The 57,671-nt window shown below is 40.7% G+C and carries 38 protein-coding genes and 1 pseudogene; 19 read left to right on the forward strand and 20 right to left on the reverse strand.

The window, feature by feature from the left end:
* Nucleotides 1-45 precede the first annotated feature (45 nt).
* From ABIB50_RS25080 to ABIB50_RS25090, 3 genes are all read left to right on the forward strand, one after another.
* Nucleotides 46-6,618 (forward strand): amino acid adenylation domain-containing protein, encoded by a 6,573-nt coding sequence (locus ABIB50_RS25080; protein ID WP_429384598.1) that lies wholly within the window; start codon nucleotides 46-48, stop codon nucleotides 6,616-6,618.
* A 67-nt stretch (nucleotides 6,619-6,685) separates the two neighbouring features.
* Nucleotides 6,686-10,945 carry an amino acid adenylation domain-containing protein gene (locus ABIB50_RS25085; protein ID WP_429384432.1) on the forward strand — a complete coding sequence of 1,420 codons (4,260 nt, stop codon included), beginning with the start codon at nucleotides 6,686-6,688 and terminating at the stop codon, nucleotides 10,943-10,945.
* 70 nt (nucleotides 10,946-11,015) lie between these two features.
* On the forward strand, nucleotides 11,016-12,878 hold the full coding sequence (locus tag ABIB50_RS25090; protein WP_429384434.1) for an ABC transporter ATP-binding protein: 1,863 nt from the start codon (nucleotides 11,016-11,018) through the stop codon (nucleotides 12,876-12,878).
* A 500-nt stretch (nucleotides 12,879-13,378) separates the two neighbouring features.
* Here the strand turns inward: ABIB50_RS25090 and ABIB50_RS25095 are convergent, their stop codons facing one another.
* From ABIB50_RS25095 to ABIB50_RS25110, 4 genes are all read right to left on the reverse strand, one after another.
* A complete protein-coding gene (locus tag ABIB50_RS25095; protein ID WP_429384435.1) occupies nucleotides 13,379-15,880 on the reverse strand; it encodes a hypothetical protein in 2,502 nt (833 codons plus the stop codon).
* A gap of 230 nt (nucleotides 15,881-16,110) precedes the next feature.
* Nucleotides 16,111-17,034 (reverse strand): PorP/SprF family type IX secretion system membrane protein, encoded by a 924-nt coding sequence (locus ABIB50_RS25100; RefSeq protein WP_429384436.1) that lies wholly within the window; start codon nucleotides 17,032-17,034, stop codon nucleotides 16,111-16,113.
* A 382-nt stretch (nucleotides 17,035-17,416) separates the two neighbouring features.
* Nucleotides 17,417-18,079 carry a porin family protein gene (locus ABIB50_RS25105; protein ID WP_429384438.1) on the reverse strand — a complete coding sequence of 221 codons (663 nt, stop codon included), beginning with the start codon at nucleotides 18,077-18,079 and terminating at the stop codon, nucleotides 17,417-17,419.
* Between the two features lie 468 nt (nucleotides 18,080-18,547).
* Nucleotides 18,548-19,948: an undecaprenyl-phosphate glucose phosphotransferase gene (locus ABIB50_RS25110; RefSeq protein ID WP_429384441.1), complete on the reverse strand. Its 1,401-nt coding sequence runs from the start codon at nucleotides 19,946-19,948 to the stop codon at nucleotides 18,548-18,550.
* A 792-nt stretch (nucleotides 19,949-20,740) separates the two neighbouring features.
* Between ABIB50_RS25110 and ABIB50_RS25115 the strand changes: the two genes are divergently transcribed.
* On the forward strand, nucleotides 20,741-20,974 hold the full coding sequence (locus tag ABIB50_RS25115; RefSeq protein ID WP_429384443.1) for a hypothetical protein: 234 nt from the start codon (nucleotides 20,741-20,743) through the stop codon (nucleotides 20,972-20,974).
* A 315-nt stretch (nucleotides 20,975-21,289) separates the two neighbouring features.
* On the opposite strand, the gene ABIB50_RS25120 is transcribed toward ABIB50_RS25115, so the two are convergent.
* Nucleotides 21,290-21,790: a hypothetical protein gene (locus ABIB50_RS25120; protein ID WP_429384445.1), complete on the reverse strand. Its 501-nt coding sequence runs from the start codon at nucleotides 21,788-21,790 to the stop codon at nucleotides 21,290-21,292.
* Between the two features lie 1,332 nt (nucleotides 21,791-23,122).
* Here ABIB50_RS25120 and ABIB50_RS25125 point away from each other — a divergent pair.
* Entirely contained in the window at nucleotides 23,123-23,497 is a 375-nt protein-coding gene (locus ABIB50_RS25125) for a hypothetical protein (protein ID WP_429384447.1), read from the forward strand.
* A 2,095-nt stretch (nucleotides 23,498-25,592) separates the two neighbouring features.
* On the opposite strand, the gene ABIB50_RS25130 is transcribed toward ABIB50_RS25125, so the two are convergent.
* The 5 genes from ABIB50_RS25130 to ABIB50_RS25150 form a co-directional block, all read right to left on the reverse strand.
* The gene (locus tag ABIB50_RS25130) at nucleotides 25,593-25,868 is read right to left on the reverse strand and encodes a hypothetical protein (protein ID WP_429384450.1); all 276 of its coding nucleotides are present in this window, start codon (nucleotides 25,866-25,868) and stop codon (nucleotides 25,593-25,595) included.
* 1,444 nt (nucleotides 25,869-27,312) lie between these two features.
* Nucleotides 27,313-27,708, reverse strand: coding sequence for a response regulator (locus ABIB50_RS25135; RefSeq protein ID WP_429384452.1), 396 nt, complete (start codon nucleotides 27,706-27,708; stop codon nucleotides 27,313-27,315).
* A gap of 84 nt (nucleotides 27,709-27,792) precedes the next feature.
* The gene (locus ABIB50_RS25140; RefSeq protein WP_429384455.1) at nucleotides 27,793-28,173 is read right to left on the reverse strand and encodes a response regulator; all 381 of its coding nucleotides are present in this window, start codon (nucleotides 28,171-28,173) and stop codon (nucleotides 27,793-27,795) included.
* A 306-nt stretch (nucleotides 28,174-28,479) separates the two neighbouring features.
* The gene (gmd, locus tag ABIB50_RS25145) at nucleotides 28,480-29,616 is read right to left on the reverse strand and encodes a GDP-mannose 4,6-dehydratase (protein WP_429384457.1); all 1,137 of its coding nucleotides are present in this window, start codon (nucleotides 29,614-29,616) and stop codon (nucleotides 28,480-28,482) included.
* Nucleotides 29,617-30,219: 603 nt separating this feature from the next.
* Nucleotides 30,220-30,924 (reverse strand): transposase, encoded by a 705-nt coding sequence (locus tag ABIB50_RS25150; RefSeq protein ID WP_429384460.1) that lies wholly within the window; start codon nucleotides 30,922-30,924, stop codon nucleotides 30,220-30,222.
* A gap of 369 nt (nucleotides 30,925-31,293) precedes the next feature.
* Here ABIB50_RS25150 and ABIB50_RS25155 point away from each other — a divergent pair, with 369 nt between their 5' ends.
* From ABIB50_RS25155 to ABIB50_RS25170, 4 genes and pseudogenes are all read left to right on the forward strand, one after another.
* Nucleotides 31,294-32,598 (forward strand): nucleotide sugar dehydrogenase, encoded by a 1,305-nt coding sequence (locus ABIB50_RS25155; RefSeq protein ID WP_429384462.1) that lies wholly within the window; start codon nucleotides 31,294-31,296, stop codon nucleotides 32,596-32,598.
* A gap of 3 nt (nucleotides 32,599-32,601) precedes the next feature.
* Complete coding sequence (locus ABIB50_RS25160; protein WP_429384464.1) at nucleotides 32,602-33,615, forward strand: SDR family oxidoreductase; 1,014 nt, start codon at nucleotides 32,602-32,604, stop codon at nucleotides 33,613-33,615.
* Between the two features lie 354 nt (nucleotides 33,616-33,969).
* Nucleotides 33,970-34,356 (forward strand): glycoside hydrolase domain-containing protein, encoded by a 387-nt coding sequence (locus tag ABIB50_RS25165; protein ID WP_429384466.1) that lies wholly within the window; start codon nucleotides 33,970-33,972, stop codon nucleotides 34,354-34,356.
* Nucleotides 34,357-34,486: 130 nt separating this feature from the next.
* Nucleotides 34,487-35,711, forward strand: a pseudogene (locus ABIB50_RS25170) (IS256 family transposase).
* A 128-nt stretch (nucleotides 35,712-35,839) separates the two neighbouring features.
* On the opposite strand, the gene ABIB50_RS25175 reads toward ABIB50_RS25170, so the two are convergent.
* Nucleotides 35,840-36,409, reverse strand: a complete 570-nt coding sequence (locus tag ABIB50_RS25175; protein ID WP_429384468.1) for an RNA polymerase sigma factor — start codon at nucleotides 36,407-36,409, stop codon at nucleotides 35,840-35,842.
* Nucleotides 36,410-36,557: 148 nt separating this feature from the next.
* Nucleotides 36,558-36,989, reverse strand: a complete 432-nt coding sequence (locus tag ABIB50_RS25180; RefSeq protein WP_429384470.1) for a 3-deoxy-D-manno-octulosonic acid transferase — start codon at nucleotides 36,987-36,989, stop codon at nucleotides 36,558-36,560.
* Nucleotides 36,990-37,298: 309 nt separating this feature from the next.
* Between ABIB50_RS25180 and ABIB50_RS25185 the strand changes: the two genes are divergently transcribed.
* The 3 genes from ABIB50_RS25185 to ABIB50_RS25195 are packed head-to-tail and all read left to right on the forward strand — an operon-like array spanning nucleotide 37,299 to nucleotide 39,978.
* A complete protein-coding gene (locus ABIB50_RS25185; protein WP_429384472.1) occupies nucleotides 37,299-38,609 on the forward strand; it encodes a UDP-glucose dehydrogenase family protein in 1,311 nt (436 codons plus the stop codon).
* A complete protein-coding gene (locus tag ABIB50_RS25190; RefSeq protein ID WP_429384474.1) occupies nucleotides 38,609-39,592 on the forward strand; it encodes a UDP-glucuronic acid decarboxylase family protein in 984 nt (327 codons plus the stop codon). The genes ABIB50_RS25185 and ABIB50_RS25190 overlap by 1 nt, the downstream gene beginning before the upstream one ends.
* Nucleotides 39,592-39,978: an NAD-dependent epimerase/dehydratase family protein gene (locus tag ABIB50_RS25195; RefSeq protein WP_429384476.1), complete on the forward strand. Its 387-nt coding sequence runs from the start codon at nucleotides 39,592-39,594 to the stop codon at nucleotides 39,976-39,978. The genes ABIB50_RS25190 and ABIB50_RS25195 overlap by 1 nt, the downstream gene beginning before the upstream one ends.
* Before the next feature lie 215 nt (nucleotides 39,979-40,193).
* Here ABIB50_RS25195 and mobC read toward each other — a convergent pair whose 3' ends face one another.
* The 5 genes from mobC to ABIB50_RS25220 form a co-directional block, all read right to left on the reverse strand.
* Nucleotides 40,194-42,173 (reverse strand): conjugal transfer protein MobC, encoded by a 1,980-nt coding sequence (mobC, locus tag ABIB50_RS25200; RefSeq protein WP_429384479.1) that lies wholly within the window; start codon nucleotides 42,171-42,173, stop codon nucleotides 40,194-40,196.
* Nucleotides 42,174-42,217: 44 nt separating this feature from the next.
* Entirely contained in the window at nucleotides 42,218-43,390 is a 1,173-nt protein-coding gene (locus ABIB50_RS25205; protein WP_429384482.1) for a relaxase/mobilization nuclease domain-containing protein, read from the reverse strand.
* A gap of 110 nt (nucleotides 43,391-43,500) precedes the next feature.
* Entirely contained in the window at nucleotides 43,501-43,893 is a 393-nt protein-coding gene (locus ABIB50_RS25210; RefSeq protein WP_429384484.1) for a plasmid mobilization protein, read from the reverse strand.
* 201 nt (nucleotides 43,894-44,094) lie between these two features.
* Nucleotides 44,095-45,045, reverse strand: a complete 951-nt coding sequence (locus ABIB50_RS25215) for a toprim domain-containing protein (RefSeq protein ID WP_429384487.1) — start codon at nucleotides 45,043-45,045, stop codon at nucleotides 44,095-44,097.
* A gap of 55 nt (nucleotides 45,046-45,100) precedes the next feature.
* Nucleotides 45,101-46,240, reverse strand: coding sequence for a hypothetical protein (locus ABIB50_RS25220; protein WP_429384489.1), 1,140 nt, complete (start codon nucleotides 46,238-46,240; stop codon nucleotides 45,101-45,103).
* A 121-nt stretch (nucleotides 46,241-46,361) separates the two neighbouring features.
* Between ABIB50_RS25220 and ABIB50_RS25225 the strand changes: the two genes are divergently transcribed.
* Together ABIB50_RS25225 and ABIB50_RS25230 are read left to right on the forward strand one after the other, a co-directional pair.
* Nucleotides 46,362-46,649, forward strand: coding sequence for a hypothetical protein (locus ABIB50_RS25225; protein ID WP_429384492.1), 288 nt, complete (start codon nucleotides 46,362-46,364; stop codon nucleotides 46,647-46,649).
* 437 nt (nucleotides 46,650-47,086) lie between these two features.
* Nucleotides 47,087-47,386: a hypothetical protein gene (locus ABIB50_RS25230; protein ID WP_429384494.1), complete on the forward strand. Its 300-nt coding sequence runs from the start codon at nucleotides 47,087-47,089 to the stop codon at nucleotides 47,384-47,386.
* 346 nt (nucleotides 47,387-47,732) lie between these two features.
* Here ABIB50_RS25230 and ABIB50_RS25235 read toward each other — a convergent pair whose 3' ends face one another.
* The 3 genes from ABIB50_RS25235 to ABIB50_RS25245 form a co-directional block, all read right to left on the reverse strand.
* Nucleotides 47,733-48,056 carry an RNA recognition motif domain-containing protein gene (locus ABIB50_RS25235; RefSeq protein WP_429384495.1) on the reverse strand — a complete coding sequence of 108 codons (324 nt, stop codon included), beginning with the start codon at nucleotides 48,054-48,056 and terminating at the stop codon, nucleotides 47,733-47,735.
* A 123-nt stretch (nucleotides 48,057-48,179) separates the two neighbouring features.
* The gene (locus tag ABIB50_RS25240) at nucleotides 48,180-48,335 is read right to left on the reverse strand and encodes a hypothetical protein (protein WP_429384497.1); all 156 of its coding nucleotides are present in this window, start codon (nucleotides 48,333-48,335) and stop codon (nucleotides 48,180-48,182) included.
* Nucleotides 48,336-48,352: 17 nt separating this feature from the next.
* Nucleotides 48,353-48,598 (reverse strand): C-terminal helicase domain-containing protein, encoded by a 246-nt coding sequence (locus tag ABIB50_RS25245; RefSeq protein WP_429384499.1) that lies wholly within the window; start codon nucleotides 48,596-48,598, stop codon nucleotides 48,353-48,355.
* Between the two features lie 216 nt (nucleotides 48,599-48,814).
* On the opposite strand from ABIB50_RS25245, the gene ABIB50_RS25250 reads away from it, so the two are divergent.
* From ABIB50_RS25250 to ABIB50_RS25270, 5 genes are all read left to right on the forward strand, one after another.
* Nucleotides 48,815-49,402 (forward strand): RNA polymerase sigma factor, encoded by a 588-nt coding sequence (locus tag ABIB50_RS25250; protein ID WP_429384501.1) that lies wholly within the window; start codon nucleotides 48,815-48,817, stop codon nucleotides 49,400-49,402.
* A gap of 90 nt (nucleotides 49,403-49,492) precedes the next feature.
* Nucleotides 49,493-50,623, forward strand: a complete 1,131-nt coding sequence (locus tag ABIB50_RS25255; RefSeq protein ID WP_429384504.1) for a FecR family protein — start codon at nucleotides 49,493-49,495, stop codon at nucleotides 50,621-50,623.
* Nucleotides 50,624-50,852: 229 nt separating this feature from the next.
* Nucleotides 50,853-54,245 (forward strand): SusC/RagA family TonB-linked outer membrane protein, encoded by a 3,393-nt coding sequence (locus tag ABIB50_RS25260; protein WP_429384506.1) that lies wholly within the window; start codon nucleotides 50,853-50,855, stop codon nucleotides 54,243-54,245.
* A 13-nt stretch (nucleotides 54,246-54,258) separates the two neighbouring features.
* Nucleotides 54,259-55,731, forward strand: coding sequence for a SusD/RagB family nutrient-binding outer membrane lipoprotein (locus ABIB50_RS25265; protein WP_429384509.1), 1,473 nt, complete (start codon nucleotides 54,259-54,261; stop codon nucleotides 55,729-55,731).
* A 32-nt stretch (nucleotides 55,732-55,763) separates the two neighbouring features.
* Complete coding sequence (locus ABIB50_RS25270) at nucleotides 55,764-57,296, forward strand: alkaline phosphatase family protein (RefSeq protein ID WP_429384511.1); 1,533 nt, start codon at nucleotides 55,764-55,766, stop codon at nucleotides 57,294-57,296.
* Nucleotides 57,297-57,671 lie beyond the last annotated feature (375 nt).

The raw sequence follows: 57,671 nt of genomic DNA on the forward strand, positions 1-57,671 counted from the left end.
GCTTATGTTGCACCGCGGAATGAGCTGGAAGCGCAGCTGGCAACCATATGGCAGGAGCTGCTGGGCGTTGATCGTGTCGGCATCCATGATAACTTTTTCGAGCTGGGAGGGCATTCGTTGCTAGTAATGCGGGTTTTAGCTGCTATCCGTAAGGAATTAAACCTACAATTAGTTATAACAAATATCTTTACCCACCCTACAATTGCAGGGTTGAGTGGTTTCTTAAAAATTCAAAAACACGGTTCATTACCACCTATCATAAAGGCAGTTCAAATACGCCCTGCCGATATACCGTTATCCTTCAGTCAGGAGCGTTTATGGTTTATTGACCAGTTGGAGGGGAGTGTGCAGTACCATACTACGGCCGTATTGCGGTTAAAGGGAGCGCTTGATGTAGTTTCGTTATCGTTGGCACTACGAACGATTGTGTTGCGTCACGAGGTATTGCGGACAGTCTACCGAGAGGAAGAGGGCCGGGTTTACCAGTATGTTAACCCGGGCGATGACTGGGAAATGAAGGTGAGCGAAAAGTTGAATTACCAGCAGGATTTAAAAGCGCTTCAGGATTATGTCCAGCAAGTCAGTAAAGTTCCCTTCGATTTAACGTCAGCGGCGATGTTTCGTGCGGAATTGATTCAGTTGGCTACACAGGAACATGTGCTGGTAGTGACGATGCACCATATTGCCTCCGACGCTTGGTCGATGCCAATACTTGTGCAAGAAGTAGCGGCGCTGTACCGCTCCTTTACAGCAGGAGAGGCCTCGCCGCTAGCTCCGCTGCCCTTACAATACACCGATTATTCAGTTTGGCAGCGCGAGTATCTGCAGGGGGAGGTGCTGGCTACCAAGCTTGACTATTGGCGGAGAAAGCTGGAAGGCTCCATGCCTTTGGAACTTCCGTCGGATTATGTGCGGCCGCAGCTAGGGAGCAGTCGTGGAAGCGCATGCAGGTTCAGTATTGATAAAGAATTGTCAACAGCCATCCAGGCTTTGAGCCAGTCAGAGGGAGTGACGCTTTATATGACGCTGCTGGCGGCCTTTAACGTGTTGCTATACCGCTATAGCGGTCAACAGGATATCTGTGTGGGGACCTCTATTGCCGGTCGTCCTCAGCAGGAGCTCGAAAAGCTAATTGGTTTTTTTGTCAATACGCTGGCTCTTCGGACCCAGGTAGCGGGCGAGCTGAGCTTTACCGGTTTACTGCAAGCGGTAAAAGCGACTACGCTGGAAGCTTACAGTCATCAGGATGTTCCTTTTGAAAAAGTCGTAGAGACCGTTGTAAAAGAGCGGGATTCGAATCGGAGCCCACTTTTTCAAGTGATGCTGGTGCTACAAAACACACCGGATACACCTCAGTTAGCGCTGGGGGATTTAATCTTATCAGGCGAAGCTTATGAGCAGACGCTGGTCAAATTTGATCTGACGTTTTTTATTAGCGAAACCAGTCAGGGGCTTCAGGGCACGGTCCAGTATAGCACCGATCTATATAAGGTGGAATCCATTGAGCGGATGATCCGTCATTTTACAGCGCTTTTGCAATCCATTGTAAAACAGCCACAACAAGCTGTTGGCCAGTTGTCAATGATGAATAAGAAAGAGGAAGACCTACTGCTGAATGGATTTAATACCAGTAAGGCCGGTTATCCGCAGGATAAAAACGTGGTATCGTTATTTGAAGAGCAAGCAGCGGGTAGGCCGGACGCGACAGCATTAGTATTTGAAGAGCGGCAGTTTACCTACCAAATGCTTAACGAGCGATCTAATCAACTCGCTTATTACCTTAAGCGTAAAGGGATAGCACCAGGGCAACTGATACCGTTATTGATAGATCGTAGTCCAGAAATGATCATTGGTATATTAGGGATTCTAAAAGCGGGCTGTGCTTATGTTCCTATAGATACGGAATTTCCACAAGATCGTATCGATTACATGGTGGCTGACTGCGGGGCAACGCAGCTTATGCTTGGCAAAGCGCACCGCTCGAAAGTGTCAACTACGACCGGCCTGTCGGTCATTGAATTAGACGGAGGCGACCTGGAAGTACTCAATCAGCAACCGGTAGCTAATCTGCCGGCTGTGATTTCCCCGTCTGATCTTGCCTATGTGATCTATACCTCCGGTTCTACAGGCAGACCCAAAGGAGTGATGATCGAACACGGTAATTTAATTGATTATGTGTATGGGTTAAATGAGCGTATAAATTTAGCATCATGCCAGTCGTTTGCGCTGGTCTCTACGATAGCCACCGACCTGGGCAATACGGTGCTTTACGGTTCCCTGCTGCTGGGCGGATGTTTACACTTGTTTTCCAAGCAGACGGTAAGTGATATAGCGGCGTTACATAGCTATTTTAAGGTACATACGATTGATTGTTTAAAGATCGTTCCATCCCATTGGAAGGCATTGCAGTCGGAGGAGCAAATGTTATTACCTGCTCGATTACTGATTTTTGGCGGAGAAAGCTTACCAGCGGCTATGGTAGCTGGTATCGATCTGTCAAGCTCCAGCTGCAGGATAGTCAATCACTATGGACCTACGGAGACCACTATCGGAAAACTACTGCATGAGCTAAGTTCAGACGGCGATTATAATAGAGTTATCCCCATTGGCAAACCCTTTGGCAATACCCGGGTTTATGTGTTGAGCAAAGAGTTGGCATTATGCCCCATAGGCGTTTCCGGCCAGCTATATATAGGCGGTCAGGGCGTGTCACGAGGGTACGTCAATAACAGTGATTTAACTTACGAGAAGTTTATTCCTAATCCGTACCTTCAGGCAGACAGCCCGGTATTATACAGCACGGGCGACCTGGTCAGTTATCAGGCCGACGGAAATATAGTATTTATAGGTCGTGTGGACGACCAGGTAAAGATTCGGGGGTATCGGGTAGAGCCCGGTGAACTTGAGCGAGCAATAGTACAAAGCGGGCACGTAGCGCAGGCGGTAGTACTTACTGTAGATGATAAACAAGGCAATAAGCAATTGGCAAGCTACATCATTCCTACGGATACTTTTAAGCGGGAAACCTTGTTAACTTATTTAAAAACAGTACTGCCAGATTACATGGTACCCTCGAAGTTGATTGAGTTGACCAGTTTTCCTTTAATGACTAACGGCAAAATAGATAAGAAAGTCTTAGCTATGGTGCAAGAATCCAACGAAACAACTACCGGTTATACGGCTCCGCGTAACGAAACAGAGCAAAGACTAGCCATTATCTGGCAAGAAATCCTGGAGACAGAACAAATAGGAATATATGATGACTTTTTTGAATTGGGGGGGCATTCACTACTAGCTGTACGCCTAATCTCAGCTATTCGTAAATCCCTGCAGACCGAACTGCCCATCAGTGATATATTTGACTATCCAACCATTGAAACCCTGGCTGAAAAACTTAACTCCCAAAATAAGAATATAGCTACAGGTCTTCCTTTAATAGAGATTAGTCAGCCAAGACCCGGAAAGATACCATTATCATTCAGTCAGGAACGATTATGGTTTATTGACCGGTTGGAGGGGAGCTTAGCCTATCACATACCAACAGTAATGCGCTTAAATGGCCAACTTGATATTGAGGCATTGGCTTATGCAATGAAGGCTATCATCCATCGCCATGAGGTATTACGTACAGTGATCGTCGAAGAAGACGGGCAGGCTTACCAATGTATAAACCCAGGTGATGATTGGCAATTGAATATCATAGCTGGTGTAGCATATCAGTCTGACAGTATCGGGTTGAAAACCACTATTGATAGACTGATTAGGGCGCCTTTTAATCTTTCTACTGATGCGATGCTTCGGGCCGATTTGATTGTCTTAAACGATACCGAACAGGTGTTAGTTCTGACGCTACACCATATCGCTTCTGATGGCTGGTCACGATCAATACTTATCCGTGAACTAACCGAACTCTATCATGCTCATAAAGACAACCGACATTCCCTATTGCCTGCCCTACCTTTACAATATGCGGATTATGCGATTTGGCAACGAGAATACTTACAGGGCGCACTCTTAAAAGAAAAGTTAGCTTATTGGAAATCTAAATTAGATGGATTGAAACCTTTGCAGCTGGCAACGGATTACGGTCGACCCGTTGTTCAAAGTCATAAGGGCGCGCTCTTTGGTTTCCGGGTCGATCGGGAGTTGTCTGAAGCCGTGCAAACCTTAAGCACAAAACAAGGGACTACCTTGTATATGACATTGCTTACTGCTTTTAAGGTAATGCTATATAGATATACTGGTCAGTCGGACATTTGTGTAGGCACGCCTGTCGCCGGCCGTCAAATAGCGGAAGTAGAAGGTTTGATAGGATTCTTTTTAAATACATTAGCCATACGAACTGAGATACCCGACAACATAATATTTTCTGACTTATTACAACATATAAAGGTGGGCACCTTGGAAGCTTTTAATTACCAGGACGTCCCCTTTGAAAAAGTAGTGGAAGAGATAGTTAAGGAACGAGATATAAGTCAGAATCCGTTGTTTCAAGTCATGTTTGTATTACAAAATACACCAGATATACCCCAAGTAGACCTTGGCGAATTAACGTTGGCTGTAGAGCGCCATAATCACTCCGATTCAAAATTTGATTTAACCTTTAATGTCACAGCTACCACGTCCGGACTTAATGTGTTAATAGAGTACCGCACTGAATTGTTCACCGAAGAAACCATTCGCCGGATGCAAAGCCACTTTACTGAATTGTTAAGTTCAATTATCCGTTTTCCAGAACTGCCTATAAGTAAATTACCCATCATTGGCCACGCCGAATTAAATACTTTGTTAATTGATTTTAATGGCAGGGAAATAGATTTTTCGAACGAACCGAATGTTATTAACTTAATTGAAGAACAAGTAGAGAACAATCCCGACGCAACAGCGATCCTATATGGTGAACAGCGCCTGAGCTACAGGGAACTAAATAATCGTGCAAATCAACTCAGTATTTATTTAAGAAATAAAGGAATTAAAGCAGAAACATTGGTGCCAATTTGCATCGAACGAAGTCCTGAACTAATTGTTGGCCTACTTGCGATTTTAAAAGCGGGCGGCGCCTATGTGCCAATTGATCCTACTTATCCGCAAGAACGAATTCTTTTTATGATCGCAGATATCAATTCGGGCTTCGTAGTTAGCACCTCCGCCCATAAACAAACGTTTAGAAGTGTAGCAGACCTTCAGGTGATTAATTTGGATCAGTTGCACCTTGACAAAATAAAGGAAGAACAAATCGAAAATCATACAAGTTTAATCCCGCTTGAGCAATTAGCGTATGTAATCTATACCTCTGGCTCGACCGGCCGGCCTAAGGGTGTAATGATCGAGCATCGGAACCTCTTAAACCTCGTGCAATGGCACAAGCGAGAATACGAAGTGGCTGCATCAAGCTGCGCGACTGCGATGTCCGGAATCAGTTTCGACGCTTTTGGCTGGGAAATCTGGCCGTACCTGTGTTGCGGCGCATCCATTTTGATTCTCAACGATGAACAACGAAGAATCAGTATGGATTTGTTGGCTAAGTTCCATGATCATAACATTACCCATAGCTTTATTCCTACCGCCTTAGCCAGGGACTTTGTAGCGATCACTAGGAATAAGCCCCTCTCGTTGAAGTATCTGCTTACCGGCGGGGATAAACTGCCCGGGCTGAATTTTCGGGAGTTGTCTTATTCATTCGTCAATAATTACGGTCCCACCGAAAATACGGTTGTTTCAACGAACTACAAAGTATCAAACGAAAAAGCAGTTCCTCCTATTGGTAAGCCAATCGTAAATACTAAAATCTATATCTTAGACAAAGAAAGGCAGATTGTTCCAATCGGCATTCCTGGTGAATTGTATATCGGGGGGGCGCAGGTAGGGCGGGGCTATCTAAATCGTCCGGAATTTACGATAGCAAATTTCACAGCAAATCCATTTGTTGAGGATGACAAAAACCAACTTTATAGATCCGGAGATCTGGGCCGTTGGCTGCCCGATGGCAATATCGAATACTTAGGTAGAGTAGACAATCAGATCAAACTTCGCGGTTACAGGATCGAACTCGGAGAAATCGAAAGTGTCCTGATACAAAGTGATATGGTTAAACAAGCAGTAGTTGTTTTAAAAGAGGATCATATTGGTAATCAAAAACTGGTAGCTTATGTGGTGCCAGAATTTTCCTTTGACAGACAAGATATGGAGTTATACCTCGAGCGTAAGCTTCCGAGATATATGATCCCTACAGTCTGGTTAACCATAGATCATATACCAATTAATTCTAATGGCAAAGTGGATCCAAAGGCTTTACCTGAACCAAATTCAAGTGAAGTATATTCGCAAATTTATGTGGCGCCACGCAACGACTTGGAGCAAAAGCTGGCTGACATCTGGCAAAAACTATTAGGTGTTGAACGCGTAGGTATAAACGACAATTTCTTTGAATTGGGAGGACATTCTCTTTTGGCCATGCGATTAGCTTCATATATTGAAAAGGAATTACAGGTCACCGTTCCAATCCAGTTATTATTCCAATTTGCTTCTGTTAGTGCATTAAGTAAGTATTGGGAATTACAATCCTCAGCCGAATCAAAAGAAAAAAACACAATATCTTTTAAAGTTTTAGACGTATAATTGTTAAGATATTTGTACTCCACCTCGCTGGTATAGGAATGGGTTAGGAGTCACTACAGGTTACGGAATGGAGAAAACGTTTATTAAAGTTTTAGAGTTATTATACTTTGCGAAACAGCAGAAAGTGGATGTCATTTTAAATGATGATCGGCTTCAGTTGAAAGTACCTGAGGGTCAAGATATTGATGGAGATTTATTGCGTGAAATAAAAGGCAACAAAGAAGCGATTATAAGTTTTTTACGGAATGAAGATTGGAAATTAAAGCCTTTCAGCAATGTGGTAAAAAAGCTGGATAGAGGACTTCTACGCCGGATACCGTTATCCTTCAGTCAGGAGCGTTTATGGTTTATTGACCAGTTGGAGGGGAGTGTGCAGTACCATACTACGGCCGTATTGCGGTTAAAGGGAGCGCTTGATGTAGTTTCGTTATCGTTGGCACTACGAACGATTGTGTTGCGTCACGAGGTATTGCGGACAGTCTACCGAGAGGAAGAGGGCCGGGTTTACCAGTATGTTAACCCGGGCGATGACTGGGAAATGAAGGTGAGCGAAAAGTTGAATTACCAGCAGGATTTAAAAGCGCTTCAGGATTATGTCCAGCAAGTCAGTAAAGTTCCCTTCGATTTAACGTCAGCGGCGATGTTTCGTGCGGAATTGATTCAGTTGGCTACACAGGAACATGTGCTGGTAGTGACGATGCACCATATTGCCTCCGACGCTTGGTCGATGCCAATACTTGTGCAAGAAGTAGCGGCGCTGTACCGCTCCTTTACAGCAGGAGAGGCCTCGCCGCTAGCTCCGCTGCCCTTACAATACACCGATTATTCAGTTTGGCAGCGCGAGTATCTGCAGGGGGAGGTGCTGGCTACCAAGCTTGACTATTGGCGGAGAAAGCTGGAAGGCTCCATGCCTTTGGAACTTCCGTCGGATTATGTGCGGCCGCAGCTAGGGAGCAGTCGTGGAAGCGCATGCAGGTTCAGTATTGATAAAGAATTGTCAACAGCCATCCAGGCTTTGAGCCAGTCAGAGGGAGTGACGCTTTATATGACGCTGCTGGCGGCCTTTAACGTGTTGCTATACCGCTATAGCGGTCAACAGGATATCTGTGTGGGGACCTCTATTGCCGGTCGTCCTCAGCAGGAGCTCGAAAAGCTAATTGGTTTTTTTGTCAATACGCTGGCTCTTCGGACCCAGGTAGCGGGCGAGCTGAGCTTTACCGGTTTACTGCAAGCGGTAAAAGCGACTACGCTGGAAGCTTACAGTCATCAGGATGTTCCTTTTGAAAAAGTCGTAGAGACCGTTGTAAAAGAGCGGGATTCGAATCGGAGCCCACTTTTTCAAGTGATGCTGGTGCTACAAAACACACCGGATACACCTCAGTTAGCGCTGGGGGATTTAATCTTATCAGGCGAAGCTTATGAGCAGACGCTGGTCAAATTTGATCTGACGTTTTTTATTAGCGAAACCAGTCAGGGGCTTCAGGGCACGGTCCAGTATAGCACCGATCTATATAAGGTGGAATCCATTGAGCGGATGATCCGTCATTTTACAGCGCTTTTGCAATCCATTGTAAAACAGCCACAACAAGCTGTTGGCCAGTTGTCAATGATGAATAAGAAAGAGGAAGACCTACTGCTGAATGGATTTAATACCAGTAAGGCCGGTTATCCGCAGGATAAAAACGTGGTATCGTTATTTGAAGAGCAAGCAGCGGGTAGGCCGGACGCGACAGCATTAGTATTTGAAGAGCGGCAGTTTACCTACCAAATGCTTAACGAGCGATCTAATCAACTCGCTTATTACCTTAAGCGTAAAGGGATAGCACCAGGGCAACTGATACCGTTATTGATAGATCGTAGTCCAGAAATGATCATTGGTATATTAGGGATTCTAAAAGCGGGCTGTGCTTATGTTCCTATAGATACGGAATTTCCACAAGATCGTATCGATTACATGGTGGCTGACTGCGGGGCAACGCAGCTTATGCTTGGCAAAGCGCACCGCTCGAAAGTGTCAACTACGACCGGCCTGTCGGTCATTGAATTAGACGGAGGCGACCTGGAAGTACTCAATCAGCAACCGGTAGCTAATCTGCCGGCTGTGATTTCCCCGTCTGATCTTGCCTATGTGATCTATACCTCCGGTTCTACAGGCAGACCCAAAGGAGTGATGATCGAACACGGTAATTTAATTGATTATGTGTATGGGTTAAATGAGCGTATAAATTTAGCATCATGCCAGTCGTTTGCGCTGGTCTCTACGATAGCCACCGACCTGGGCAATACGGTGCTTTACGGTTCCCTGCTGCTGGGCGGATGTTTACACTTGTTTTCCAAGCAGACGGTAAGTGATATAGCGGCGTTACATAGCTATTTTAAGGTACATACGATTGATTGTTTAAAGATCGTTCCATCCCATTGGAAGGCATTGCAGTCGGAGGAGCAAATGTTATTACCTGCTCGATTACTGATTTTTGGCGGAGAAAGCTTACCAGCGGCTATGGTAGCTGGTATCGATCTGTCAAGCTCCAGCTGCAGGATAGTCAATCACTATGGACCTACGGAGACCACTATCGGAAAACTACTGCATGAGCTAAGTTCAGACGGCGATTATAATAGAGTTATCCCCATTGGCAAACCCTTTGGCAATACCCGGGTTTATGTGTTGAGCAAAGAGTTGGCATTATGCCCCATAGGCGTTTCCGGCCAGCTATATATAGGCGGTCAGGGCGTGTCACGAGGGTACGTCAATAACAGTGATTTAACTTACGAGAAGTTTATTCCTAATCCGTACCTTCAGGCAGACAGCCCGGTATTATACAGCACGGGCGACCTGGTCAGTTATCAGGCCGACGGAAATATAGTATTTATAGGTCGTGTGGACGACCAGGTAAAGATTCGGGGGTATCGGGTAGAGCCCGGTGAACTTGAGCGAGCAATAGTACAAAGCGGGCACGTAGCGCAGGCGGTAGTACTTACTGTAGATGATAAACAAGGCAATAAGCAATTGGCAAGCTACATCATTCCTACGGATACTTTTAAGCGGGAAACCTTGTTAACTTATTTAAAAACAGTACTGCCAGATTACATGGTACCCTCGAAGTTGATTGAGTTGACCAGTTTTCCTTTAATGACTAACGGCAAAATAGATAAGAAAGTCTTAGCTATGGTGCAAGAATCCAACGAAACAACTACCGGTTATACGGCTCCGCGTAACGAAACAGAGCAAAGACTAGCCATTATCTGGCAAGAAATCCTGGAGACAGAACAAATAGGAATATATGATGACTTTTTTGAATTGGGGGGGCATTCACTACTAGCTGTACGCCTAATCTCAGCTATTCGTAAATCCCTGCAGACCGAACTGCCCATCAGTGATATATTTGACTATCCAACCATTGAAACCCTGGCTGAAAAACTTAACTCCCAAAATAAGAATATAGCTACAACTGTGTTTAAATCGCTTATTCCTATAAAACGCACGGGGAATAAACGTCCACTCTATATTGTCTGTGGCACGGGGGGGACGATATATACTTTTAAGCAGTTTGTCAATTTATTAGACCAACAACAACCCGTTTATGGCTTGCAACAACCGGAACTGGACGAACTGAATGACTTTCCGATTACCATTGAAGAAATTGCCACAAAATATATCGCTGAAATATTGATTCAAAACCCTAACGGTCCGTATGCGCTTTCCGGACATTGTGTTGGGGGAATCATTGCTTTTGAAATGGCGAAACAGCTCAGGCAAATGGGAAAAGAAGTAATATTGCTGGCCATATTGGATACGGTGCTTCAACTCGAACAAAAATATAGCCGAAGCACCTTGAAAAATTTATACCATATACCTGCTATAGCAAAAAAAGAAATTCTGAAAATATTTACTGCTACCGGATTTCAATTTTTTCTCTGGAGTAAACATACTAGGCAAGCGATTAATTACCGGATAAGAAATGCCAATTATTTAAAAACAAAAATGCGAAGCAACAAAGACCACGCCCCGCAAGAAGTTATATTGGAAACATTCGATGAAATATCCAGGAAGTATAAAAGAGCAGCTCAGACTTATCAAATCACGCCTTACAATGGAAACCTTTTAGTGTTTTATGCCAAAGAACATTATTACTTTCTCGATAAAAGTAATAACATTCGCTACAAAAAGATTTCCCTAGATAAAAGGGTGAAAGATAGCTGGAAACAACATGCTAGTACAGTAGAAATTTATGAAGTGGAAGGTGAACATTCTGAAATTTTTGATCCAATACATGCGACCGATTTTGCAAAAATAATACAGCATCATTTAAATAAGGGTGGCGTTTAATTCTTTCATTTAATCACCGGCATTATTAATAAATAACCAGTTACTTAAATTATTAATCCATTGATAGTACATGATTAAGAATATATGGAACAATGTGTTTAAATCTGAAGGCGATCCTCTAAAAAAGACGGAAAGGTTAACTATGAAGGATAGGTTGCTCGCCTATCGAAATTTACCCCGATTTTTCCAATTAATATGGGCAACAAATGGGTGGTTGACGTTTGCGGATGGAATCATACGCCTCGTGCAATCAATTTTACCGTTGATTATTCTTCAGATTGGTAAGCGTATTATCGATCAAGTAGTTTTGATAACTCACGATAGTTCGCTCCCCCAAAGCACATTATGGAAGTTGGTTGTCGTTGAGTTTTCTTTAATAATCTGCATTACTATATTGAGTAAGCTGACCACGCTAATAGAAGATCTGTTGGCCGAGCTGCTCACTAATCGTACGAGTATGATGATTATGTCTCATGCAGCAACTTTAGATCTTATTCATTTTGAAAATTCAGCATTTTATGATAAGCTTGAGAGAGCTCGTCAACAAAGTTTTGGCAGGGCTACGCTTTTATCGCTAATTTTCAGTCAAATCCAGGATGTCATTACTTTGCTTTCGTATGTAACGATTTTAATTGCCTTTAATCCTTGGCTTATCCTGATTTTGTCAATTTCCATTTTACCGTCCTTTTTGGGGGAGGCTTATTTTAACTCAAAAAATTATTCCCTTATTCGCAGTCAGACACATGGACGTAGAGAATTAGATTATCTCAGTTTCATTGGAAGTAGCGACGCAACGGCAAAGGAGGTTCGATTATATAATCTCGCTGGGTTCTTTATTGAACGTTTCCGCACAATATCCGTAAGGTTTTATAAAGCCAAACGGAAACTTGGAATTGACCGGTCTGTTTTAGGAGCGTTGCTAAATATACCCGGAGCTGTCGGTTTTTACATATCTTTTGTTTATATCATAAAACAAGTTCTAAGCGGACGGCTCACCTTGGGTGGATTAACATTTTTGTTAGGAACTATTAGACAATTAGGCACCTTGTCTCAAAACATTGCTAAGCGATTTAGCACCATTGCTCAGGGGGCGATTTACCTCCAGGATTTTTTTAACTTTTTTGAAATTAAGCCAACAATCGGATTTCCGGTTAATGCGCGCCCTTTTCCGAATCCGATGAAAACAGGATTTTGTTTTGAAAATGTCGGATTTCAATACTTAAATTCCGGGCGTTGGGCCAACCGTAATCTCAATTTTACGCTGCGACCAGGTGAGAAGTTAGCGCTAGTCGGCGAAAATGGAGCCGGCAAGACTACTTTAGTAAAGCTCCTAGTCCGGTTATATGACCCTACCGAAGGACGTATACTGTTGGATGGATTTGATTTAAAAGAATATGATATAGATGATATTCGTTTACACATGGGAATTATTTTCCAAGATTTTCTACGCTATCAGCTTACTGCTGCTGAAAATATCGCGGTTGGAAATTTGGCGGAAATCGAAAATGAAAAATTAATCATTCAGTCCGCCAAACAAAGCCTTGCACATAGTATTATCGACAAACTGCCTGGGAAGTATCAACAAACGTTAGGGCTTAATTTTAAGAATGGAATTGAATTATCCGGTGGTGAGTGGCAAAAGATCGCTTTAGCAAGAGCTTATATGCGCAATGCCCAAATAGTAATTTTAGACGAACCTACCGCTGCTTTAGACGCCAGGTCAGAGGCGGAAGTTTTCCAGCGATTCTCAGAGGCCGCGAATCAAAAAACGGCAGTCATTATTTCCCACAGATTCAGCACCGTTCGCATGGCTGATCGAATCATGGTCTTGGAAAAAGGAGAGATATTAGAGATCGGAAGCCATAATGAATTATTGCTCAACAATGGACGTTATGCGGAATTATTTACACTACAAGCTGCAGGATACCGGTAATTGCTCCTGACCGGCATTTTAGCAGCTCCTAAATTAGTAGGTTTATTAATTATGGTGCCCAATGATTGCAGATTGCTACGGAATTACAAAATGGTCTATTTAGAAACATTATTTTTAATCATATAATGAAAAAATCTAGGCCAAGCACCAGCAAACGGTGTATTTTCAATGACTTGCGTCAAAATATTGAAGGAATGTAACCAACTGAACGGTGCAATGCCGAACAATTTTACCTCTAATATTTGTGGAGTCGGTAATTTGGACAACAAATGTCAACAGCTGTTTCCATTTTCAGTAAAACGAAATAGAAGTATTATAATACTTTCCCTTTAGGAACTGTTTTGAACTTGTGCGCCCTTTAAGTCCTTAATTAGTAATGCGACTAAGTGTGGCTGTCGATATCATTGAGCTGGGGTATAATGCGAAAAGATTTACAAACACCAGTCCTGGCTTGTAAACCTTTCGCCTTAATGAATTCCTATTAGTTAATCGTTTACCTATTAGTTTAAGTTCGTACTCATTTTTGCTCTTGACTTTTTGTTGGTAAAAATAGCACGGTCTCTTACACTCACACCCGATTTTTCCTCGCTCGACGACTCGTCAACTTTATGCGGAGATTCCACGTTATTTTTGATTTGATAAGATTCAGTTTTCTTATGAGTAGCAGTCAAGATGCTTGAACCGAGATTATACGTCAGTGATATCCCGCCAAAGAAATTGCCATTAATTGTGTTTTTAAAAAGTTGACCGTTAATCAAATTCTTCCCGGTAACCGTATATAAATTGTAAAGACCACCCGTCGCTTTCAAAAGGAAATCAGACTTTCTCAGGCCGATATGTAAAGCACCATAACTGCTTGAGGCATAATTTGCTTTAACGTCGCCATTAATAAGCATTTGAGTAGCTTCCTGTAAACTATAGACACCGTTAGGGTGAGCTCTCATATAATCCCTCGACCACTGACTGTTGCCTATTTGTCCACTACCATTTTTCGTTATCGTTCTATTTCCTATGCCGGTATTGTTAGTTTCGCCCGCATACTCCGCGTCTAAAATAAAGTGTGAACCCTTACCTTGCTCTGTTTTTCCAAGACCAAAATCGATGAGGTGGATAAGCAATGAATAACGATAGTAAGTCATACCTTGCGATAAATCAAAAAATCGAATGTTAGGTTCCTCGTTGTTTTTAGGGGTTGTGATATAGGTTGCATCAACACTCAATAAAAAAGCACTAACGTTCAGTCCCGCATGGCCACCCCAAGTGATGTAGGTGTTTTTAAATTGCGGAACAGCACCCAGCGGTCCCGGAGTAGTGCTGTTATCATAACCGACACTCCGGTTACCTAGTCCCAGAATGACACCAAATTGCGGAAAAAAAAATGGTTTTAGCCCTCTTTTCAACATTTTGGCCGTGTTGGAAAAATAAATATCTGATGCAAGTCTAATTTCCACGCCGTTTTCAGCTACGCGGGAACCTTTTTGATCAATGGCTAAACCATTTAAAATTTCCGGCACAAAATCAACCGCATCAAAAGATGCCCGGTATTCAGTATGCCGGCTTCCGACGCTGATCCTTGGGTTAAATAAAAGCACATTGGTTGATTGTTGTACATTTACCGTATTATAATAATTAACTATATTTTCACCCACCTGGCGATTGGACAATTGATTCAATGTCAAATAAACTTTCGGAGTTATAATGACCGGCGCTTCCGGCGCCGAAACTGCCACCAAAACAAGGTCTGCAAATGTCATGGAAACCGTTTTATTTTTTCCATAACCTAACGATTTTAATTTTTCAGTCCCATGGTCAGTTAATTCATTTAAACGTTTGGGGGTAAACCCTTTGGTGTCTGCTGCAACAACTTGTCCTTTGCCTTGCAATAAATAGCGGAATAATTTTATAGCATCCCGCTCGCCATAATGTAACGCCGTAAGCATCATTAGTTCCATGGCTTTATCAGCAGCATTTTGTTTTAGCTGATCCGGATTAATTACCTGATTTTCTGTTAGTAACACAGGTCCTAGATTTCCCGGTACATTTGTGTCAAAAAACAAGCTGTTTTTTAAACCTTTAATAACCAGACTTTCTTGCCCTTTGCTCAAATCATTCGTCAGATCAGCTATTAATTTGATACTTTGCGGGTGGTTTTTGATATCTTCTTCCTGCAGACGCATAAGTTCGAAGAGTGCCTGTCTATAATTAGTGTTGGCTGTTTCCTTTGAAATTTGATCGCTTGGATAAGTACGGGCCCTAAATTCCTCAACGGCAAGTTTTTCTGCTTTTGCTTTATCGTTAGAAGTACCTTGCGCTCGCGACAATAATTTCCCAATTTTAAGAGTGCTGCCGTCAAAGTCCGTAATTTGCAAGTCAGGCGTTTCCCGCATTTCACGGGTCGCCGAAGTAATAGTGATGGTATTATTAAGCTTGGTACCGTAGTCGCGAGCCATATATGCCTGGTAAACATTCTCCTTCCATTGTGGTAAGTCATTTGCTAGCGTAGCCGGTTTTGAACCTATTATAGCGCGAAGGTTTTTCAACACCAGTGGGTTCTGCGCCGAAAAAACGTTCGATTCTTTGTCAGTATGGAAAATGATAATTTTACCGTGGGGCAGGTAACTATTGACTAATTCAAATAAAGCAACTACACCATTTACTTTTTGTTTGGCAAAATATGCAAGATCTTCCTCGCTGAACAAGTTTTCCAGCAGAATACCTTGTTGGGCATTATATTTTGTAGTATCTGACAACAGTTCGGCTGCTTTAACAGCGGCGCCAACCATCCGAGAATCTGCTTGATAGGGTTGCTGATAACGTTTATACACGGTTAAAGCCGCGTCCGGTGCGCGTCTTAATTTCACGGTGTCTTGCGGAGCCCGGTAGTTAGGTCGGTTTTGGCCGTCGGCATTCAAAGAGATACCGATTAAACCAATAATTGCGATTATTAGTACCGTGTTTAGGCAAGTTTTAGCGCAATCTTTATTAAGTAAATGTTTTTCCATAATATTTAACTCGTTTATATTCAGACAATGGGAAACAAAGATACACATATAATGGCCTTTGTTCCGGATTAAAACAACAAATTAATAATACCGTTTTTCGCAAATTGTTTTACTTGAAATAAATATTAAATAAGATGTTTAAGGCAATGATGCTCGAGCAAACCGTAGACATTGCTGCCACAAACTGTTCACGAATACAGATTACTTAAAATATTGCTTAAATGGGGAGACTATAATAGGCTATGTGAACTTAAGTATTTGCCGAAGTTATATGATAAAGCAATCTCATGAGTCGAAAAATTTGTCCCGCCGAGATTGTTGGAAGCTACTCCAAACTGATAACTATAGCCAACGCTGAATTTAGCTAATCCTACTGATAAAATACCCGCCAATTTGTTATTAGATTTCAAATCAAGCCCCATCCCCAGCACTCTGTTAAAGAAGAATGTGCCGGAAACCTCAGACATTATTGGAGATCCACTGACATAAGTAAATAGCCCGGCTGGTTTAAAATCGATTCCTTGCGAAATATTCAGTAAACAAGCGGCAGTAAAGTTATAACGGTTTTTAAAATACAATTTATCATCAATAGAGGCACTTCCAAGTGACTTAATTGAAAATTCCGGCATTGATAGACCCACATAAAAATTATTGGTATAGAGCATTATACAAAAGCCGACATTAGGTTGATTTTTCCGGACATCATTAACAAATAAAGGATCACTGGAATCAAGACTGGAATAATTGGCAACATACCTTCGAATTCCCGCGTTTATAGCAACTCCAAGCCGATAGTTTTGCGAAAGTTGCACAGACTTGGCATAGAATGCGTTAACTTCGGTTAATTCTTCCACTGCCAGTTGACTATCCATGACAGTTAGGCCAGTCGCGCTGTTTATGGATTCAATGGGTATCTGTGCATTGAATGTAAAAGTGGTTGGCGAACCTGGAAGATTAATCCATTGTTTTTTTATTGTACTTGTGATTGAACCGTTTTCACTTAATAACGAATAAGCCGAGTTTATTGGTGTAAGATTATTCATATATTGGGATGAACTGTAATAATCTTGGGCTTGTACCTGACCAAAAGTAACTAGAGTGATCAAGATTAAATAAAATTTTGATGCTGCGCAGTTAAATGTGAGGTTTCTCATCTTTAATAATAAAGTAAATCAAAATACTAAATGGTTTAGGAAAGCAATTCATACTATGAGTTCCTTAACCTTTTTTCTTCTACGTACTGCCACAAGCGAAAGTTACGTTTGCGAAATATAGTGAGATTGTTTTCTCTTGTTGCGTTTCGAACTGGGCGATTATCGAAATCTGTAGATTACTAGAGCGAATCAGTAAAAAATTTGATGGTGGGTTGGAAATTTACATTTACACGGAAACAAAATTATAACATTTAGTACCAGCTAATGCGTGACCATTGAACTATGAACAAACATTATTGTAGTCGGTAATTTCATATACGGAATTTGGCAACAATATTCATCCTGGGTTTGACTAACCAAACTAGCAATGGAAATATGTAATTTATAAAATATTAATCTCTGCAAACCTATAGCTGATGCCTAAACCAATAATCCTATTCTTTGAGTAAGGTGTAGAATTAACATTGGATAGATTGCGAAGGCCAAACGTATATTCTGCTTTCATACTTATGCGTTCAAACTCATAACCCATTAGGAAATTAAATCCAAAATCATGATTGCGAATATTTTCTTGTAAAGAACCGAAGTAAAGATCGTAATCGTGATGGTCAACATTTTGACCCTTAATAAGGGTATTGCCTGAATTTTTTCCTTCTAACCCGTAACCAAAGTAAGGCCCGGCGCCGAAAAAGATTTTACCCTCTCCTATATTGACCCGATATACCATATCGATAGGAAAAAGCAGGTAGCGCAGGGTAATCCTATTGCTGATCGTGCCGGTAGACCCGTTAACCTCGATTGAAGAAAGATTATTCCCCCCGTTTGTGCTAAATATTATCCTGGGTTGAATTGCAAAATTCGAGAACGTAATGTCGACCATGCTTCCGAAATAATAGCCGTTTAGTGCGGAAGAACTTAAATGAGTGTTATTCCCATAAATGAATTGTGACGAATTGACACCGCCTTCAAGATTAAAAAAAACCTTTTGGGCGCGTGTTGTTTGGAATCCAATGAGGATAGTTATAAATGTGATAATTGTTTTCATTGATAAAGGTTATAAATCTCAATAATATTAGAGCCGCTATACCCCTTCTTTGGTGTTTAACTAATCTAATAGTGCTACTTATCCAACGATATTTTAATCTAAAATATTAAAATTCTTTATAATATCAATAGCATTTATTTTTATAAGGTACTTAAATAATAAAAGTGATGATGAGTGAAGTGCGCTTACCCCACAATTAAAGCAGTAAGTTCTTTGCGTAAGGTATAAGTAGCCAAATGGCCTGTATAATCACAATTATAATCATGCTGGTAAGAATATTGTTCTTTTGTCAAAGGGCGATTGTTTTGTATGAGATTAATAACCGAAGTTTAGCTTTGGTCGTGTTTCAACGGCGCCAGCAAGAAAATGTTGCATTATTTCCCTTAGAAATCTATGCAGCAATTATGAAACTAAAGCTAAAAAAACCTCTTTTGAAACGATGCTAAGATACAACGGGAAAGCTGTTTGTTAATAAGCATTTTCTTCACCCCTCACAGCGTTCCAGACTGTTAAGAATATAATTTTCATATCTAGTAAAAATGACCAATTTTCCAGGTACCAAACATCAGCTTCAACTCTGAGCAGCATTGCTTGTGTGGTTTTTGTTTCGCCGCGTAAACCGTTGACCTGTGCAAAGCCGGTTATCCCGGGTTTAAGAAAATGCCTGACCATAAACTTGTCGATAAGTTGGGCGTACTGTTTAGTGTGATTTATCATGTGTGGCCGGGGGCCAACAACCGACATGTTGCCGATAAGTACATTAAAAAATTGTGGCAGTTCATCTAAACTGGTTCGCCGTAAAAAAGCGCCCAGCGCTGTTATCCGGTTATCATTTTTAGTTGCTTGCTTTTTATGAGAATCGGCATTAACAAGCATGCTTCTAAATTTAAAGCATTTAAAAGGTTTATTATCTCGCCCGGATCTTGTTTGAACGAAAAATATTGGACCTTTTGAACCTAATTTTATTAAAATTGCTAATATCGGGAAAACCCAACTTAAAATAAATATAATAACAAATAATGAAAAGGCAAAATCAAATATTCGCTTTACGATCCTATTCAGCATATTTTCTAATGGCTCTGGACGGATTGATATCACTGAAATGTGTCCGAAGTTTTCAATAAGGGTGGGTCGTTTTGCAAAATCAAAATATTCAGGTACGAACTTAAATCGTATCAAGTTTTTGTCAGCCTCTAGCATTAACTCTTCAATACGGGTTGCATCCGTGGTTGGCAATGCGCAAAAAATTTCATTAATATTATTCGCTATAACGTATGGCATACACTCGTGTATCCTGCCTTTATAATTGCGAAATTTGCCCTCCGTTTCAGAATTATCATCAAACACACCCATTAATTGGTAACCTGACTCATCGTTGGTTTCAAAGAAGTGATACAGATCGTGTCCAGCCCTTCCCGCACCAAGCATAACAAAAGTTCGTTTACCTATCAAAGCGTTACGTTCACTTTTACGAAAGCTTAAAAAAACAAGTTTCCAAAGGCTTAGTAAAAAGCCGAATAATGCTAATGAGTAAAACAAAAATTCTCCGGTTACCAAAAATGGATTGTTGGTAATTAATAAAAGAGCTGTAATGCTTATCAAACTAAAAAATAGGAAATAAGTCTTTATAACTCCCCTATAGGTTTTAATAGAATCTTTTATCAAAACCTGTTCATACAATCCTGCAATATTTGCAGCAAAAAACCATATTAAATTAAAAAACAGGACTACGGGTAGGTAACGATTACTAGTTCCAAACAAAAATTTATTGACTGAGAAAATATATACGGAAATCATACTTAAGTTCAGTAAAATATAATCTACACAAAAATTAATTGCCTTAAACAAAGTGGTATATCTGTTATTCATGTTATAATTTGCTTCCTTTGTTATGTTTGATATTTTTTACAACTAACTATCGCAAATATGGTAATTATTAGACGTTAATAATGGGATTTTTTTAACAAATACATCGCGTTGTGATTAGTCTACCACGATAGAAGGGAAGCGGACTACAGGAAGGAAGTAATCGACCTGTTCAATCTGAAAAAATGCTTGATATATCGTCTGTTATTACATATTTAAAGGCACCCAACCGGAAGTTATTGACAATGTTCCGGAAGGTCGGCAGGTTATCAATCGAAATCACCGTTTGCTGCCAACTTTAGGAACCCTAATTTGAACACTTTTGGCGTGCGGAGTTTGCTATCTAAGTTGACAGTATAGTTTGATTGTTCCATTTACGTTAAGTGGTTATGATTGATGATAAACTAATAAGACATCTCATCCTGCACAACATGTTTGGTGAAGATGAACTTTTTTAGAGTGCCGCCGATAAAACCGGTGCCAAGTCAAGGTATTTATAATCGGATAAACAGTTTAGATGGGTAATGTTGAATTTAAGTAGTATCAAATACTCCATTCTATGCCGTCATTTTTAAAGTAGAGGATTATCCTTGATGGAGGTTATGCAAATTGTAACCAATTCTTGTCTAGCTTCACTGGCAGTTTGAGTTGCTGCCGGGAGTTAACAGCGGTTGCGAAAATGTAAAATTTCTAATTTGATTGTGAGATGTATTTACCTATAATGTCGTATATTTAGCATGCAAGTGTAGGGTGAAAAAAAATTATTTGACGGTATTTGCTTTTAACATAGCTGAAATGAAAAAAATAAATTCAATAATTGAAAAAGTTAAGGTCAGCCGTACCGCTTATTGCAAAGAAAAATGCGGCCTTATGACGTCAATGCCTGATGTTGTATTTGAAATCAAACAGAATATAGTTGAAGCTTATAATCTTTCAGGCAACGAGGTTAATAAAACAGAAATAACACCAGATCATCTTAATTTAAAGTATAATTGGGCATTATTTTTCCATGTTTTGAGAGAGGATTAATCTATTACGCATTGCGCAGCTAAATCCCATAATAGCAATGTAATAAGATTCTATTGGATATAAAGGATTGATAATGACTGAGCGTGGCAGACCTGTGCTGGGTGAGAGTAACTACTAAATCTAAGCGAGAGCGTTTTTAGGTTCGGTAGAATTACCTGATTACATTTCGAACTTATCGGGCGAACAGCAGCTAAGTTAAAACCGAAGGGGAAAAGGGCAGTCATTGTTTGTTCCGCTAGAAAGTAAATCGAGGGAGTATGCCAGCGTGTTAATATGATGATGATGGGGCGATTTGGAATAGTTGCGTTTAGGCTATTAACGCTTTATAATTACGACTAATAGCTGTATTATTACTCCGAATAGCGCTGCGTACGCCGCATACCGAGCCCATTTGGCCGTTTCCCTTGTAACGTCAACCGATTCCTTTGCAATCCGTACAGCTGTAATATTGATTTCGGCTGATTTCCTATTTTCTTGTAATGATTTGAAGTTATAAAAGGCTGTAGCTGTAGCGTTATGAAGTTCCCCACTTCGAAGCACGTTAATACCCTCACTAGTCAAAGCCATTAGGGCGTCCGATGTTGATTTTACTAATCCTATCAAATTCAGGTACACCAATTCTTTATCAAGCGTTTTTACGTATTCTATATACTCAATTTTCCATGAGTATTCTTCTTGGGAATGTTCCAAAACTTTCTGGGTTAATAAACCTGTTAAATTAATAATATTTACGTCCCTGTTTTCAAAAAGTACTTCCATAAGGAGTAAGTGAAAGTACCTTCTCGTAAATAGTTTAAAGGTGTAATCTTCGTTCATAGTTAAACAATGTCCATTAATTAGCGTATAGTTTAAGCAACTAATTTACTTATAAAAAAGTATGATTTCTACACAAATTGTGCAGATATTTAGTTGAGCGCTACTTATCCTGGACAATTCCGCAATCCGCCTTCTTTAAAACAGTAACCGTCTCAAAAATGTTTTGAAAAGGTTACTCAAATTAATGGATTGCTACTTTTTAACACATTAACTACTTTTTTGTCAACGTGCACCGCATCATCTGCCGGTGTTAGCTTAATACCTTATTAGTCTGCGTCAACGCAGGTAAGTTCGGCTTAAAGCTAACTAATAATTGAAGTATACTAGGTGTAAATTAAATTACGATTAATGAATCGGCAGCAACACGGTTAGAACTAGTGCTAGACCTGATAATATAGATGCCGGACACCGGGCGGCCGACCACAAATATTGCTGCAAAGAAGGTCCGATATCTACTTCTCTTCGAAGACTTTATAAGAGACAATATCTTGAAAACAATGAATAAAAGCACCGCTATAAATAAAAACTGAGGACATCAATGAAAATATTGAATATAGAGACGGGTATATCGGGTAGAATTGCTTTAAGCTTATCGTTAATTGCCAGGACCAGAAGTTGAACGCTATTAACGCAGTTACTGAAAAAAGGGACTGCGATCAGTTATCAGATAGCAAACGATACTTAACAGCTCAATAGACATTTTAGGTTTCTGCCAAACCTGCCATAAGTTATAAATAGATTTTTGTGTCTTGCTAAAGAATGTAGTAACAACAAGAATAAGTTACTACATTAAATAATGATTGAGAACGTAGCCTTGCTATTCATCTTGAAATGTTTGAAATATATCCTAAGTTCACCGCAAGACCGGTTTTGCGGAGGTATCCATGAAAAGACTCACTTGGCCGACACCGAAAATAAGAGTGAAAATACCTCTGTAGGCTGCATTGACAAAGAAGAATTGGGGTCTCTATAAGTTTTTTTTGATTATTGAAAGGAACACTTTTCGTTAAATTTTTGCAACTGAGGGGTGGCTACTTTGGTAATCAAGGCATTTATCTTAATTATGTTTAGCGCCCCTGTTTTATTGTCCCAGTTTGATAAGGAGTTTATTGCAATATTTTACTAATACCCGGCGCCCTATCCACTTTAAGAATTGAGTTTTATCGGGGGGGAGGTTTATTAAGGCTGCTGGCTTAACACTTAGAACCCTACCGCCCAATCCTGAGTTACGAATATTGGGATGCTTCCTGACAATATTTGACTAAAACAATTTGAGATGTCGCATATCGAAACTTTTTGGAGCCAGTTTCGTAATAATACAAAACTGATTCAATGGATTTTGATACTTTATCTACTAATCAAAAACTTAACATTTTGTTAAACGCTCTGTTAGTTGTAGATGATGGGGTAATCGACGAAATAAAAGTAGCCCAAACTTTTGACTGTAGGATATCCAGCATTCGGGACGTTGCAGAACGCTTAAAATCGGATGGATTTATAAAAGTTAAACAGCTATATAGAACGAGATGTACGCAACAGATTTCAATTACCCCGAAAGGTAAATTATTTACTTCACATGGAGGCTATGCTGGTAAAGTATATAAGCTTGATAAATTGTATCCGGTTAACTACATCAATGCATTTAATGCTTTTTCAAAGTGGGTTAATCGCCTAACGATTTTTTGCTTAGTGTGGTTCCAGGTTTAATAATATCGACCGTTTATTATATGATTTTTAATGAAAATTGCAGAATGGAATATTGTATTACGGAAAGGTGGCTAAATCAGAGCGTGATATGTGTGCGCAGACAAGTTACCTACCATTGGGTTCCAAAATATTTTCAGGAATAAATGGGTATCATTTCAAGGTACTAACGCTAATTCTTGATGTTTTTTTAGATTGATTAATGCTTGGACAGGAAATTCCAGCATCTCGTCGTGCCTTTTTAATGAAAATAAAAGATATCCCTTACACCCCAGAGAGCAATTGAATTTCCCCAGCCCTAGACAAAATTAAAAAAAGTTACACGAATAATAAATGTAAAATAAACAAGCCCCTGTCGACTAGACGCCAACAGAGGCATATTAGATTTAAAAAACTAGTTAGTATAACAAATTTAATAATTATTTAAGGAAAGCCAAACATCAACCTTTATCACTATTGCCCTCTTCAAGCCTAGATAAGTGCGGTGTGTACTGCGCCGCGCAGAAGTAAGCTGTTGCGGGTACTAACAATTGTTTTATTCATATGCACCATTCTAATTGCATAATGTCATATACATGGCAGCTAAAATTAACATTATCGATGATTAAGAGTCGACTGAAATGAGAATTGGTTTAATTTATGTGTCATTTTACCTAAATTAAACCATATATACATCATTTTTACCTGGCATTGGTATAGGATTCATAGTGAATATTATTTGAACACAATAGAACCTGATGGTCAATCTCTCCTTAACGACATATTGGTTAATCCAAAGGAATTACGGGGAAAAGAGACGTACCAAGCTCTTTCTGACGTCATGGAAAAAGGTCAAAGAGCAAGGCTTAACTTTAGAATAATGTAAATTTCCCATTTGTGAGTCAGCGTTATAAACACTGCGACACGGTTTTATAAGGCCATATTGACGAATTATTGTTGTGCGATATCAAAACGACGTCGCATTTTTGAAAAGTATTATTTCGGCTGAATTGTGGTTGCAAGTAGCGCAAACAATAATGTTTGGATTAAATGCACCCTATAATTTGCCTACGGAACACAATGAACTTGTCAGACATACTCCCTGAAAGAGCCGATGTACAGGTAAAAACCGCTGAGCGTGCGGGCATTACTCCCTTGATTGAAATCAACTCTATTTCCCGGTAACATTTTAAAAATAGTTGTAACTAATTGTTAATCGCAGCCGTTTAACTTGTGTAGCCAGTTTGGGTTATCAAAAAATTTTTATTATTAAAATGAAATCTTTTTTCCAATTGATGGATAACGGCATTAAGTTGTTTTTTACAGTTTTGGTGCTTTTCGTGATGTTATTAATTTTTGTCTATCGTAAAGCAAAGACCATAACCGAGCGGATGGCAACTAATATGTCAGAAAAATCAGCTAATTGGATTGGATTACAAGTAAATCGGGATAAAACAAAACAAACACACTCGACTCAATAAAAACAGCCAGCCCCAACCTATAGAAACAATAATGTAAAGAGCGCATTTTCTTGCTTGAAAGACTGATTTCTCAACGTTAAAATAAATAGTCGTAAAAAAATACTTGTTGGCTTAGCTGATAGTCTAAAAGAGGTAATCAAAAATCGCCCATTCAAAGCAAGCCATTTTGACTACTTAGCATTTATGCGTTCGAACTACCTTGTGCAATCCATGGCCGTTGACCGTCGCCACAACTAATTGCAAAGTAGCGAATTGAATAAGGTTGATTATTAAGTTAGGTTTACCAGCTTGCCGGGTGAAAAAAGTTTAACCGAATAAAGGCAATAATTACTATCTTAGTGCTTTCATTTACGCTTCACGTAATTGTGATAAGATTAGGATAATGCCCCGATGTGCGATACGTAGGGGCATTTATTTCTAGAAGAATGGAAAACTTGCCGATTTCGAACAAAAGATTGATAACTATTAGACTTTTTGTCGAGCTAACTTTAATTCATTTTTTAAGGGAAAAGGTAATCAAAACTGATTGCCGATAATCATTTCTTAATGATCATTAAATATTGCGAGCGACTTAGGGACTAAACCGACTATTTTATCTAGGATATTCGGTCAACATAGCTAAACTACAACAGGTCAACCTATAATATTTTGCTGATATTTTCGCGGGTGAATGAATCAAGTTCATAAGCGCACTGTTTAATCAGTTCGAAGGCTTCCAAATAGTCTTGTTTGGTTTCAGCAAATTCGAGTAATTGAATTAGTCCTAAAATTGAACAAATTGGCCCCCTAAGTTCATGTGAATTCGACCAGTGTACCTGGGGTAGGGTCTTATTTACAGATTTTAAATTTTTGATAGAATCAAGTCGCTTTTGCTCTTTATTATTGATATCGGTACTGTCGGTAATGAAAACCATTTCGCAATTCTCCTTATTAATAATACTAGTTGAGAGGCAATATTGCCTGTAAATATTGAGGCCTACCATCTTCTACGTTGTCAAGCCCAGTATTTTTAATTTGATCTGTATCGTTTCCAGTTCGTTAAAAAACTTTATTCTTTGTTTGAAAGGCACTGCTATTGGTGTTATTAAGAATTTTAGCCGGCGATAATCCCAGAGGATTTTGGCAGTATCATTAAGGTTAACCAACCTTAAATTGTTATTTCGATTTATCCACCGGGGATTTTGGTTTGCTTCTGAACGTCGCCGGTATCCAGGCTCGGATCGGGCAGGCTGCCGGTTCATTCTATTGATCTCACAATACAATACATAAGCCATGCCAATTACGAAAATAAAATTAATTAAATTTCTGAATAAATCTTGATTTTGTTCCTTAAACGTATTTGTCAAAACGAGGATTATAGAGCCCGGCGATAAGAGCCAACCATTACCGATTGCAAATAGCGCAAGAGAGGTTTTAAACGATTTCAACATTACTCTTTGTACGAAGGGACTATCGTTAATGTTAAGTTGTTTGTGGTTTATTTTTATAATTAGTTTAATGGATTCAACTTACTAGCAAAATTACAGACTATTTTGCACAATTCTGGACTGAACGGCCGGCTAGTTGCAATTATAGCAAGGTCAGTCTAATTTATTAACGAGAATATGCAATCCGTTTGCAACTCAATTCATTATATTCACTGCTCACCCGTTTAGCTCGTTGTTTTCTGTCCGCATGGCAACGGATAGAATTGCACATTTTTTTTGAACGAGTCTGAAATGTTTAGTGTATACCACCACAACCTATTTTAATAATAACAATACTGGATAAATGTTAATATGGCACATAATTGTAATTTTAATGACCTATAGCCGAAAGACTGCGCATTCGATCTTTATAAAGAAGTGGGATGTATTTGTAAAGTCGAGGTCATTGTTGCCCAAATCACGAATTATTTTCTACACAACTATATGCTTGTGGATACCGTAAAGATTAAATTCAGCATGTATACCGAGGTGAACTCAATCAGTCAGCGCTAAGATGCTGATACTAACGACCCCGTTATAACGTGTATTCTTACGCAGATGGATGTAGGTATATCTGTTATCCTTGTTACGCCCTATTTAAATTTACGAAATAGATATTCTCGAGAATATGCAACGCTCCCAAGTTCCGACCAGCCGGAGGTACCTTTCTATCTCCTTACATTTGTTTTCCACTTCCAGCAGGTCATTTTCACTTCTTAAATTTAATAGACCCATGGCAACTTGCCTTGTAATGGTAGAATGGTAAAGAATTATTATAATGATCTTCGTTGCAATTTTCTGAATGCTTGTACCTAGTCCCGTGATCCACCTTCCTAAATAATTCATACGAAACCCGGCGGGTTTACACAAATTCTGGAGGCATGTGTGATTTTTAACCCTGCAACTGCGCGATTTCTAATAATTTTTCTGTTGTCAGGTTTTTATTGATATAACCTGTTATAGATTTATCTGCTTTTGCCCTATTAATGTCGGCGAGATTAGCGGACGAGGAAAGCATAAATATCTTTGTGTGTTTACGGTTAAATCCGATTTTCTTATATTCTTCAATAAAGTCAAAACCATTCATACCGCGCATCATTATATCAACGAAAATTAAATCAGGCGTAATGAATTTTTCTCGCAGCATTTTAAGTGCATCTTCCGGAAATTGCGTTACGACAAAGTTTTCCGCAAAATTTACCCGTTCAATTATTTTGGTTGTAATAAAATTGTCAAGAAAGTTATCATCAATTAACAGGCAGTTTTTATAAGGTTTGTTAATTCTCATTATTCTAAAATGATTTGTTCGGTAGTTTAACTTAACACCGATTGTTTTAATGATAATATTTTAAGGTACTAATAATTAGATTTATTAGCTAGCCAATTGCATTAAGATGTTTGGAGTTAGCGATTTTGTTAAATATTTTGTTATATACTTATTACTCTCAGCACGATTTATGTCGTAAGGATCTATGGAGGACGATAACATAAATATTTTCGTATGTTCCTTGTCTATGTCCATCTTATCATACTCAGTCAAGAATTGAAAGCCATCCATTATAGGCATTCTTATATCCAAGAAAATTACGTCGGGGTGTACGGTGCCGTTTAGTAATAAATTTAATGCGTCTTCGGGAAACTCACTAATGATAATCTCATCTGCAAAGTTAACTCTCTGTATAATTTTACTGTTTATAAAATTGTCTAATTGACTATCGTCAATTAGCAAGCAGGTGTTAAACGGTGCGTTCATAAATTCAAGTTTCTCAAAGGATGCTAAATTCGTGCCAAAATTATTTGCAGGGAGCGTCTATGGATATACCAGCTGATTCAGATGATCCAAACTAAGTTTTCTAGACTTTCATTGAGAAATAACCGAAAAGACTTTGATTCAAAATTCTGCCATTATCTTTTGAAGAGTAAATCGCTTCGATATTATACTATTGTGCTAGAAATGCCTGAGCTAATCCGGTAAATGCCCCTTAAAAAACGAGGTGCGAGAGCCGCGGAATTTTCATAAAGATCGATTGGTGGTTGTAATGTAGTTTGAAAACAACAACTATTCGAAATAGTTCATGGTTTTAAAACCACCTTTTTTCAAATAATCGTCTTTCTTAACCATTTGTAAATCAGATTCCATCATATCCTTAACCAATGCAGCAAGGTCATACTTTGGTTTCCAACCTAATTGGGTTTTGGCCTTTGTCGGGTCACCTATCAACAATTCCACTTCGGTTGGCCTGAAATATTTGCCATCAACTTTAATAACCGTTTGGCCAGGTTTAAGTAAATCAGGATTCAACCCTAATGCAGTGGCTTTTTCTTTGTCTATGTCAATTATGACACCACGTTCGTTCTCATCTTTCCCGCTAAATTCAAGTTCTACGCCCACTTCGGCAAACGCCATTTTTATAAAATCTCTAACAGTGGTTGTTACACCGGTAGCAATAACATAATCTTCGGCTGTGTCCTGTTGCAACATTAGCCACATGGCTTCAATATAATCTTTAGCATGGCCCCAATCGCGGCGTGCTGAAAGATTACCTACATATAGGCAATTTTGCAAACCTAAGACAATTTTTGAAGCAGCACGGGTAATTTTACGAGTAACAAAAGTTTCCCCGCGTATAGGGCTCTCGTGATTAAACAATATACCGTTGCAAGCGTACATACCATAAGCTTCGCGATAATTCACGATGATCCAATAAGCGTATAGTTTTGCTACTGCATAAGGCGAGCGCGGATAAAATGGCGTTGTTTCGCTTTGCGGCACAGCTTGTACCAAGCCATAAAGCTCGGAAGTTGATGCCTGGTAAACACGGGTTTTTTTTGTTAAACCCAATAGCCTAACGGCCTCCAGGATACGTAAAGTGCCTGTACCATCGGCGTTAGCAGTATATTCGGGCGTTTCAAAACTTACCTGTACGTGAGACATAGCACCCAGATTATAAATTTCGTCGGGCTGTGTTTCTTGTACTAACCTTATTAAATTGGTTGAATCCGTTAAATCGCCATAATGAAGTTTAAACTTAACATTAGGTTCATGCGGATCATGATAGAGGTGATCTATACGATCTGTGTTAAATAAAGAAATCCTTCTTTTAACACCATGTACAAAGTATCCTTTTTTTAATAAAAATTCTGCAAGATAAGCGCCATCCTGCCCGGTAATACCTGTAATTAATGCTACTTTCATTTATATATTTAGTAAATAAAATTTCGAATTGCAATAATATCCAATTTAATTGTAAAACTAACACTAAACGGATATGATAAACCCTAATAACCAGGTTTGTTTAAAAAAGATTGGAGTATGGCAAAATTATCCAATGCCTGCAACATTATTTATGTCGATAACCCAGAGAAAGCTTGTATTTGTCATACACGCTTGCTAATAATCACTTAGATTTGGAATCTTATAATTTCCGTACGACCACTAGCAACTAATGAAACACGCCCGTATGCATTTAAGCCACCAGTGATATACGCTTACTTACGTAGAATTAAAAAAGCCGCGGGAACAGCTTGTATTGTTGAAGGTAAATCCAAGAATGGGTAAACAGCGGATCCATTATGGTTACATAATCATGAAATAATTTCCACTTTCTATACAGATCACACACCATAAACAACTTATCTATCTGCCAAGAAAACGGTTAATGCGCTGCTTTCAGCAATACAATAAGGCCGACATAATTTTCCGCAACTGCTAAAAATGTCTACGATGGCATGCCAGACAACTGTATAAATCGAGCAGTTTAAAACCGCACAGGTGCTTAGATTGAGCATTGAGAAACGTTTAATTAAAACACATATAACTGACGTGGAAAAACATACAAGGTTTGGATATCTTCAAAACCAATTGCGTTTCAAATTCGTGACTAAAATCTTTTTGATATAATCTGTCCTGTTTCACACAAGAAAAAATTCTTAGAATTATCTTATTCCTTATTGCATTAATTACCGACATTTTCGCTTTTCCCTCTACCTGAGTTTTCCTAATGTAATAAGCAGTAATCTCAGGAATAGTTTTTTTTGACATTAAAACGCAAATATGCAGAAGGGACTTCAACTTTTTATTAGCCAAAGAAGAAATTTTACGGCGCCTTTGGATAGTTCCTGATTCTTGTGGGAATGGCGCAACACCGGCATAGGAGGCAAATTGTCGCGGATTATGAATGTCTATAAATTCATTAGTAGTAATAATAATGTGCAATGCAGTTACAATACCGACCCCAGGGACTGATGTTATAATCTGCGTCAGTCGATATAAATGTTTATCATCCTTTACAATAGAATTCAAGAGGAGATTAATTTGTTTTAAATCAGAGTCGATAGCCTGCATACTATTTTTGGAAAGTTTAACAGATTCGAGGTGCAGGGATTTGTTCATAAACGACATAGATTCTTTAATAGGAGTTTTGATTGCCTTTTGCAAGTCTACAAGTCGACTTCGCAATGCCGTTAAATTTACTAAACGCTGTATGACCAGCCGCTTGGCCATTCAAAACTTCAGTTCATCGACGCTTCTGCAAGCATATTGGGCAATCCGAATTGAATCGATTTTGTCGCTTTTCCTCGCACTATACCTGAAGAGTATTTGATTTTAACGCGTCAACTAGCACAATGTTAGCTTTTATTTTCCCCAATTGAGTTAATAAATGATTACAATAAATAGTTTTGCGTAATTTAGAGATCTCTAAAATTAACTTACAAAAAGAAACTCCTTTATATAAAATTATTGACGAACACGAGCTAGCTTTAGCACCAGTTAAAGCAAGTACAACACATCATATATTTATTGTTTCAGAAACATTTGGGTTATTAATGCTAATCATATTAGTCTCATCACGTTTATATATAAATTATATTAATGATAAATCAGCAAGGTAAACTTTTAAGTCCGGGTATAGCTATAATTGGCTTAGGTTACGTTGGGTTACCGTTAGCAATAGAGTTTGGTAAAAAGTATAAGGTAGTTGGGTTTGATATTAATAGTACTCGTATTAATGAGCTATTATTAGGAATAGACTATACACTAGAAGTGGATCCGGCTGAGTTAAGTAAAAATAGTCGAAAGGATAACGAAGCCGCCGGTGCCTTTTTTACTGCGGATATAAATAAATTAAAAGAATGTAATGTTTTTATAGTAACTGTACCAACCCCGGTTGATCAGTATAATAATCCAGATCTTACACCTCTTATTAAAGCCACAGAAACTGTTGCTAATGCATTAAAGAAGGGTGATATTGTTATCTATGAATCCACCGTTTACCCGGGATGTACTGAAGAAGATTGTGTGCCAATTTTAGAAAAAAACTCAGGTTTAGTTTTTAATGAGGATTTCTTTTGTGGCTATTCGCCCGAGCGTATTAACCCGGGTGACAAAACCAGAACTTTGACAAACATTAAAAAAGTAACCTCAGGGTCCAACCCTCAAGCGGCGCAACTTATTAATGAACTGTATTTATCGATCATACCCGCAGGCACTCATCTTGCGTCATCAATAAAAGTTGCCGAGGCTGCTAAAATTATTGAAAATGCCCAGCGCGATATTAATATCGCATTTGTAAATGAGTTATCAAAAATATTTTCTTTACTTAAAATAGACACTAATGAGGTATTGGAGGCAGCATCCACCAAATGGAACTTTTTGCCATTTAAGCCCGGATTGGTTGGCGGGCATTGTATAGGTGTAGATCCATATTATCTGGCACAAAAAGCGACTTCTGCGGGATATTATCCTGAGATAATATTATCGGGCAGACGCATTAATGATAGCATGGGCTCATATATTGCTGATACAGTAACTAAATTGATGCTTAAAAAAGAAATCAATGTTCGGAATGCCGAAATATTAGTTTTGGGAATAACATTTAAAGAGAATTGTCCAGATGTGCGCAACACGAAAGTTGTTGACATAATTAAGGAATTACAATCATACAAAGCTAATGTAACCATACACGACCCATGGGCAAATTGCCAGCAGGTTAAACACGAGTATAATATAAATTGTGTAGATTCCTTACCCCAGGGAAAAAAATATCATGCTATAATTTTGGCAGTAAGCCATAAGGAATTTATCGAAATTGACTATAAATCCTTATTGAAAGAATCTAGTGTGCTTTATGATGTGAAAGGTGTGTTGGATGCCTCAATAGTTGATGGAAGATTGTAAACGATGTACGAAAACAAATACCATACAGAAGACCTAAATCAATATAAATTCCTGATAACCGGGGGCGCGGGTTTTATTGGTTCAAATCTGGTTGAATACTTATTAAAAAACGGAGCACTTAAGGTGCGTGTATTAGATAATTTTTCAACAGGGTTTGATCATAATATTGATGGATTTAAAAGTAACCCATCGTTTGAGTTAATAAAAGGCGATATCAGAGATTTTGAAACCTGTAAAAGAGCGGTCGATGGGATGGATTATGTAAGCCATCAAGCTGCTTTAGGTTCTGTACCACGGTCAATCAATGACCCGATTACTACTAACGAAGTTAATATAACCGGATTTTTGAATATGCTTTGCGCGGTAAAAGATAATGGAAATGTAAAACGAGTTGTTTATGCAGCATCCTCGTCTACATATGGTGACAGTGAGGATTTGCCCAAAATTGAAGAGAGAATAGGAAAGCCTTTATCGCCATATGCGGTTACCAAATATGTTAATGAATTATATGCAGAGGTATTTGCAAAAACGTATGGAATTGAAACTATTGGTTTGCGGTATTTTAACGTATTTGGACCAAAGCAAAGCATTAACGGGGCTTATACCGCAGTAATACCTAAATTTATTAAAAATTTATTTGATAAAACTATCTCAACGATAAATGGTGATGGCGAACAGTCAAGGGATTTTACGTATATAGAAAACGTTATTCAGGCTAATGTATTAGCGTTATTTACCCCCAATAAAAATTCGGTAAATGAAATATATAATATAGCCTGTGGTAGTCAGATATCATTAAACACATTGTTTTCTGAACTTATGGATATTACAAAAAGCGATAAAAAACCACAATATGGGCCCGATAGGATTGGTGATGTGCGTAATAGCTTAGCTGATATAAATAAAGCAAAAATAAGGTTGGGATATGATCCCCAATATTCAGTAATAGAAGGATTAAACAAGACCTATCAATGGTATCTTGAAAATTCTAATAGTCAATTAAGGAGAGACAGTTAAAGATAGCTTAGGTAGGTTGTCTGTGATACCACCTATCAAGCCTGAACCTCGGGTCGAATCGGCAGTTAGCCGGATTATGTCATAAACAAACTAGCCACGCAGTATGAGTTTATTGACTTTGAAATGCCTTGCTTATCGACTTTCAGCCCGCAACTACCGGAACTTTCCTGTCATTTCTTAGATAGTCGTTTTGCTTATCGCACATCCAGGCCATTGGTCTCTAACATTCACTTTAAATATTTTATTCAGGAAACAGCATACAACAAGTGAGGTGATTACAAATTTCGAGACGGCGTCATAGAATCTATATTTGTCTGATGGCCAAGATCTCCATGATCCCCGCCACAGGAGGAAGTGAGCCTCACCCAAAAGATCAGGGAAGGTGACCAAGCCGCACTGAAAAAATTAACCAAGAATGTACAACCAACCCCGGACGATTTAGGTGGTAATGATGATACCGGCCAAATGAGTGCCTGGTCTATTTTTAGCTCGATAGGTTTTTACCCGGTTGCGCCGGCATCAGATCAATATGCTATAGGTAGTCCGGCTGTTGATGGTGCCGTAATACAGGTAGGTGGCGGTAAAACGTTTAAAATAAACGTAAATAACCAGGGCCCCAAAAATGTTTATATCCAAAAAATCATATTAAACGGCAAACCACTAACAAAACTATTTTTAAGCCATGCCGACATCATGAACGGCGGCGAAATAACTTTCTTTATGGGGGCGAAACATAAATAGAGATTAGAGATTAGAGATTAGAGATTAGAATAATCTATAACCATACAAGTTACAAAAAAGGGCAATGAGTTTTGAGGGTGTAAAATAAACTGTGTCAAAGCGTAATTAATTACCTTTAACATAGTTTAAGATGAAACAAGAAGAATCGCTCGAGTACGAGCAAATGAAAAAGAAAGCCCTTGAGCAACTCCGCTCGGGTAAATCACTTTATGGCAAGGATGGGGCTTTTGCGCCCTTGCTAAAAAGTTTTTTGGATGCGGCGTTGGAAGCTGAGTTGGAAAGCCATTTAGATGAGGCTGAACGAAGTTCAGGCAACCGTAAGAATGGAAAGACCTGCAAAGAGGTGCGAACCTCAGATGGGTACCATTTCGGTTAATACCCCACGCGACCGTAACTCCAGTTTTGAACCTGAACTGATCCGTAAACGGGAAACGATACTTGCCGAGAGCCTGGAATCAAAGATCATCGGGATGTATGGTTTAGGGATGAGCCTTCGTGATATCTCTAAGCATATCAAGGATATATATGATACAGATATCAGTCACAGCACCTTATCAGCTATTACAGACAAGATCATTCCCGAAGTGAAAGAATGGCAATCAAGGCCGTTGGAAGAGCTGTACCCGATTGTTTGGCTTGATGCCATGCACTATAAAGTGAAAGAAGACCACCGGATGGTATCGCATGCTGTTTATAATATTCTGGGCATAGACCGCCATGGCCACAAAGAACTTTTAGGTATGTATGTTTCTCAAAGTGAGGGCGCTAACTTTTGGTTGTCGGTTTTGACAGATTTACAGAACCGTGGTGTAAAGGATATTTTGATCGCCTGTATCGATAACCTGAACTGGTTCCCCCAAGCCATCAATACTGTATTTCCTCAAACTGAGATCCAGACCTGCATTGTTCACCAGATCCGTAATAGCCTGAAATATGTGGCCTCTAAAGATCAGAAAGTATTTATGAAAGATCTGAAGCCGGTTTACCAGGCAGAGACGCTGGAATTGGCCGAACTGCGCTTGGATGAACTGGAAGACAAGTGGGGCAAGAAATACGAAAAGGTGTTGGAGTCATGGCGCCGGAACTGGTCAAAACTAACTACCTATTTCCGTTACGATGCTGCCGTCCGAAAGCTCATCTATACCACCAATACTATCGAGGGTTTTCACCGACAGATTAGAAAAGTGACAAAAACTAAAGGGGGCTTTACTTCTGATATGGCTTTGTTAAAGCTGATCTATTTAGCCCACAATAACATTAAACAAAAATGGACGATGCCTCTTTCAAACTGGGCTACTACGGCTCAAAAACTCGCTATTTGGTTTCCCGGAAGAATGATACTAGATTTGATGTAGCAATCAACCCTCGTCAGGCCCCATGGGGCCTGACAAGGGTTGACACAGTTTATTTTACAGACCCTGAGTTTTTAATTCATCGCCCTTTTTATTTCCTAATCGCTAATCACCAACCGCTAATTACTAACTCATCCCGCCAGGCAATAGCTATCCCTCATTTCCATTTTGCTTATTTGATTTTTAAGCATGGTGCGGGCGCGGTTAAGGTTAGTGCGCGATAGTATTTCAGAGATATTTAAATTATTCCCAATTTCTTTATGCGAGTATCCATCAATAGCGTACATGTTAAATATAGAGCGGTAGTTGTCCGGTAATTGTTGCACCAGTTTCAACAGGTCATTAGTGTCCAAAGTCTGTGCGTTGTAGCCATAGCCGTTGTTTAATGTAGTATCAGAAAAATCATCAACCAATACCATCTTTTTTGCTTTGCGATAATTATTGATTGCGCAATGTACCATAATACGGCGCACCCAACCTTCGCGGCTTCCTTCGCCACGATAATATTGCATGTTTTTGAAAACCTTCATAAAACCTTCCTGTAGGATATCCTGCGCGGTATCTTTATCTTTAGCGTAGCGCAAGCAAACGCTCATCATTCTTGGAGCTAATAATTTATATAAAGCTTCCTGTTGTTTACGATTATTGTTTAGGCAGCCTTCCCAAAGGTCATTTAAACGGTCGTCAATTGTTGCTATCATGGCATTGTTTTTTAATACAATCACCTATGCCAAAACAACGCCCGTTTTTTAATTAACTGATAATCAATTAAATGAATAATTAACCATCTACGAAACTGTTCGTTATCGTACAGTTGTGGTACGCAGGCGGACGATTAGGGTGCGGTTATTAATGAGTGTTGATGTGATTCATGATAGACCTTGTAGCCCCAATATTGTCCGCCACGTATCCTTTTGCCTGCTTGCTTGCATTGTCATAAAATGTGGCATCGTTAACTAAATCATCCACAACTTTTTTTAATGAAGCTTCATCACCAATACTAAACCCTGCGCCAATTGCTATCAAATCCTTTGCTTCTTTAAAGCGGCCATAATTAGGGCCGAAAATTACCGGCAAGCCAAATGCCGCAGCCTCTAAGGTATTATGGATACCTGCGCCAAAGCCCCCACCAATAAGGGCAATATCACCATATTGGTACAGCGACGAAAGCATGCCAATGTTGTCAATTATTAAAGTTTGGTTGGTGAGTAGTGTCCCGGTAGTGATGGGGTGGTGAGTAGTTAGTTGAGAGAAACGCACAGCCGAGTTAGTAGGTAGCAAGCCTATCAGTTTATTTATTTTTTCTTCGCTTATCTTATGCGGGGCTATAATAAATTCCAGTCGGGATATTGGTTAACCAACCTGGCTACCAACTCTTCATCAGCAGGGCAGGTGCTGCCGGCTATAAATGTCTTTTGGTTATTTTTAAATTTGGCAATTTCCATAAAACTACTTTTTTGTTGAAAAGAGAAAAGAAGAGGATTAAGGCGTAATAAACACGCAACCCTAAGTTATATAATAATAACATTTTAAATGCGAAATCAGTATCTTCGCCGGGATAAATATAATAACAATTAAAACAATTACTTCGTGAAAATAGCTGTAGTAGGAACAGGATACGTAGGTTTGGTAACAGGAACTTGCTTAGCCGAAACCGGTAATCAGGTTATATGTGTTGATATCAACGAGACCAAAGTAAAAATGATGCAGGACGGCAAATTGCCTATTTATGAGCCTGGATTAGAGTTGCTTTTTCATCGCAATATAGCCCAGGGACGTTTGCATTTTACAAGTAGCCTCGCAGATGCTATAAAAGATGCTAAGATTATATTTCTGGCGTTACCTACACCTCCGGGTGGTGATGGCTCGGCTGATTTGAGTTATGTACTTGGTGCTTCAAAAGATATCGCGAAGCTAATTACAGAATATAAGGTAATTGTAACAAAATCAACAGTACCGGTTGGTACTGCCGATAAGATCACCGCAGTGCTTAATGAAAATACCAACGTTGAATTTGCCGTAGTGTCAAATCCTGAATTTTTGCGCGAAGGGGTTGCCGTGGAGGATTTCATGAAGCCGGATCGTATTGTTATTGGTACCATTGATGAGCGTGCCCGCAAATTAATGGGCGAGCTTTATTCGCCTTATATGCGCCAGGGTAACCCTATTATTTACATGGATCAGCGCTCGTCCGAATTGACTAAATATGCCGCTAACTCTTTCCTGGCTACCAAAATTTCATTCATGAATGAGATAGCCAACCTTTGCGAATTGGTTGGTGCCGATGTGGACATGGTTAGGCGCGGTATTGGTGCTGATGAGCGCATAGGCCGCAGGTTCCTATTCTCAGGCATTGGTTATGGCGGCAGTTGTTTCCCTAAGGATGTGCAGGCGCTGGCAAAATCGGCCAAGGAGATTAATTACGATTTTAAAATATTAAATGCTGTAATGGATGTTAATGACATACAGCGTAAAATATTGGTTGAAAAGGTTAAGAAATACTATAATGGCGACCTTAAAAATAAAAAGTTTGCGCTTTGGGGGCTTGCTTTTAAACCCGAAACAGATGATATCCGCGAGGCACCGGCCTTATACATTATTGATGAGCTTTTAAAAGAAGGCGCAACCGTTGCAGCTTTTGACCCTGAAGCTATGCCGAATATAAAGGGTGTTGTAGGCGATAAAATAACATACACAGATAACCAGTATGATGCTTTAAAAGATGCAGACGCGTTATTGATATTAACGGAGTGGTCTGTATTCCGCACACCGGATTTTGATCAGGTAGATTCGCTTTTAAAAGCAAAGGTTATTTTTGATGGTCGTAATTTATACGACATCCAAAAGATGATAGACTGCGGATATTATTATAACAGTATAGGTAGAAAAGTAGTAAGCTAATGGCACGTAAACGTATATTAATAACCGGTGCTGCCGGCTTTTTGGGTTCGCATTTATGCGACAGGTTTATTAAGGAGGATTACCATGTTATAGGCATGGATAATTTAATAACCGGCGACCTGCGCAACATCGAGCATTTATTCAAGCTTGAAAATTTCGAGTTTTATAATCACGATGTTTCCAAGTTTGTGTATGTGCCCGGCGATTTGGATTATATACTGCATTTCGCATCGCCGGCCAGCCCGATTGATTATTTAAAGATCCCTATTCAAACTTTGAAAGTAGGTTCATTAGGTACCCATAATTTATTAGGATTGGCCCGCTCAAAAAAAGCAAGGATGCTGATAGCTTCTACATCCGAAGTTTATGGCGACCCGAGTGTTAACCCGCAACCCGAAGAATATTGGGGCAATGTTAACCCCGTTGGTCCGCGTGGTGTTTATGATGAAGCCAAACGTTTCCAGGAAGCTATTACTATGGCTTATCATACTTTTCATGGGTTAGAAACCCGTATAATACGGATATTTAACACCTATGGCCCGCGTATGCGTTTAAATGACGGGCGTGTGTTACCTGCATTTATTGGACAGGCTTTGCGCGGCGAACCATTAACCATATTTGGCGATGGCTCACAAACCCGTTCGTTTTGTTATGTTGATGATCTGATCGAAGGAATATACCGCCTGTTGCATAGCGATTATGCACAGCCCATGAATATTGGCAACCCGGATGAAATTACCATTCGCCAGTTTGGTGAAGAAATTATAAAGTTAACCGGAACTGATCAGAAATTGATAAGCCTGCCGTTGCCTACCGATGACCCTAAACAGCGCCGCCCTGATATTACCAAAGCCAGAGCAATTTTAGGCTGGGAACCAAAAGTGGATCGCGCCGAAGGTTTAAAAATTACTTATGAGTACTTTAAATCATTACCTGATAAAGAAATACAACATAAAGACTTCACCTATTATAATAAAGGTTAATGGCTAAAATATTAGTTACCGGCGGACTGGGATTTATAGGTTCGCACACGGTTGTTGAGCTTGTAAATGCAGGCTATGAGCCTGTTATTGTTGACGACCTGTCAAACTCTGACCCTAAGATAATGGATCAGTTAGCTAAAATTATAGGATACAAACCGCCATTTTATAAGTTAGACCTTTGTGATGAACAGGGTACCAGAGAATTAGCCGAAAAAGAGCCTGATGGCTTTGAGATCATCATGACCGGTTTTTATAAGAGCAGATCAAAAACTGTATTTAAAGCAGCCTTAATCGAAAGCTTTAAGAACGTTACCAGATATTTTTTCTACTTCGATCAGCGTCATGTTATTTACACTGGCATTACCTGTACGAATAAACAATCATGAGTTTTAGTAAACCGAAACTTGTGAGCTACCCACATAATGAATTGCAGTACCCGCAAAAATTTGAGCAATTTTCATTTTAACAGCAACGTTTGAACGACGATGGATTCGTGGTTATTCAGGCGAACAAAGATTATCAATCAGAACCACTACCAACTGAGTTGAAACAACGCCGCGCTGAAGATTTAATTAGCCGGTGAAAGAATTTGGAGGGGGGCTCAGGACTTCCTAATAATCAAATGCGACAAAGCTGGATCGCTCAGCAGCCGTTCCATTTCCAACTCAATAATATTCTGGATATCCTGCCTGATCTGCAAATAATTCCGCTCCACAATCGCCGGGTTGATCACCCGAACTACCGGCAGCTGCTGATAACCCTCAATTTCTTTTTTCAACGCTGCATGGTCATTAATGATCTCGCAATGAAAAGCCTTTAACTCGATCTTCTCTTCCGGGTTATCCGCCACCATCCCCACAAACTCACCCGAGCTTAACGAGGCTATCCGGGAAGGAGGGACCGCTGCTTCCAACTGCTTCGAACGGCTGATCGAAGTATCGCTACGATTAATGGACAAACTCTCCCGGTCCTGCATGATCCGTCCGATCTTTTCCGAAACATATTTAGCCGTATCACCCGACACCTGGCCAACCACCATATTACCGGTGATGTTCATGATCACATCTGCTTGTTCTTTACCATAATCTTTGCGCAGCTGGCTCGCATCCTGTATCCCCAAACAAGTCGAAATCAAATTACTCCGCCCGGTACTGATCGTCGGAATTATATCCGTCGTCAGCGTAGGGAACTCATCAAACACCAAACTGCATTTTAACTTGCCCTTCTGGTTAATGATCTTCAGCATCCGGTTCGTAAACAAAGACAATACCGCCCCATAGATCTGGATCTTCTGCGGGTTATTGCCCATACAAACGATCTTCGGCGCTTCCGGATTATTGATATCCAGCGTAAACTCGTTACCCGACAACACATAATACAACTGCGGCGACGCCACCCGCGCCATCGTGATCTTTGCCGAGGCGATCTGCCCCTCCAGCTGTTCCACCGCGTCCCGCTTATAAGCGCTGATAAAAGGGTTGATCAAGACATCAATTTCTTTCTCCGTACTCAACAGCGTAAACAGTCTATCGTAATCCACCTGCATTAATTCAATCACATGCGGCAGCGTACAAAACTCCCCACCCTTATACCGCCGCAAATACCAGATGATAGCTGTTAAAAAGTTGATCGGCGATTCCACAAAGAAGTCCCCCTGCTTCTTGATCCATTCGCGGTTCAAACCTAACAGTATCGTTCGCGCAGATTCCACCGCATCCGTCAGATCCAGCATCGCCGACGGATCCAAAGGGTTACAGCGGTTCGTCCGCGCCAGGTCATCAAAGTTGATCGAATAGAACTTCGGTTCCACCCGGTACAAATGCTTACACTTCAGCCAGGTATTATAAGCGATCACCGCCAGATCCGGCATCTTAAAATCGTAAACAAACATCGCGAACCCCTTACGGATATGCTGCGTGATCACATGCCGGATAATAAAATAACTCTTCCCCGAACCCGGTGAGCCCAATACCAATAAAGCCCTAAACAAGTTGATAAAATTGATCCACGAAGTCCGTACTTTTCCCTTCAGGACATACCTTGCCGGCAGGTTCACCGAGAACTCGTTATCCAGTAACCGTTCCTCTTGCGGAAACGTCTCCTGGTCACGGTTAAATATATCCCCGTTCAACTTGTCCCGAATGATCTTCGACACCATCGTCCCGCCGCTCAATAGCAACAAATAACCCAAAGAAGTGATACCCATGTACAGCAAAGCGACCGTTCCCAAACCCAGCCTAACCCACAAAATAAAGTAGCTCACAAAAAAGAAAACCAGACCCACCACCAAATACAACGCCGCCGTCTTGAACGTCTGTTGCTCATCCTTCCGGCCCTTTACCCCAATCAACGCGATCGCCAAAAACGCCAGCGCGATCAGTTTCGATTTGTGAAAACTGCTGAACAAACCCGTCCGCACCACATTGCCCAGCAACCGGTCCGTCAGCGGCGCTACCCAATGCCATTCCGCAAAAGCACCATAACATTCCTTATAAAAATGCAGTAGCAATACTGCCATACTGATCAGCCTCGTCATATCGAGGATCTTGCGCATCGCCTGATCATTTTCTCCCGTCTGCATCTTTTCTTCCCAATTGAAAATTCACTACCTAAACCAACAGAATATCAACCCAGCGTCAACCTATGCCGCTTCTTTTTCTTCTTCTTGCTTTGCTTCAGCTCCCAATCCATCGCCGGGCCTTGTTCGCCGTCGCCCAACAGTGTAGCCACCATACCGTCCAACCCTTTATTTTTTCCTTCACCAGCAACCATGTTCCCCGGTTTTACGCCCTTATTTCCGTTACCCCGGTTACCCGCCAAACCTACCTTTTCAACTTTACCGTTTTGTTTTTTCCCCTCATCAGCCACGCTATATTTACAGCGTTCCAGAATAGCTTTAGCGCTGTAAGTCTTACCCAATTCACTACCATTAAAAATCGCTTTTTTGACATGATCTATATAAGTTAACCCATAGATCAACCCATCCTTATTCTGGCGTAAGACCAAATCAATCCCTTCACGTTTTAAAGCAACTTTTAAATCAGCTAAACCAAGCTTATCATTCAGCAAAACGAGGTCAATCAAATTCCGCACCCGTCCACGCAACGGCACCTTCGCCGCTTCATTTTCCGCAAACCGAGCCTGTATATTCTTCAAGGTCGGCTTGCTAAAGAAATCGCTTGCCTTGATCGGCACACCCACTTTATTACCCGCTTCGTCGAGCACCCTATAAACTAATCCCTCGTGCGCCTTGGTCCTCGAACCATCACCACCAGTATCGGCCGTGATATGATACAGGCCCAGCACCGCGTTCAATTCATACAACGAAGCAAACTTATAACTCTTCAGCACCGAGTTTAACACCCCGCCAATCGCCCGTTTGGTTTCCACCCGCCCATATAAAGCCCGTTCGATATTAACCGGCTTTAAACGAAACAACTCCCGTTGACTGTTATCTTCCGCTTTCACTAAACCATAAACAATTTCGATTTCTTTACGGGCTACCGTCGACTGGTTCCGCCCCAAATTATTCAGGTTAATCGCCTTACCATCCGGCTTGATATTCGTCGTTACCAAATGGATATGCGGGTGCCCCGCATCCAAATGCTGGTAAAGCAAATAAGGCTGCCCTTCAAACCCGATCTTGTCTAAATAGACGGATGAAATCTCCCGCAATAACTCATCCGAAAGCTTTTCCGACGGATCAAAATTCAACGAAATATGCACACTGTTGACCTTCGTTCGCTGGTTCAATTCCGTCAGCTTTTCCAGCCGCGCCAGCTTCTGGTGAAAGTTCATATCAGCCGCATCCATCGGATAAAACCCGGCCTCCAGACAACGCGCGTGCCCAGTCTTAACTTTAGCCTCATTATAGTTTAAACAGTTCCTTAAACTACTCGATGAATGGATCACGGCAACCATTGCTCACTGATCGAATTAACTTTCAAACGCACCTCATTAGACACCGCAAAAAAAGCATCGCGGTCCCGCTCAAATCGCTTCACCCAAACCTCCATTTGCGGCGAGTGATCCAGCATATTCAGCCGGTGCACCGCCTGGTTAAAGTTCACGCCAATCGCATGCAGTTCCCGCCGGACAACAATCAACTCTGCGATCAGCTCATCCGTCGACTGGTTGCGTGAATAAACCGTAATCCGCTTACCAAATAACACCCGCCGCACATACTCACTCAGCTTACCAACCGTACTTTTCTTCCAGCCCGACTCCAGCTTACCGAACTCCTCACCAGTCAGCCGCAGGCCAATGATCCGGTAACGTCCCTTTTTATGTTCTTCCGCCATCACTTATCCACTTGCTAAAACCAGACAGTCTTTTACCTAACCAACCCCAATTACCCACTAAGCCACGTCATAGACCGCCCCCGAGTTCCGAGGTGGGCGGCCAGATTTCAGTTGTTGTTAAACAACTGTACATCTGGCCGATCGCAAAACTGGCGATTCCCCAGTCGTCTGAGGAAAGGCAAAACATTCGCCAATCTAAAATCAATCAGTCGTCCGTAAGCCGCCGCCAATTCGCAAAACCTGCTTTTTCACTTCACCCTTACAGCGAAGCCAATCGTTCAAATCTTTAAAGTTCGTGTAAAGCCTGCTTTCATCGACAAAGCTGCTGCCTCGCGATAACGCATAATCGCGGTAGGCAAGGCCCGTCATATCCCGGTCCAGCCACAAATGCACCCGTTCGTGCTTTTCCAAAAAGGGTAGGGCACGGTCGAATAATCCGGCGCCGTTTAGCACCACGAAATCCACCGAATGCGGATCTTGGTGAGGATGCAAAGTCACAAAAGAAAGGAAGTCCATGAAGCCCTCGAAAATATGCACAGCGTCAGCGCCAGAAGCCAGGCAGGTAATATCTTTCGGCGCACTGCTTAGTTTGAAATTCTGGTTGCGAATCTCCCAGCCGCCAGCGTCATTTTTAAAGCCGATACCGTAATAAGTCTTGCCACCAATCTCGTAAGAAACTTCCTTGCAAAACTGGTCTGCCACGGTCACCGGGATTAATCGTTCGTGCAGATACTTTTTAAGTGGATAAGCATAAAGCGGACGTACCTCTTTGATTAGCAATTTAGCGTCGTTGCCTGCACGTCCTTCGTGCAATCCGGGCTCAAAAAGATAGAGTTGGTGAGGGGAAAAAGAAACATTCATCCGCTCCAGCAATTCGACGACCGAACAACCGTGCAAGCGCAATAAAAAGTCAACCGGATTACCGCCAGCCATTAGACCGAAATCATACCACTCATTGGACAGCCTGTCTACGTGAAAGCTCGCCGTCTTTTCTTCCCGCAACGGTGATAAATACCAGTAGTCCGTGTCGTTTTTCTTTCGTACTACCGGATCATGGTCTAACATCTCCAGTAAATAAATCAAGTCCAACTCCCGTAGCCGGGAAAGCGAAAAAACCTCGTTCGTCATATCCATCACATACCTCTCTTTCACAATAACAATTCAAAAGTAAAGCAGGCAAATGACTTCCACCTATCCTCCCTATATTTTAATGAGGATCGCAGGTCAGGACGGCATTCATCGGAAAATTAATTTTATAGAAAGGTTTCAGGAAGTCGTCTAAAAATGTTTGTTGTTGTTCTGTTAAATACTTGAACAGGCGTTTCAGCCGGTCATTTTCGGGAACATGGTTGATGAATAGTACCGACTCCTTTTTTGCCGCCTGCAATGACAAGGTTCCTTTCAGAATCTTCTTTTTGCCTTTGATGACGGCGAAAGCTATTTTTCGACCTTTTTTAATCACTGTAACTTCGGAGATCGTTATTTCTACCTTCTCGTCAAGGAACCGAAACAATAGTAATAGATTTTCTTTGATCAGGGCGTGTTCAAGTTTGGCATCAATACACCAAAGTAATTCATAGATAAAGTCCAACAACAGATCATATTGCTGATTTACATAGTCGATCTTTCTGATTTTTAACAGCCGGTAAGTTAACGGATCGAAGTGCTGTAAGTATAAATTTCCCTTGCTGTCTTTGATAAGTTGATCCAGTACCGGCTGATCACCCAACGGAAACTCTGCCGCAGCGTGCATGATCTTGTTGCGCAGAAACTGTACCTGCCTGATTCGTGTCAGGTTAGGTTGGCAAGACTCTATATCAATTTCCAGTACTTTTTCCAGGTAATTGATCATTGATTGGAGGTAATCTTTAGACTCAATATCCTGCAATGACAGACGCTTCCCGAAGGTTGTTTTTAGCAAACCGCATAGCCGTCGCAACTCATTTTCCAATACGGCATAAACAATAACGAAAGACGACTTATTAAAATGATCCGCCATGTCTTTATAGTCCATATCCAATTTCATTCCTTCCAGGTTAAAATGATTGTCAATAGCATCTGGCTCTGCTGCCATGATCGCCTGAGACCATTTTTCGTCTTCATCGCCCTCGCTCGCTGTATAAACTTCGTCGAATATTTTTTTTGCTTCGACATGAGCCACTTCGCGTTTTTCGTGCAGTGCACTTTTATGTATGCCGTACTCGCGCCTGTACAAATCGGTTGTGGTTTCCGCGTGCTGACGCTGCAACTGGATCTTACGGTTCAGTTCCTTAAAAAAATGAAGCAAATCTGAACCACCAGGGTGATCCATTAAATAGAATAAAACGCTGACGTCAAAATCGAACATAATTGATAATACTAATTGATAGATTTACTGTTTCCTGTCCGATCCACCCCATATTTTGATGAGGATTGTTTCGCGCAAACAGCCGACCTTTATGCCATTAATTAACTTAAAATATTTGCATATGGCAACGAACAATGTGTTGGGGACAGTTTATGATACGCTGTTATGCAGCCCAGGAATGAGTGAAGCAGTGAAGATCGATGTTAAGATCATGCGGAAGACTGTGTTATTAATGAGTAGTATTGTCGAGAGCTGTTTAAAGGCTGAAGGAGAAACAACAAATGAGTTGTTAAAGTTTGTACCTAAAGAAGATACTGAGCAGCTTCGCCTTTTTTGTGAAGAGTGCCTGAACAAAGCAGGTCTGGCGGTGCTAAGCGAAAAAATTAAAAGTTTAGGAAACGATAAATAGGGGCGGGCGTTAAACAGTTTGGTGATAGTTGACGGATCGTTTTGCAGCACACTTATGAATTCGGATTATACTCTATTTAGGTTATAAAAATAGTAATATTCCTAATGTAGAGTATATCGATTTAAAGTCTCAGACAAAATAATTGTGCCAAAAATATAGCAAATTGTAAAGAATAGTTAATTGCAGCTAGGTAATCTCGTTCAATACTTTTGCAAGTCCGTCTTCGAGTTGTTTTCTTATGCTTTTTTCGTTCGCGGTTGTTATGTAAAATAGCTGTATTTTGTTGCGATATTTCGGAAATGTTTCATTGACCATTTTATCAAAACCTATGTAAAATTCGTCCATCGATTTCCTACCAGGAGGTTGGAAATAGAATATATTAGATAAAGTTTCGCCTGATTGATGATTTGGTAATTTGAATAACTAAACAATAGATCATGCCAACTCACGACGAACTCCCCATACAACCCTGCCTGGAATGCAGTGAGCCTTATAAAGTCACCCGGGAGGACCGGAAGTTTTGCAGCGATATGTGCCGTACCGCCTACAATAATCGCCGGCGCAAGGAGCAACCACCGGAACAAACAGCGGCATCCGTCGTAGACTGGCGCCCTGATTTCTACCAGCAAATCAATTCGATCATCGCCCGCAACCGCTATATCATGGAGTATCTCATCAGTATGGATTTTCGCGCTATTGATAGGCACGACCTGGAGGGTTATGGTTTTAACTTTTAATATTTTACCAGTGAATACACCGACCCGGAGTTTGGTACTTTTCGCTTCTGTTATGACCACGGTTACCAGGTCGACCCCGACGGCCGGAGCGTACACTTCCTTAACCGAACCGAAGAGATCCTTTGTTAATAAGAAACTGGAACAAGCTTAAACCTGTGACTGCCCGTGTTTTGGGCACTGCAGGAACGGCTTTAGCCGCCTGCGGTGGCGCAGCGAAACCAAAACCCGGGCTGTCGCGTCTGCCGCCGGGCTGGTGAAACGTAACGGGGTGCGCGACAGCGCGCAAAGTGGAGTTGAACCGGCCCGGCGAGCGTAATGCCAGACTCCTAAAGGTATTTTAGGTTAATTAGATCCTTGCCCTTTGCACCCTTGGCCGCTTGGATCTGGTGCGGACAATAACCGGCGTGGCTGCCGCTTCTTCCGCCGCAACGATACTCAGGCGCAGTTCCCGCCCCGCTACCAGCGTTCCGTCCAGCGTAGCGATCGCCAGTTCCGCGCCCGACTGGTCCGCTGTTTCCAGGAAAGCATAACCTTTGCAGATCTTTGTTTTTTTATCGCGGACGACCTTGATCGTGCGAACCTCGGCATATAAAGCGACCAGCTGGACGATTTCCAACTCCGTCATATCCAGCGGAAAACCGCCGATAAATAATTTGGTTAATTCAGTCATTTACCACTTAACGTTAAGCCCGCTTAATTTATTTTTGGATTGAATAGGATCTCCAGTTGGCTGGCGATAGCCTGCAGCAAACCGGCGCTAAGCCGTTTGCTTTTATCCGTTGTTCCAGACTTGTCAGCGCCCGGTAATCACCCGAATCATCCGTTTCAAGCTAACCGGGATACCGTCGATCAGGATCTCCACCCGCGGGATATAGCCCTGCTGCAAACGCATTTCAAATTCAAGCTCTTCACCCTGGTAGCTTACCGGTAATAACATTGGTTCATCCATGCCCCAAAGATATAGGTTTATTGGTAATGCCAGACACTTTCATAGCCACCCAAACCCTCGGCATAGGCCATCAGCTCCGCAAAGAACGGCGTTTGCCCTAACGTAGTACTGTCACCCACCAACACCAGTTTGAGTTTAGCCCGCGTCATCGCTACATTCAACCGCCGGTAATCAGCCAGGAAGCCGATAATACCGTCGCTGTTACTTCGCGTCAGCGAGATATAGATCACCTCCCGTTCCTGTCCCTGGAAACCATCAACCATATTTACCTCAACCGGTGTCCCCGCTTATTGATACTTCTGAAAAATATTTAAACTCAATTTTCCTTTTTTTTTGACGTTAACAAGATCGAAATTTGATGTTTTTTCGAGTGATTTCCGTAGACTTTGTGTATCACTTGTTTTTGAAAAATTAATATTAAAGTAACACTCCTGTTTTTACTTTGTATCAGTTTAATATATCCTGATTTATTATAACGCGTGGAACTTTATACAGATACAGAATTACTGGAACTGATTGTAAATGATAACTATAAAGCGTTTACATTTCTTTATGATAGGTATTTCTCTGATATAAAACGATTTGTATTAAGGATACTAAAATCACCACAACTTACAGAAGACGTTATTCAGGAAGTTTTTATCCAGGTATGGCTAAACCGAAGCAAGCTTAGCCAGGTTAACTCCTTTAAAGCCTATTTGTTTATTACGGCACGTAATCGGGCATTAGACAGCTTAAAGGCAGCGCTTCGGTCTGAAGTTGCTATGGGCGAGATCATCCATAGTTTTGTAGCCCAGCGCAACGGTACTGATGAAGAAGTACTGGATAAAGAGTATAGCCTTTTTTTAAACCGGATCTTAGCCTCATTGCCCGAACGTACCCGCCAGATATTTACTTTATGTCGCGAGCAAGGTAAATCCTATAAAGAAGTAGCCGGTGTATTGGGGATATCCCGCAATGCGGTAAAAAACCACATGGTGCTTTCTATGAAAATATTAGGAAGTTCGGTAAAAAAGGAACTCGGTGTTTCCTTAACATTATTGCTTGCCTGCGTTTTTAAGGGATAAATACCTATCTGTATTAAGTAATTATTAACTTTTATTATTGTGCTACCCTGGACAAAGCTTTTACAGTCTTAGTAGTAAAAAGCCATAATAATGGACGAACGCTACTACCGGCAATTAATAAAAAGATATCTGGATGGCAATGCTACTGATGATGAATTGGAAGTTTTTGCCCATTTAGTAAAAGAAGGCAAACTGGATGATGGGCTTAAACAGGCCCTAAATGCCAATGCTGAAGTTAATGAAGTTGACGAGCTGATTACTATAGGCACCGCTGCCAAAAGAAACTACAAGTTACCATTCTGGACTAAATATGCCGCTGCAATATTACTGAGTGTAGCTGCGGTAGTGTTGGGTACCCGGCTATTACACCCAAAAGAGTTGATAGCGGTATCCCCAACTTTAAAACACGATGCTTTGCCCGGGGGTAACAGAGCTATTTTAACATTGGCTAATGGAAAAAAAATAAGACTTGGCAGTTCTGGTAATGGAATAATAGCAAGACAAGGCGATACAAGAGTACAAAAAGTACAAGACGGTCAATTGGTTTATCAAAATGCCAATAGTGCCGATAAGACTCCCGCAGAAGCATTAGCCTATAACACCATAAATACTCCAAAAGGCGGCCAATATGCCGTTACACTGCCAGATGGCTCTAAGGCCTGGTTAAACTCAGTTTCTTCTATTACTTTCCCAATTGAATTTAAAGGAAATGAACGCAGAGTGGCAATAACAGGAGAGGTTTATTTTGAGGTTGCCAAAAATAAAGCAATGCCATTTATTGCAACCGGCAGTGGTCAAAATGTTGAAGTATTGGGCACTCATTTTAACATCAATTCCTACCCGGACGAACGTACTATAAAAACCACTCTATTAGAAGGAAGCATAAAAATCACAGCTGAACACAATACCAGGATGCTTTCGCCCGGCCAACAGGCAGATGTTGAGGGTAGTAAGATAACTGTTGCAAGTGGTAGTGATACAGAAGCAGCAGTAGCCTGGAAGCATGGAAACTTTGTATTCAACAATACCGATTTGCCCTCATTAATGAGGCAACTGGCCCGATGGTATGATGTAAATATCCATTACAACGGTAAAATACACGACCACGAGTTTGTTGGTCAAATCAGTAGGAGTGCTAAACTGTCAAGTGTGCTTAAAATTTTAGCGGTAAGCGGTGTGCGCTTTACTATCAACGAAAAAGATCTTTATATCCAACCCTAAATATCTATTAATCCCCCCTAAAAAAACATGAAAACCGGACCGTAGAAAACAAAAATATGCCCATAAAAAAACCGAGAGTGCTCTAACACCACCGGTCAAGTCAGGGCCATCAAAAAAATCCAGTCAATAGAAATTATCAACTCCCTAACGATACAAAAGTATGCAATTCAATCTTTATAGGAAAACTCCTGCAAAAGAAGTTTTTCCTTATGCTAAAATTTTCCTGATCATGAAATTAACGGTCATCTTATTAACCCTGGCGTGTTTTCAGGTTTCTGCTACTGCATTTGCCCAGCGGATCTCGCTTAACGTAAAACAAGCGCCGCTTAGTAAAATACTGCTGGATATTAAAGCGCAAAGCGGTCAGAGTATTTTTTATGATAACAGCCTTATTAAAAATGCTGCTCCCGTAAGTGTAATTATAAAAAACGCTACTGTTGAACAAGCTTTAACATCAGTATTGAAAGGCCAGCCCTTTATTTATACCATAATTGATAATACAGTAGTTATCAGTAAAAAAGAAAACACAGATGCAACAAATGCTGCTGTAAGGATTACTGGTAACGTAACAGATGAGCAGAATGCACCTTTACCGGGTGTATCCATCACTATTAAAGGCACTACCAGCGGTGTTACATCTGACAGTAAAGGTAACTATACTATTACTGCCGAAATGGGCCAAACGCTTGTGTTTTCATTTGTCGGATATAAAAAAACCGAAATTGGTATAGCTGCGAAAAGAACAATTAACCTTAGCATGTACCCTGATGCAACCAAGTTAAATGATGTAGTAGTAACTGCACTAGGTATTAAACGCGAGGAAAAATCATTAGGATACGCGGCGCAAAACCTTAAAGGGAAGGCTGTAGAAGACGCTAAAACCAATAACTGGGTAAACGCGCTTTCTGGTAAAGTTGCCGGTTTAAATATACAAGGTACCGGCTCGGGGCCAATTGGCTCATCGCGTATTACCCTGCGTGGCGAAAACTCACTTAACCTGGATAACAACCAAGCACTTATTGTGTTAGACGGCGTGCCTGTTAATAGCAAAATTACAGGTACCGGTTTTAAAGCCCACCTGGCTACCGATAGCCCGGTAGATTTTGGATCAGACGTATCTGATATAAATCCGGATGATATTGAAAGTATAACCGTGTTAAAAGGCCCGGGTGCTACAGCACTTTATGGTAGCCGGGCAGCTGGCGGTGCCTTAATAATCACTACCAAAAGCGGCAGCCGTAAAGATGGCGGACTAGGTATTACTTATAACCTTAACATAAGTATTGACCAGGTAAACCGCTGGCCGGCATATCAGTATGAATATGGCGAAGGCAGGACATCAGCCTATTATTCGTATGGTGATAGTGCTGATGGAATTAACACCAGTACAAATACATCTGCTGGCCGTGCCTGGGGCCCCAAATTTAACGGGCAATCGTACTTTCAATATGATCCTAACACGCCGGACAACAAATCTGCTGTACGCACACCTTGGGTAGCACGTCCCGATTATATTAAAGGCTTTTTCCAGACAGGCTCAACTATTACACACAATGTTTCTATAGAAGGTGGCAATGATAAGAGCTCGGCAAGGTTATCAATATCGCGTCTGGATAATAAATGGATCATCCCTAATACCGGTTTTGAACGTACTTCTGTGGCATTATCTGTCAGCCATAAAGTAACCGACAAATTAAAGATAAGCGCAAAAGCAAATTATACCAATAAAAGCAGCGACAATTTGCCGTCAGCAGGTTATAATAATCAAACCTTAATGTATTTCCTGGCAATAGGTACAGCACCTAATATCGATCACAACTGGTTTAAGCCTTACTGGCAGCCGGGCCTTGTTGGTGTACAGCAAAAAAATCCTTTTAATCCGGGTCCGGATAATCCTTATATCGACCTTTATGAGGACTTGAACAAGCTGTCTAAAAATGGCTTTATAGGCACCACATCCATAAATTATCAGTTTAGCAATAAGTTAGAACTAATGCTGCGTACGAGTTTAGATATGTCTAACGAGTTTCGTTCGCAACAAAGACCGTATAGCATTACAAAATACCCTAAAGGCAGCTATCGCGAAGAAAATGTTTACAGCTATGAAGCTAATAATGACCTTTTGTTGACCTATAAAGACAAAGTAGGCGATAAAATAAAATTCTCTGCAAATGCCGGTGCCAACGGTTTAATACAGAACTATAATTTTGCAGGTATTTATGCGGATCAATTGGCACAGCCAGGTATTTACCAACTATCTAACAGCCTTGACCCGGCGGTAGCTGATCCGCTGCGAACAAAAAAAGCGGTAAATAGTGTCTATGCCGCAACGCAATGGTCATATAATGATGCCGTTTTCCTTGACCTTACCGGCCGTAACGATTGGAGCAGTACGCTGCCTTATAACAGCAATTCTTTTTTTTATCCTTCAGTAAGCACCAGTTTTTCCCTAGGCGATATGTTTAAACTGCCTACGCAGATCTCATTTGCTAAAGTAAGGTTATCGTATGCCCAGGTGGGTAATGATACCCGTCCTTATCAAACGTCGAAGTATTATGATAAGATATACGGTAATAGCTTTACAAATGCTTCTACGCTCTATAATCCTTCACTAAAGCCCGAAATTACTTCAAGCTATGAAGCAGGCTTAGACCTGCGTTTGTTTAACAACAGGTTATCGACTGATATTGCGGTTTATCGCAATTATAGTCGTAACCAAATATTGGCTATCCCACTTGATCCAACCTCGGGCAACGCCAGTGCGCTGGTTAACGCGGGCCTTATTGAGAGTAATGGTGTTGAAGTCCAGTTAAAAGGCACCCCGGTAACTACAAACGGTTTTAAGTGGAACACTACCTTAAATTGGAGCGCCAACAGAAGTTATGTCAAAGAATTAACCAACGGATTAACCAGCCAGGTAATTTACAGCCATGACGGTAACGTAACTATCGAAGCAAGGGTAGGAGGCCGCATGGGCGATCTTTATGGGCTTGGTTTCCAGCGTTCGCCAGAGGGAAAGGTGATCTACAATTCTACCGGTTTGCCGGCTCCGCTTAACCCGGTTGCCAAAAAACTGGGCAATGCTTTCCCAAATTGGAAAGCAGGTCTAGTTAACGAGTTCAGTATCCAAAAGGTAAAGTTCAGTTTCCAGTTTGATTATCAGCATGGCGGCAGCATGTTCTCGCAAACCAATCATAAAAATAATACCCTGGGTAAAACCAAGGTAACCTTGCCTGGCCGTGATAACGGTATAGTTGGCGATGGTGTCGTATTAGGTACAGATGGTGTTTACCGCGCTAATACGATTAATGTAACGGCAAGTTCTTATTATGAGAATTTTTATGCCATTAACAATGCCGAAAACAATATTTTTGATACCAGTTATTTAAAACTGCGCGAGGCCCGCATTGAGTTTAATATAGCCTTAGGATTTTTAACCCGTGCCGGTTTTAAACAAACCAGCGTAGCCCTTTATGGCCGCGACCTATTTAATATCACCAAATTCCCAGGCTTTGATCCGGAGGGTGGTAACCTTAACAGTGGTACGCTTACACCAGGTGTCGAACTGATGCAGTTCCCTTCTACTCGTACCATGGGCCTTAACCTCACTTTCAAATTATAATCATCTCTGAATCATGAAAAAGATATTTTCGCTTGTGCTTACAATCAGTTGCCTGCTTACTGCCTGCACCAAAAATTTTGAACAGATCAACACCGATCCCAACAGACCTAAGGATGTAAATCCGGGTGTAGTACTGGGCCAGATGCAATACCGTATGGTAAGCAGCAGTATTAGCGCCGCACGTGGTTTTACACACGAGCTAATGCAGGTTGATGCACCGCGCAGCAGTAGCGGTGGTGGCGTGCATCGTTATGTAATTAGCCCCGGAACCGGGGTGTGGAACAGTTTTTATACCTACCTGGCTGATGTGGATGTTATTATTACAAGTGCCGATAGATTAAAAGAGCCTAATTACAAAGCTATAGGCTTAATCTATAAATGCTGGGCATATTCCATATTAACAGATTTGTATGGCGACATCCCTTATTCTGAAGCGATAAAAGCATCCGAAGGAAACTTCCAGCCCAAATTTGATACGCAAAAGAATATTTACACACAGCTACTTAAAGACCTACAAACGGCTAACGACCTGTTTGACGACACCAAAGCACTTACCTATGGTGGCGATGGGCTTTACCCATCTAATACATTAACCGGTGGCAAAAATGTGGGCATACAACGTTGGAAAAAATTTTGCAACACGCTGCGTTTGCGTTTACTACTGCGTTTATATAAAAAGAATACAGAATTCAACGTTAGCGACCAGATCACGGCTATCTTAACCAATCCAACTAAGTACCCGGTGTTTACTTCGAACGCTGATGAAGGGATTTATAAGTTCCCTAACGTATATCCATACTTTAACCCCTATTACACAGCCAGGCAGTTAGACTGGCGCGATGGCACCTATTATACCAAGTTTTTTATTGATAAGCTGAATACCTGGAGTGACCCGCGCCGTGCTGTCTGGGCTTTAACCGTACCTGTAAACGGGCAAAATGTTTATCAAGGTATAGAAAGCGGTTATCCTACAACTACTATATATGTTGTAGGCAAAAACTCCAGTTATACCGACGCGCTAAAAACATCGGCTATAACCGGTGTAATGATAACTTATGCCGAAGAAGAATTTATTAAGGCCGAACTGGTATTAAAAGGTTTTATCACTGGGAGCACTGCCAAATCGCATTATGAAAATGGTATAACCGCATCAATGGTGCAATGGGGTGTTACTGTACCTGCGGGATACTTGCAGCAAGCTGGTGTGTTTTATGATGAAACAGCCAGTGCCGATGTTCGCCTGCAACAAATTATGCTGCAAAAATATTATGCCTATTTCTTTAACGACTACCAGGCTTGGTTTGAAAAAAGGCGTACCGGCTACCCGGTATTGCCGAGAGGAACCGGGATCCCTGCCGAAAATCAGTTTCCAAGCCGGATACCGTATCCTACCTACCTGCAATCGTTAAACCCTAAAAATTTGGAAGCCGCAGTTGCAGCCATGGGTGGCGACAACAGCAACATTAAAGTTTGGTGGGACAAATAATTTATTATTAAGAATACATAAAACTTAAAATCATGTTAAAAAGACCATTCATAATACTAAGCGCACTGTTAATGCTTGCCATTAGCGTTAACGCTCAATCAAAAGTTAAAGGAACCAAAACACTTATTGTGTTTTTTGATGGACTGCGCCCGGACTACATTACACCGGAAGCTATGCCTAACCTATATGCCTTTAGGCAGCAGGGGGTGTATGGCAAACAACACCATAGTGTTTATCCAACAGTTACCCGCGTTAATTCATCAGCTTACTCAACAGGTAGCTACCCGGCTCACACAGGCTTAATGGGCAATACCGTTTACTTCCCTGAAGTTGACCCTTTAAAAGGATTAAACACAGGCGAAGCAGAAGAGTTAAACCGTATTACAAAAGTTACCAGTGGTAAATTGCTTACCGCGGTTTCGTTAGGTGAATTGTTACAGGCAGCCGGTAAACGTATGATGGTATTCAGCTCTGGTTCAACCGGGCAGGCTTTACTGCAAAACCATACCGTAAGCGGTGGCGCTGTTGTTAATCCATCCATGATCTTACCTGAATCATTTAAAGATTCTGTTATACAAACTGTCGGCCCAATCCCAGCTCATGCCAAACCAAATACGCCCCAACATAAATGGGTGGCAGATGCTTTAATTAAGTTTGGTTTAGCTGCAAATGGCCCGTCTGTAAGCGCTATCTGGTTTTCTGATCCGGATGGCACGGCGCATGCAGACGGTATCGGCGCTGCAACCTCAATTGCTTCCATAAAATCGGTTGACCATGAGTTTGGCCGCATAATAGAATACCTGAAAGCCAATCATCTTGTTGAAACTTATAATATCATCATTTCAACCGATCATGGCTTTGTGACCCATGTGGGTAAGCAAAATTTGTTATCGTTATTGATAGAAAAGGGATTGAAAAAAGCCCCTTTATCTGATGATGTTATTGTGGCTGAGGGGGCTATATATGTAAAGGATCATGATAAAGAGGTTATAAAAAAGATAGTAGCTGCATTGCAGGAGCCTGAATTTATGGGCCCAATATTTACTAAAGGGTCAAGAAAAGGAGATTTGAAAGGCTGGGTTAATGGCACTTTATCTTTCGAGGTCATACATTGGGATCATCCTACACGTATAGCCGATATTTTGGTGGATGAGAACTGGAACGATAGTAAAAACAGTTTTGGTTATGCTGGTACAAGTTTTTCGGGTGGTGTGGCCGGCCATGGCGGGTTTAGCCCATACGAAGTGCATATTGCCTTAATTGCATCTGGTCCTGATTTTAAAAAATCATATGAAAGTGAATTGCCAACCTCAAATGTAGATATAGCCCCTACGGTTTTACACCTGCAAAATATCCCTGTACCCGCCACAATGGATGGGAGGGTTGTTTATGAATTGCTTAACGCAACATCAACGCGTCCTATTTTGACAGCAAAGATTAATTCAGTGCAAACAGAAGTGAAATTACCTACTGTGACCTACAAGCTTTTATTACACCGCACACTGCTTGGTAAGTATACTTATCTTGATTACGCAAAAGCCACGCATTTGACTGTGGAGAAATAATACTTTTTGCAATAAAATTAAAGTATAATTAGTAAAATCCTGTAAATTAAATTTTGCAGGATTTTGCTTTTTGAAAAGTTAGAGTTAAGTTGACAGAACCTTTTTTAGTCCTTATTTAAGGTATTGTAAAAATGTAGTGAGCAAATAAAAATACTTTTCTACCACTACATGACCTGATAGCAGTGATAGCTAGTTGTATGATACTCCTACTACCCAAGGTTGCTGAACACAACAAATAGCAAAACCCGGTAGGAAGTTTAGATTTAAGAAGTATTATAAAAGTAAGTCGTATTTAATGCTTCCGCTGAGGATTTATTATATCTTATTTACCGGCTTTGAGAGGAAATTTTTCGGCGAAAGCAGGCGAATGACTGA

It is taken from the genome of Mucilaginibacter sp. UYCu711 (assembly GCF_050433825.1).
Classification (GTDB): domain Bacteria; phylum Bacteroidota; class Bacteroidia; order Sphingobacteriales; family Sphingobacteriaceae; genus Mucilaginibacter.

Coding starts and splice junctions, on each gene's coding strand:
- ABIB50_RS25085 (WP_429384432.1), top strand. CDS start 6,686: ATGGAGAAAACGTTTATTAAAGTTTTAGAGTTATTATACTTTGCGAAA.
- ABIB50_RS25090 (WP_429384434.1), top strand. CDS start 11,016: ATGATTAAGAATATATGGAACAATGTGTTTAAATCTGAAGGCGATCCT.
- ABIB50_RS25095 (WP_429384435.1), bottom strand. CDS start 15,880: ATGGAAAAACATTTACTTAATAAAGATTGCGCTAAAACTTGCCTAAAC.
- ABIB50_RS25100 (WP_429384436.1), bottom strand. CDS start 17,034: ATGAGAAACCTCACATTTAACTGCGCAGCATCAAAATTTTATTTAATC.
- ABIB50_RS25105 (WP_429384438.1), bottom strand. CDS start 18,079: ATGAAAACAATTATCACATTTATAACTATCCTCATTGGATTCCAAACA.
- ABIB50_RS25110 (WP_429384441.1), bottom strand. CDS start 19,948: ATGAATAACAGATATACCACTTTGTTTAAGGCAATTAATTTTTGTGTA.
- ABIB50_RS25115 (WP_429384443.1), top strand. CDS start 20,741: ATGAAAAAAATAAATTCAATAATTGAAAAAGTTAAGGTCAGCCGTACC.
- ABIB50_RS25120 (WP_429384445.1), bottom strand. CDS start 21,790: ATGAACGAAGATTACACCTTTAAACTATTTACGAGAAGGTACTTTCAC.
- ABIB50_RS25125 (WP_429384447.1), top strand. CDS start 23,123: ATGGATTTTGATACTTTATCTACTAATCAAAAACTTAACATTTTGTTA.
- ABIB50_RS25130 (WP_429384450.1), bottom strand. CDS start 25,868: ATGGTTTTCATTACCGACAGTACCGATATCAATAATAAAGAGCAAAAG.
- ABIB50_RS25135 (WP_429384452.1), bottom strand. CDS start 27,708: ATGAGAATTAACAAACCTTATAAAAACTGCCTGTTAATTGATGATAAC.
- ABIB50_RS25140 (WP_429384455.1), bottom strand. CDS start 28,173: ATGAACGCACCGTTTAACACCTGCTTGCTAATTGACGATAGTCAATTA.
- gmd (WP_429384457.1), bottom strand. CDS start 29,616: ATGAAAGTAGCATTAATTACAGGTATTACCGGGCAGGATGGCGCTTAT.
- ABIB50_RS25150 (WP_429384460.1), bottom strand. CDS start 30,924: ATGGCCAAGCGGCTGGTCATACAGCGTTTAGTAAATTTAACGGCATTG.
- ABIB50_RS25155 (WP_429384462.1), top strand. CDS start 31,294: ATGATAAATCAGCAAGGTAAACTTTTAAGTCCGGGTATAGCTATAATT.
- ABIB50_RS25160 (WP_429384464.1), top strand. CDS start 32,602: ATGTACGAAAACAAATACCATACAGAAGACCTAAATCAATATAAATTC.
- ABIB50_RS25175 (WP_429384468.1), bottom strand. CDS start 36,409: ATGATAGCAACAATTGACGACCGTTTAAATGACCTTTGGGAAGGCTGC.
- ABIB50_RS25190 (WP_429384474.1), top strand. CDS start 38,609: ATGGCACGTAAACGTATATTAATAACCGGTGCTGCCGGCTTTTTGGGT.
- ABIB50_RS25195 (WP_429384476.1), top strand. CDS start 39,592: ATGGCTAAAATATTAGTTACCGGCGGACTGGGATTTATAGGTTCGCAC.
- mobC (WP_429384479.1), bottom strand. CDS start 42,173: ATGCAGACGGGAGAAAATGATCAGGCGATGCGCAAGATCCTCGATATG.
- ABIB50_RS25205 (WP_429384482.1), bottom strand. CDS start 43,390: ATGAACTTTCACCAGAAGCTGGCGCGGCTGGAAAAGCTGACGGAATTG.
- ABIB50_RS25210 (WP_429384484.1), bottom strand. CDS start 43,893: ATGGCGGAAGAACATAAAAAGGGACGTTACCGGATCATTGGCCTGCGG.
- ABIB50_RS25220 (WP_429384489.1), bottom strand. CDS start 46,240: ATGTTCGATTTTGACGTCAGCGTTTTATTCTATTTAATGGATCACCCT.
- ABIB50_RS25225 (WP_429384492.1), top strand. CDS start 46,362: ATGGCAACGAACAATGTGTTGGGGACAGTTTATGATACGCTGTTATGC.
- ABIB50_RS25230 (WP_429384494.1), top strand. CDS start 47,087: ATGCCAACTCACGACGAACTCCCCATACAACCCTGCCTGGAATGCAGT.
- ABIB50_RS25235 (WP_429384495.1), bottom strand. CDS start 48,056: ATGACTGAATTAACCAAATTATTTATCGGCGGTTTTCCGCTGGATATG.
- ABIB50_RS25240 (WP_429384497.1), bottom strand. CDS start 48,335: ATGGATGAACCAATGTTATTACCGGTAAGCTACCAGGGTGAAGAGCTT.
- ABIB50_RS25245 (WP_429384499.1), bottom strand. CDS start 48,598: ATGGTTGATGGTTTCCAGGGACAGGAACGGGAGGTGATCTATATCTCG.
- ABIB50_RS25255 (WP_429384504.1), top strand. CDS start 49,493: ATGGACGAACGCTACTACCGGCAATTAATAAAAAGATATCTGGATGGC.
- ABIB50_RS25260 (WP_429384506.1), top strand. CDS start 50,853: ATGAAATTAACGGTCATCTTATTAACCCTGGCGTGTTTTCAGGTTTCT.
- ABIB50_RS25265 (WP_429384509.1), top strand. CDS start 54,259: ATGAAAAAGATATTTTCGCTTGTGCTTACAATCAGTTGCCTGCTTACT.
- ABIB50_RS25270 (WP_429384511.1), top strand. CDS start 55,764: ATGTTAAAAAGACCATTCATAATACTAAGCGCACTGTTAATGCTTGCC.